The 50,621-nt window shown below is 72.6% G+C and carries 49 protein-coding genes, 1 tRNA gene and 1 pseudogene; 29 read left to right on the top strand and 22 right to left on the bottom strand.

The window, feature by feature from the left end:
* Positions 1-512: 512 nt before the first annotated feature.
* The gene (locus tag PV364_RS38690; protein WP_319665627.1) at positions 513-713 is read right to left on the bottom strand and encodes a hypothetical protein; all 201 of its coding nucleotides are present in this window, start codon (positions 711-713) and stop codon (positions 513-515) included.
* A gap of 785 nt (positions 714-1,498) precedes the next feature.
* Here PV364_RS38690 and PV364_RS38685 point away from each other — a divergent pair.
* Positions 1,499-2,200, top strand: coding sequence for a type 1 glutamine amidotransferase domain-containing protein (locus tag PV364_RS38685; protein WP_319665626.1), 702 nt, complete (start codon positions 1,499-1,501; stop codon positions 2,198-2,200).
* Between the two features lie 111 nt (positions 2,201-2,311).
* Positions 2,312-2,566: a helix-turn-helix domain-containing protein gene (locus PV364_RS38680; RefSeq protein WP_319665625.1), complete on the top strand. Its 255-nt coding sequence runs from the start codon at positions 2,312-2,314 to the stop codon at positions 2,564-2,566.
* An 82-nt stretch (positions 2,567-2,648) separates the two neighbouring features.
* Here the strand turns inward: PV364_RS38680 and PV364_RS38675 are convergent, their stop codons facing one another.
* Positions 2,649-3,419, bottom strand: a complete 771-nt coding sequence (locus PV364_RS38675; protein WP_319665624.1) for a GNAT family N-acetyltransferase — start codon at positions 3,417-3,419, stop codon at positions 2,649-2,651.
* 346 nt (positions 3,420-3,765) lie between these two features.
* Here PV364_RS38675 and PV364_RS38670 point away from each other — a divergent pair, with 346 nt between their 5' ends.
* Positions 3,766-4,146 carry a nuclear transport factor 2 family protein gene (locus PV364_RS38670; protein WP_319665623.1) on the top strand — a complete coding sequence of 127 codons (381 nt, stop codon included), beginning with the start codon at positions 3,766-3,768 and terminating at the stop codon, positions 4,144-4,146.
* Here the strand turns inward: PV364_RS38670 and PV364_RS38665 are convergent.
* Positions 4,112-4,966, bottom strand: a complete 855-nt coding sequence (locus PV364_RS38665; RefSeq protein WP_319665622.1) for a helix-turn-helix transcriptional regulator — start codon at positions 4,964-4,966, stop codon at positions 4,112-4,114. The genes PV364_RS38670 and PV364_RS38665 overlap by 35 nt on opposite strands.
* Positions 4,967-5,019: 53 nt before the next feature.
* Here PV364_RS38665 and PV364_RS38660 point away from each other — a divergent pair, with 53 nt between their 5' ends.
* Positions 5,020-6,018, top strand: coding sequence for an aminoglycoside phosphotransferase family protein (locus PV364_RS38660; RefSeq protein ID WP_319665621.1), 999 nt, complete (start codon positions 5,020-5,022; stop codon positions 6,016-6,018).
* On the opposite strand, the gene PV364_RS38655 is transcribed toward PV364_RS38660, so the two are convergent.
* The 4 genes from PV364_RS38655 to PV364_RS38640 all read right to left on the bottom strand — a co-directional run bounded on the left by PV364_RS38655 (position 5,999) and on the right by PV364_RS38640 (position 11,408).
* Positions 5,999-6,763 carry a methyltransferase domain-containing protein gene (locus PV364_RS38655; protein WP_319665620.1) on the bottom strand — a complete coding sequence of 255 codons (765 nt, stop codon included), beginning with the start codon at positions 6,761-6,763 and terminating at the stop codon, positions 5,999-6,001. The two genes, PV364_RS38660 and PV364_RS38655, sit on opposite strands and share 20 nt — an antisense overlap.
* 109 nt (positions 6,764-6,872) lie before the next feature.
* Complete coding sequence (locus PV364_RS38650; RefSeq protein WP_319665619.1) at positions 6,873-7,700, bottom strand: aldo/keto reductase; 828 nt, start codon at positions 7,698-7,700, stop codon at positions 6,873-6,875.
* A 130-nt stretch (positions 7,701-7,830) separates the two neighbouring features.
* Positions 7,831-9,663 carry an AMP-dependent synthetase/ligase gene (locus PV364_RS38645; protein ID WP_319665618.1) on the bottom strand — a complete coding sequence of 611 codons (1,833 nt, stop codon included), beginning with the start codon at positions 9,661-9,663 and terminating at the stop codon, positions 7,831-7,833.
* Positions 9,664-9,887: 224 nt separating this feature from the next.
* Positions 9,888-11,408: an MFS transporter gene (locus tag PV364_RS38640; RefSeq protein ID WP_319665617.1), complete on the bottom strand. Its 1,521-nt coding sequence runs from the start codon at positions 11,406-11,408 to the stop codon at positions 9,888-9,890.
* Positions 11,409-11,546: 138 nt separating this feature from the next.
* On the opposite strand from PV364_RS38640, the gene PV364_RS38635 reads away from it, so the two are divergent.
* Positions 11,547-12,509, top strand: coding sequence for an Lrp/AsnC family transcriptional regulator (locus PV364_RS38635; RefSeq protein WP_319665616.1), 963 nt, complete (start codon positions 11,547-11,549; stop codon positions 12,507-12,509).
* A 140-nt stretch (positions 12,510-12,649) separates the two neighbouring features.
* Positions 12,650-13,900: a transposase gene (locus tag PV364_RS38630; RefSeq protein WP_319665615.1), complete on the top strand. Its 1,251-nt coding sequence runs from the start codon at positions 12,650-12,652 to the stop codon at positions 13,898-13,900.
* 13 nt (positions 13,901-13,913) lie between these two features.
* Here the strand turns inward: PV364_RS38630 and PV364_RS38625 are convergent, their stop codons facing one another.
* Positions 13,914-14,768, bottom strand: coding sequence for a LysR substrate-binding domain-containing protein (locus PV364_RS38625; RefSeq protein ID WP_319665614.1), 855 nt, complete (start codon positions 14,766-14,768; stop codon positions 13,914-13,916).
* A gap of 123 nt (positions 14,769-14,891) precedes the next feature.
* On the opposite strand from PV364_RS38625, the gene PV364_RS38620 reads away from it, so the two are divergent.
* Positions 14,892-16,019, top strand: coding sequence for a bile acid:sodium symporter family protein (locus PV364_RS38620; protein ID WP_319665613.1), 1,128 nt, complete (start codon positions 14,892-14,894; stop codon positions 16,017-16,019).
* Here PV364_RS38620 and PV364_RS38615 read toward each other — a convergent pair.
* Together PV364_RS38615 and PV364_RS38610 are read right to left on the bottom strand one after the other, a co-directional pair.
* Positions 15,959-16,318 carry a DoxX family protein gene (locus PV364_RS38615; RefSeq protein WP_319665612.1) on the bottom strand — a complete coding sequence of 120 codons (360 nt, stop codon included), beginning with the start codon at positions 16,316-16,318 and terminating at the stop codon, positions 15,959-15,961. The two genes, PV364_RS38620 and PV364_RS38615, sit on opposite strands and share 61 nt — an antisense overlap.
* Before the next feature lie 33 nt (positions 16,319-16,351).
* Positions 16,352-17,194: an MBL fold metallo-hydrolase gene (locus PV364_RS38610; RefSeq protein ID WP_319665611.1), complete on the bottom strand. Its 843-nt coding sequence runs from the start codon at positions 17,192-17,194 to the stop codon at positions 16,352-16,354.
* Positions 17,195-17,470: 276 nt separating this feature from the next.
* On the opposite strand from PV364_RS38610, the gene PV364_RS38605 reads away from it, so the two are divergent.
* Entirely contained in the window at positions 17,471-18,064 is a 594-nt protein-coding gene (locus tag PV364_RS38605) for a histidine phosphatase family protein (RefSeq protein ID WP_319665610.1), read from the top strand.
* 6 nt (positions 18,065-18,070) lie between these two features.
* Here the strand turns inward: PV364_RS38605 and PV364_RS38600 are convergent, their stop codons facing one another.
* The gene (locus tag PV364_RS38600; protein WP_319665609.1) at positions 18,071-18,445 is read right to left on the bottom strand and encodes a cupin domain-containing protein; all 375 of its coding nucleotides are present in this window, start codon (positions 18,443-18,445) and stop codon (positions 18,071-18,073) included.
* Between the two features lie 92 nt (positions 18,446-18,537).
* On the opposite strand from PV364_RS38600, the gene PV364_RS38595 reads away from it, so the two are divergent.
* Together PV364_RS38595 and PV364_RS38590 are read left to right on the top strand one after the other, a co-directional pair.
* Positions 18,538-18,990: a MarR family winged helix-turn-helix transcriptional regulator gene (locus tag PV364_RS38595; RefSeq protein WP_319665608.1), complete on the top strand. Its 453-nt coding sequence runs from the start codon at positions 18,538-18,540 to the stop codon at positions 18,988-18,990.
* A 647-nt stretch (positions 18,991-19,637) separates the two neighbouring features.
* Positions 19,638-20,000 carry a UBP-type zinc finger domain-containing protein gene (locus tag PV364_RS38590; RefSeq protein ID WP_319665628.1) on the top strand — a complete coding sequence of 121 codons (363 nt, stop codon included), beginning with the start codon at positions 19,638-19,640 and terminating at the stop codon, positions 19,998-20,000.
* A gap of 35 nt (positions 20,001-20,035) precedes the next feature.
* Here PV364_RS38590 and PV364_RS38585 read toward each other — a convergent pair whose 3' ends face one another.
* The 4 genes from PV364_RS38585 to PV364_RS38570 all read right to left on the bottom strand — a co-directional run bounded on the left by PV364_RS38585 (position 20,036) and on the right by PV364_RS38570 (position 23,450).
* Positions 20,036-20,881: a thioesterase family protein gene (locus PV364_RS38585; protein WP_319665607.1), complete on the bottom strand. Its 846-nt coding sequence runs from the start codon at positions 20,879-20,881 to the stop codon at positions 20,036-20,038.
* Entirely contained in the window at positions 20,878-21,474 is a 597-nt protein-coding gene (locus PV364_RS38580; RefSeq protein WP_319665606.1) for a TetR/AcrR family transcriptional regulator, read from the bottom strand. The genes PV364_RS38585 and PV364_RS38580 overlap by 4 nt, the downstream gene beginning before the upstream one ends.
* Positions 21,475-21,542: 68 nt before the next feature.
* Positions 21,543-22,394 (bottom strand): formate dehydrogenase accessory sulfurtransferase FdhD, encoded by an 852-nt coding sequence (gene fdhD / locus PV364_RS38575; RefSeq protein ID WP_319665605.1) that lies wholly within the window; start codon positions 22,392-22,394, stop codon positions 21,543-21,545.
* Positions 22,395-22,565: 171 nt separating this feature from the next.
* Positions 22,566-23,450, bottom strand: coding sequence for a hypothetical protein (locus tag PV364_RS38570; protein WP_319665604.1), 885 nt, complete (start codon positions 23,448-23,450; stop codon positions 22,566-22,568).
* A 126-nt stretch (positions 23,451-23,576) separates the two neighbouring features.
* On the opposite strand from PV364_RS38570, the gene PV364_RS38565 reads away from it, so the two are divergent.
* Together PV364_RS38565 and PV364_RS38560 are read left to right on the top strand one after the other, a co-directional pair.
* Positions 23,577-24,521 (top strand): rhomboid family intramembrane serine protease, encoded by a 945-nt coding sequence (locus PV364_RS38565; protein WP_319665603.1) that lies wholly within the window; start codon positions 23,577-23,579, stop codon positions 24,519-24,521.
* Positions 24,522-24,646: 125 nt separating this feature from the next.
* The gene (locus tag PV364_RS38560) at positions 24,647-25,327 is read left to right on the top strand and encodes a GntR family transcriptional regulator (protein ID WP_319665602.1); all 681 of its coding nucleotides are present in this window, start codon (positions 24,647-24,649) and stop codon (positions 25,325-25,327) included.
* Between the two features lie 30 nt (positions 25,328-25,357).
* Here the strand turns inward: PV364_RS38560 and PV364_RS38555 are convergent, their stop codons facing one another.
* Positions 25,358-25,873, bottom strand: a complete 516-nt coding sequence (locus PV364_RS38555) for a VOC family protein (RefSeq protein WP_319665601.1) — start codon at positions 25,871-25,873, stop codon at positions 25,358-25,360.
* Between the two features lie 69 nt (positions 25,874-25,942).
* Between PV364_RS38555 and PV364_RS38550 the strand changes: the two genes are divergently transcribed.
* On the top strand, positions 25,943-26,581 hold the full coding sequence (locus tag PV364_RS38550) for a LysE family translocator (protein ID WP_319665600.1): 639 nt from the start codon (positions 25,943-25,945) through the stop codon (positions 26,579-26,581).
* Positions 26,582-26,609: 28 nt separating this feature from the next.
* A complete protein-coding gene (locus tag PV364_RS38545; RefSeq protein ID WP_319665599.1) occupies positions 26,610-26,927 on the top strand; it encodes a chorismate mutase in 318 nt (105 codons plus the stop codon).
* Positions 26,928-27,010: 83 nt separating this feature from the next.
* Here the strand turns inward: PV364_RS38545 and PV364_RS38540 are convergent, their stop codons facing one another.
* Both PV364_RS38540 and PV364_RS38535 read right to left on the bottom strand, forming a co-directional pair.
* Positions 27,011-28,402, bottom strand: coding sequence for an OFA family MFS transporter (locus PV364_RS38540; protein ID WP_319665598.1), 1,392 nt, complete (start codon positions 28,400-28,402; stop codon positions 27,011-27,013).
* 306 nt (positions 28,403-28,708) lie between these two features.
* Positions 28,709-28,942: pseudogene (locus PV364_RS38535) on the bottom strand (CoA transferase); the annotation flags it as partial.
* Between the two features lie 187 nt (positions 28,943-29,129).
* Between PV364_RS38535 and sucC the strand changes: the two are divergent.
* From sucC to PV364_RS38515, 4 genes are all read left to right on the top strand, one after another.
* Entirely contained in the window at positions 29,130-30,269 is a 1,140-nt protein-coding gene (gene sucC / locus PV364_RS38530; protein WP_319665597.1) for an ADP-forming succinate--CoA ligase subunit beta, read from the top strand.
* Positions 30,270-30,274: 5 nt separating this feature from the next.
* Positions 30,275-31,147, top strand: coding sequence for a succinate--CoA ligase subunit alpha (sucD, locus tag PV364_RS38525; RefSeq protein ID WP_319665596.1), 873 nt, complete (start codon positions 30,275-30,277; stop codon positions 31,145-31,147).
* Entirely contained in the window at positions 31,147-31,566 is a 420-nt protein-coding gene (locus PV364_RS38520; RefSeq protein ID WP_319665595.1) for a carbonic anhydrase, read from the top strand. The genes sucD and PV364_RS38520 overlap by 1 nt, the downstream gene beginning before the upstream one ends.
* A gap of 162 nt (positions 31,567-31,728) precedes the next feature.
* Positions 31,729-31,813 (top strand) — tRNA-Leu (locus PV364_RS38515).
* Between the two features lie 185 nt (positions 31,814-31,998).
* Here the strand turns inward: PV364_RS38515 and PV364_RS38510 are convergent.
* On the bottom strand, positions 31,999-33,204 hold the full coding sequence (locus tag PV364_RS38510; RefSeq protein WP_319665594.1) for a glycosyltransferase: 1,206 nt from the start codon (positions 33,202-33,204) through the stop codon (positions 31,999-32,001).
* A 335-nt stretch (positions 33,205-33,539) separates the two neighbouring features.
* On the opposite strand from PV364_RS38510, the gene PV364_RS38505 reads away from it, so the two are divergent.
* On the top strand, positions 33,540-35,807 hold the full coding sequence (locus PV364_RS38505; RefSeq protein ID WP_319665593.1) for a SpoIIE family protein phosphatase: 2,268 nt from the start codon (positions 33,540-33,542) through the stop codon (positions 35,805-35,807).
* Positions 35,808-35,838: 31 nt separating this feature from the next.
* Here the strand turns inward: PV364_RS38505 and PV364_RS38500 are convergent, their stop codons facing one another.
* Both PV364_RS38500 and PV364_RS38495 read right to left on the bottom strand, forming a co-directional pair.
* Positions 35,839-36,063, bottom strand: coding sequence for a hypothetical protein (locus PV364_RS38500; RefSeq protein WP_319665592.1), 225 nt, complete (start codon positions 36,061-36,063; stop codon positions 35,839-35,841).
* Positions 36,060-36,575: a hypothetical protein gene (locus PV364_RS38495; RefSeq protein WP_319665591.1), complete on the bottom strand. Its 516-nt coding sequence runs from the start codon at positions 36,573-36,575 to the stop codon at positions 36,060-36,062. The genes PV364_RS38500 and PV364_RS38495 overlap by 4 nt, the downstream gene beginning before the upstream one ends.
* A 601-nt stretch (positions 36,576-37,176) precedes the next feature.
* Here PV364_RS38495 and frc point away from each other — a divergent pair.
* From frc to PV364_RS38475, 4 genes are all read left to right on the top strand, one after another.
* The gene (gene frc / locus PV364_RS38490) at positions 37,177-38,427 is read left to right on the top strand and encodes a formyl-CoA transferase (protein WP_319665590.1); all 1,251 of its coding nucleotides are present in this window, start codon (positions 37,177-37,179) and stop codon (positions 38,425-38,427) included.
* A gap of 55 nt (positions 38,428-38,482) precedes the next feature.
* Complete coding sequence (locus tag PV364_RS38485) at positions 38,483-40,810, top strand: FdhF/YdeP family oxidoreductase (RefSeq protein ID WP_319665589.1); 2,328 nt, start codon at positions 38,483-38,485, stop codon at positions 40,808-40,810.
* 4 nt (positions 40,811-40,814) lie between these two features.
* Positions 40,815-41,363, top strand: coding sequence for a carbonic anhydrase (locus PV364_RS38480; RefSeq protein ID WP_319665588.1), 549 nt, complete (start codon positions 40,815-40,817; stop codon positions 41,361-41,363).
* Between the two features lie 207 nt (positions 41,364-41,570).
* A complete protein-coding gene (locus PV364_RS38475) occupies positions 41,571-42,350 on the top strand; it encodes an acyl-CoA dehydrogenase family protein (protein WP_319665587.1) in 780 nt (259 codons plus the stop codon).
* Positions 42,351-42,381: 31 nt separating this feature from the next.
* Here the strand turns inward: PV364_RS38475 and PV364_RS38470 are convergent, their stop codons facing one another.
* Positions 42,382-43,071, bottom strand: coding sequence for a GntR family transcriptional regulator (locus PV364_RS38470; protein ID WP_319665586.1), 690 nt, complete (start codon positions 43,069-43,071; stop codon positions 42,382-42,384).
* Between the two features lie 408 nt (positions 43,072-43,479).
* Between PV364_RS38470 and PV364_RS38465 the strand changes: the two genes are divergently transcribed.
* The 6 genes from PV364_RS38465 to PV364_RS38440 all read left to right on the top strand — a co-directional run.
* Positions 43,480-43,965 carry a formate dehydrogenase subunit gamma gene (locus PV364_RS38465; RefSeq protein WP_319665585.1) on the top strand — a complete coding sequence of 162 codons (486 nt, stop codon included), beginning with the start codon at positions 43,480-43,482 and terminating at the stop codon, positions 43,963-43,965.
* Complete coding sequence (locus PV364_RS38460) at positions 43,962-45,578, top strand: NADH-quinone oxidoreductase subunit NuoF (protein WP_319665584.1); 1,617 nt, start codon at positions 43,962-43,964, stop codon at positions 45,576-45,578. Before PV364_RS38465 ends, PV364_RS38460 begins: the two co-directional genes overlap by 4 nt.
* On the top strand, positions 45,575-48,409 hold the full coding sequence (gene fdhF, locus PV364_RS38455) for a formate dehydrogenase subunit alpha (RefSeq protein ID WP_319665583.1): 2,835 nt from the start codon (positions 45,575-45,577) through the stop codon (positions 48,407-48,409). The genes PV364_RS38460 and fdhF overlap by 4 nt, the downstream gene beginning before the upstream one ends.
* A 31-nt stretch (positions 48,410-48,440) precedes the next feature.
* Complete coding sequence (locus tag PV364_RS38450) at positions 48,441-48,623, top strand: formate dehydrogenase subunit delta (RefSeq protein WP_319665582.1); 183 nt, start codon at positions 48,441-48,443, stop codon at positions 48,621-48,623.
* A gap of 241 nt (positions 48,624-48,864) precedes the next feature.
* Positions 48,865-49,068 carry a cold-shock protein gene (locus PV364_RS38445; protein WP_030069301.1) on the top strand — a complete coding sequence of 68 codons (204 nt, stop codon included), beginning with the start codon at positions 48,865-48,867 and terminating at the stop codon, positions 49,066-49,068.
* Between the two features lie 86 nt (positions 49,069-49,154).
* Positions 49,155-50,621, top strand: a 1,467-nt coding sequence (locus PV364_RS38440; protein ID WP_319665581.1) for a DEAD/DEAH box helicase, incomplete at its 3' end; no start/stop codon positions are given.

Raw genomic sequence — 50,621 nt, 5'->3', positions numbered from 1 at the left:
GGCGCCGATCTTCGAGTTGGTCGATTTCGGCGTGGTCGGTGACCTGTTCAGTGTGGTGCCGCAGCTGACCGAGGAGGTCACGGCCCGCAAGGGCTGACCTCCACGGGTACTGCGACGGAGCCCCGCCGTGCCACGCAGGCACCGCGGGGCTCCGCGCGTATGCCCGAGACCGCAGCGACGTGCGGGCGATCCGGGCGACCAGCGGGCCACTCGCTCGTGCCCGCACCTCGTACCGCCGTCCCCGCACGGCGTCGTGCGGGGACTTCTTCGTCTACCGCGACGAGAGCCACATGGCCGACGCCTACGCCGGGGCCCTCGCCCCTGTCCTCGGCGGGCCACCTACCCCTGGCCCTCGGATTGAGGGCCTGGTCCTGCGCCGGCAGGTACACGAAAAGGGTCCGGTCGGGGTCACCGGGCATGGTCAGGTGACCGACGACCGGGTGGTGGAGCGGTTTGTCCCCGTGGGTGCGGTCGAAGACCTTCGGGTCGTGCCTGCAGCGGCGGAAGTCCTCTCACCACACGGCCAGTTCCCCGACCAGTTCGGCGGTGCGGGTGTCCTCTGCGACCTGCTCCCGGCGCGGGTGCAGCGAGCTGGGCGCCGCGTCCAGGAGGCCCCAGTGGGCGAGGCCGCGCTCACGCGCGGGCGGGGACTCGGAGTCGTTCGTCAGGGCACGGAAGAGGTGGTCGGTCGCCGGCGCGTCGGTGCGACGCACCAGGATGCAGCCGGCCGGTCGCTGAAAGGGTCCAGGAACCTCCGCAGCCCGGGAGATGCCCGGCCTTGGCCCCCGCGAGGTCGAACCGGTGGGCGCGTTCTGCGGCGTCGAGCTCAAGGGCGGCGGCCACGGCTTCCCGAACCCCGGCGGAAGGGCTGATCTGCCGTACCTGTTCCAGGCCTCGATGGCGTCCGCGGGGCCCCGGACCCGGAGCGCCCCCCGCCGATCCCGGCCTGTACGCAGTTGCCTGCGGGGGCTCGCCGCGCTCTTCGTACGGGACACGGCCGCGCGGCCCACCTCGCGCGCCGTCTACGGCGTGGCCCGCGTGCTGCAGCGCACGCTTCTGCCGGGCCCGGCCCCGCCCCGGCCGCCCGCGGAGCCCGGGCGGGAACCCCGCTCGGCCAGGGCGGCGAGTAGCTGGTGCGTCACCCCCGAGGGACGAGCGGGAAGCGGTCGTCGCCGGCGCAGGTCCGGGCTCGCCGACCCGGAAGCGATGCGGCCGCGGCACCGGCGCGGGAATGCCCTGAGGCCGACGTTCTCGACAAACCCACATCCTCCCCCCGGGGTGTCGCGGGGGAGCACGGACAAGGGGGGTCGCTCCGTCCTATGCAGACGATTCCCCCGCAGGTCAGGGCCGGAAAGCGGCGCCTGTCGCCCGGGTGGGGCGTGGTGTCCTGGATCGCGGGGCCGGAGCACGCATCGGTTCTCGGGACCGAGCGCTCTCCCACGCCCCTTGCCTCCCACTCCCGGCTGCGACAAGCGGCCCTGAAGAAAGTGAGCCGAGAATGGCCAGGATCCTGATGGTGCTGTCGGGCGTCGACTACTGGACGCAGACGGACGGCAGCAAGCACCCCAGCGGCTACTGGGCCGAGGAGTTCGTCGTCCCGCACCGCATCCTGACCGAGGCCGGATTCACCGTCGACATCGCCGCTCCGGTGGGCGGCAAGCCGGCCGCCGACCCCGTGAGCCTGCGGGACGACGTCGCCGGCCCCGAGGCGGCCGCCTTCGCCGCCTACATCGAGGATTCGGCCGAGGCGCTCACGAACCCCAAGGCTCTGTCCGACGTGGACACGGCCGACTACGACGCGATCTTCATGCCCGGCGGGCACGGTCCCATGGAGGACCTGGCCCACGACCCGGACCTGGGCCGCATCCTCATCGAGGCCGACGCCGCCGGGAAGATCATCGCCCCGGTGTGCCACGGCCCGGCCGCGCTCCTCTCGGCGAACCTGCCGGGCGGGGGCTGGCTCTTCGCCGGACGGACCCTGACCGTGTTCACCAACGAGGAGGAGCGGATCAACGGCACCTCCGAGCAGGCGCCGTGGCTGGTGGAGAACGTCCTCAAGGCGCGCGGGGCCACCGTCCGGTCGGCCGGGATCCCGTGGGAGGCGCACGTCGTCGTCGACGGCAACCTCTACTCCGGCCAGAACCCCGCCTCCAGCAAGCCGCTGGCCGAGCGGCTCGTCGCCGCGCTCACCGGCCGCTGAATCCACGGCACCACGCGCACCCCTGGGAACCCGGACCTGGAGGAGGCGCGAAGGCTCATCGACCGCAGCCTGGGGGAGCAGGACATCACCCCGGCCACCATCGCGCACCGGATGGGGGTCTCGGTACGGTCGTTGCACCGCGCCTTCGCCGCGGCCGACGACTCCGTCATGCGCTGCGTCCGGCGGCGCCGCACCCAGGAGGCGCACGCCGAGATGGTCAGGACCGGCGGAGCGGTGAAGATCACGGAGCTCGCCGCGAAGTGGAACTTCTCCGACTCCAGCCACTTCATCCGCCAGTTCAAGGAGCTCTACGGCACCACGCCCGCGGCCTTCGCGAGGGACCTGCGAAGGGGCTCGACGCACTAGCCGGCCGCGGGCGCGGGCCCGGCGGTCTCCCGTCCCGTCCCGCCCGTTCGGGCGGGACGGGAGACCGGCTGCCGGAGGCGGCCTATGCCGGAGCGGTGAACCAGGTCAGGATTTCCGCGGTGTGGAAACCCGCCGACGTGTAGACGGGCACGCCCATCGCGCTGGAGTAGAGGTAGGCAGTCGTGGCGCCGGCCGCGTGGCCCGCGCGGACGATCTCCGTAGTGATGGCCAGGCCGTGGCCCTGCCGGCGGTGGTCCGGGAGCACGGAGATGTTGTAGACCCCCAGCAGGTCACCGCTGACCGCGGCCATGCCCGTTCCCACGGGGACGCCGTCGACCTCCGCGAGGTAGAAGGTGAATCCTTCCCGCTCCGCCAGGGCCGGGTCGGCGAAGATCTCGAACATCTCGGGGGGTACCCCGAAGCCCTCCGCCATGATCTTGGCGTACAGGCCGAGTTCGTCGGCCCGCACGGCGCGGACGCGCAGGGGACCGGTGGCCGGCTGCGACGGTGTTCCCGCGTCGCACCGTCTGACCATCAGGGGCTGTGCGCTGACGTGGGTCAGCCCGTGGCGTGCCGCCACCGCGCTGATCCGCGGTCCCGGGACGCCGCGGACCTGGATGCTCCAGGGGAGTCCCCTCAGGCTCGCGCTGTCGGCCAGGGCCTCGACGACGCCGGGGTCCGGCTCCAGGTCGGGGCTGATCACGCCGTTCAGCCCCGCGACCGGGGCGCCGGACACGGCCAGAACCGTGTCGTCGGGCTCTCTTCTGCTGTCACCGGTCGCAACGGCCGCCAGAGTGTCGCGGACGGCGGTGTACGCGAACACGACAGGTCTGAGCGGGTCGTTCGTATGCATCAACGTGCTTCCTTCCGGTCGCCGGACGGTGCCGACGAGCCGTTGAGATGTGCGGGGTCACAGGGACGGCCACCCGTACGACGGGCACGCCGGAGCCGCCGCCCTCCAACAAGGTGCGGCTGTACCCGGCCCCTGCTCCAACCCATCACGCCGCACCCCGCCGGGGATAGAACAGGGGCGCCAGACCGCTCTCCCCGGCTGCCCGCACCGCGGCGTCCCCCCTTACCCCCGAGGTAATCGACGCCTGCGCGGCGCCCCGGCAGGGTGGACGTACCGGCGGACGGGGTGGCGCACTCCACTCCGTCCGCCGGGCCGACCACGACGAGGAAGAGGAAGAGGAACCGACATGACGCAGGACCGGTACGAGACCGCGGTGGCCCGGTACTTCGAGGCCTGGAACGCCGCAGGCGCCGAGGAGCGGGCCAAGGCCGTGGCCGCCGCGTGGAGCGAGGACGGCGGTTACACCGACCCACTGGCCGACGTCACCGGGCACGAGGCCGTCAGCGCCCTGATCGGCGGGGTGGCGGAGCAGTTCCCGGGCCTGGTGTTCACGCTCACCGGGAGCGTGGACGGCCACCACGACATCGCGCGGTTCTCCTGGGCGCTCGGGCCGGAGGGCGCACCCGGGGGGACCGCGCCGGTGGCCGGGTCGGATGTGATCACGCTGGCCGAGGACGGCCGGATCCGCTCGGTCAGCGGCTTCCTGGACCGGATTCCGCAGGTGTGACGGACGGTGCCCCTTCCCTCAGCGCGGCGGCGGTCTCCGGGTCGGCGGGCAGGAAGGTCTCGATCGCCAGCTCGGAGACCGTCACGTCCATGGGGGTGTTGAAGGTGGCGGCCGTCGAGAGGAACGACAGCTCACGGCCCCCGTGGGCGACGCGCAGCGGCAGCGCGAAGGGGGAGTGCGGGCCGTCCGCCGCCGGCGGCTCCGGGTGGGCGGCGTCCACCGGGTAGGCCGCCAGCTCCTCGTACAGCCGGCGCAGCGGCGCGTAGCCGCTCATGGTGATCTGGCGCTCGATGCGCTCCAGCAGATGACCGCGCCACTGGCGGAAGTTGAGGATGCGAGGGGCGAGCCCGTCGGGGTGCAGGGTGATCCGCATCGCGTTCATCGGGGGTCGCAGCAGGTGCTCGGCGACGCCGTCGAGGAGCAGGGCGACCCCGCGGTTCGCGGCCACGACGTCGTACATGCCGTCCAGGACCAGCGCCGGGTTCGGGTCGTACGCGGCCAGCAGCCGGTCGAGGCTGTCGCGCAGCGGGTCCATGGCCGGGTCGCGCAGCGGGGTCTCGGGGAAGGAGGGAGCGTAACCGGCCGCCACCAGCAGGGAGTTGCGCTCCCGCACCGGTACCTCCAGGTGCTCGGCCAGCTTCAGCACCATGGCCTGGCTGGGACGCGAGCGGCCGGTCTCGATGAAACTGATGTGCCGGGCCGAACTGTCGGCCCGCAGCGCGAGTTCCAGTTGGCTGATCCGCCGCCGCTCCCGCCAGCCGCGCAGCAGGGTGCCCACCCCCGCGACGGACGGGCCGGGGCCGGCCGTGGTCGTCGTCATGAGGCGACCGTAACGCAGGTGCGCGGCGCGGGCGGCCGTGCTGTGATGCGGGGATGGAGCGGGAACCGCGGATCGACATCGGGGAGCACGAGGGACCGACGCCCTGGTCGGACCGGGCGTGGCGGCGCGACGCCCTCGCCTGGGCGGAGGAGGCCACCGCCGGGCGGGGCTTGCGACCGCGGGCGCGGGAGGAGTGGCTGGCCCGGTTGCGCCCCTGGTCGGTGGTCGTGCGCATCCCCACCACGTCGGGGGAGACGGTGTGGTTCAAGGCGAATCCGCCCGGCTCCGCCTTCGAGCCCGCGCTGACCCGCGCACTGCACGGGTGGGTGCCGGGCAGGGTGCTGGCGCCGCTGGCCGTGGACACCGGGCGCGCCTGGGCGCTGCTGCCGGACGGCGGCCCGCTGCTGGCCGGCACCGCGGACCGGCCGGGGGGCAGCCCCTACTACTGGGAGGCCCCGCTGCGCGCGTACGCCGCGTTGCAGCGCGCCACCGCGCACCGCGCGCACGAGATGGCCGCGCTCGGTGTGCCCGACCTGCGGCCCGCGCGGCTGCCGGAGCTGCTGGACGAGATGATCCACCGCACGGACGCACCCGCCGAGGTCCGGGCCGTCCGCCCGCGTTTCGTGGACTGGTGCGAGGAACTGGACGGTTCCGGCATCGGTGCGGCGCTCGACCACGCCGATCTGCACGAGGACCAGGTCTTCCACCGCGGCGACGCCTATGTCTTCTTCGACTGGGGCGACGCGGCCCTCGCCCATCCCTTCACCAGCCTGCTCGTGACCGCCCGGATGGCGCACCGGCGGTACGGCGCGGACGGCCCGGAGGTGGTGGCGCGGCTGCGCGACCGCTACCTGGAGTCCTGGGGCGGCGAGGGCCACGACCTGCCCGCGCTGCGCCGGCTGGCGAGCCTGGCCTGCCGGGTCGGCGCGGTCGGCCGGGCGCACACCTGGGGCCGGGTCTTCCCGGCCGCGGGCCACGGCGGCGGCGGCACCGTGCCGGTCGAGCGCATGGCCCTCTGGCTGAGCGAACTCCTCAACGAGCCGCCGCTGTAGGGGAGTCCGGTGCGTCCCGGTCCTTGGCGAGGGCGATCAGCCGGTAGGCCGGATCGGGGCGCGGCTTGTCCTGGTCCGGTAGCGCCACCAGGCGCCCGGCCAGCGCGTCGGCATCCTCCTCGCCCAGCACGAGCGCGGAGGCGAACCGGCCCGCGGCGATCCGTGCGGCCAGGTCGCGCGGGGCCCGGCCCTGTCCGTGGCCGGTGAAGCGGGCCTCCCCGGCCGGGCGCAGCCCGTGGGCGGCGGCGTGCCGCAGCACCGGCTCCTCGGCGTCGTAGGGCTCCCGTCGCCTGAAGGGCCCGAGCAGCGCGTCGATGTCGCTGCCCACGTCGTGCCCGGCGTCCTTGTCGACGGTGGTGACCAGTACCCCGCCGGGCCGCAGCACCCGCGCGCACTCCGCGATCACCTGCGGCGCGAACGGCAGCAGGTGCAGCACCCACACCAGGGACACCGCGTCCAGCGAACCCGCCGCGAACGGCAGCCGGCGCAGGTCGGCGACCACGACGCCGGGTCCGACGCGGGTCCTGGCCATGCGTGCCATGGCGGCCGCGCGATCCGCTCCCAGCACACGCAGCCCGGGCCGTGCGTACCGCTGTGTCACCAGGCCCGTTCCGCACCCCGCGTCCAGCAGCGTGCGGGCCTCCCGCGGCACCAGTCCGAGCACCGACGCGGCGGCGGCCCGGGCCCGCGGTGTCCCGCCCCGGGTGGCGTCGTACCGGGCGGCCTCCGTCTCGTAGTCCAGCACGACCGCAGAGTAGACCCGCGCGGTCCCCGGCGGGAGGGCCCCGGCACGACGGAGGGCGGCGGCACGGGTCTTGGTGCCGCCGCCCTCCCGCCGTGCACTGCGAGGAATGTCAGTTGAAGGCCGACGGGTCGGGGCCGAGGCGGCCGCCGTTGTCGAGGGCGTCGATCGCCGCCAGGTCCTCGGCGTCCAGCTCGAAGCCGAAGACGTCGAAGTTCTCCCTGATCCGGGAGGGGGTCACGGACTTGGGGATGACCACGTTGCCGAGCTGGAGGTGCCAGCGCAGCACGATCTGCGCCGCGCTCTTGCCGTGCTTGGCGGCCACCGCGGCGAGCGCCGGCTCGTCGAGCAGGCCGCGGCCCTGGCCGAGCGGCGACCACGCCTCGGTGGCGATGCCGTGGGCCGCGCCGAAGGCGCGCAGTTCGGCCTGCGGGAGGTTCGGGTGCAGCTCGATCTGGTTGACGGCGGGCACGACGCCGCCCTCGTCGAGCAGGTGCTGCAGCTGCGCGACCGGGAAGTTCGAGACGCCGATGGCACGGGCCCGGCCGTCGGCGTGGATCTTCTCCAGGGCCCGCCAGGTCTCCAGGTACAGGCCGCGGGCGGGGGTCGGCCAGTGGATCAGGTAGAGGTCGACGTAGTCGAGGCCGAGCTTGGCCAGGGAGGCGTCGAAGGCGCGCAGCGCGTTCTCGTGGCCCTGGTCGGTGTTCCACAGCTTGGTGGTGACGAACAGGTCCTCGCGGGCGATGCCGGAGGCGGCGATGGCGCGGCCGGTGCCCTGCTCGTTCCGGTACAGCGCGGCGGTGTCGATGCTGCGGTAGCCGGCTTCCAGGGCGGTGCCGACGGCGTCCGCCGCCTCGTCGTCCGGCACCTGCCAGACGCCGAAGCCGAGCTGCGGCATCGTGACGCCGTTGTTGAGGGTGATGTCAGGGACCGTGCTCACAGGCGGCTGATCCTTCGGGTCGTCGATCGTCATCGGGGCAACGCACGGGACAACGATCAAGGCCCCCACGCGCATTCCCGGGCCGGCCCGGGCCGGCCCGGGCCGGCCCGGGAATCCCGCGGCCCCGGGCTCAGTGCCGGTACAGCGCCTCGATCTCCCGTGTGTACGCCTTCTCTATGGCCTTCCGCTTCAGCTTCAGCGACGGGGTGAGCAGCCCCTCCGCCTCGGAGAACTGGCCGGCCAGGATGCGGAAGGTGCGGATCGACTCCGCCTGCGAGACCAGGGTGTTCGCGGCCACCACGGCCCGGCGGATCTCGGTCTCCAGGTCGGCGTCGTGGATCAGCCTGGCGATCGGCAGCTGCGGTTTGCCCCGCATCGTCAGCCAGTGCCCGATGCCCTCCGGGTCGAGGGTGAGGAGCGCGGCGATGAACGGCCGGTCGTTGCCGACCACGACGCACTGCGACACCAGCGGGTGGGAACGCACCCGGTCCTCCAGCACCACCGGGGAGACGGACTTGCCGCCGCTGGTGACCAGGATCTCCTTCTTCCGGCCGGTGATGGTCAGGTAGCCGTCCTCGTCGAGCGCGCCGAGGTCACCGGTGGCCAGCCAGCCGTCGTGCAGGACCTCCGCCGTGGCCTTGGGGTTGTTGAGGTACTCGGTGAAGACCTGTCCGCCGCGCACCCACACCTCGCCGTCGTCGGCGATGTGCACGCCGGTGCCGGGCACGGGCAGGCCGACCGTGCCGAAACGTGTCTGCTCGGGGGGATTGGCCACGGCGGCGGCCGTGGTCTCGGTCAGTCCGTACCCCTCGAAGATCCGTACGCCCGCGCCGTCGAAGAACAGCCCGAGTCTGCGGTCCATCGCCGAACCGCCCGAGAAGGCGTGCCGGACCTTGCCGCCGAGGGCCGCGCGCACCTTGCCGTAGACCAGCTTCTCGTAGAGCTGGTGCTGCATCCGCAGTCCCGTGCTCGGGCCCGGGCCGGTGCCGAAGGCGCGCGCCTCCATGGCCTCCGCGTGCCGTACCGCGATCTCGACGGCCTTCTCGAAGGGGCCGAGCCTTCCGCCCGCCTCGGCCTTGCGGCGGGCGCCCTGGAAGACCTTCTCGAAGACGTACGGGACCGCGAGCACGAAGGTCGGCTTGAAGGAGGCCATCGCCGGGAGCAGTTCGGCGGCGGCCAGATTGGGCTGGTGCCCCAGCCGCACCCGGGCGCGTACCGCCGCGACCTCCACCATGCGGCCGAAGACGTGGGCGAGCGGGAGGAAGAGCAGGGTCGAGGCCTCGTCACCGGGCTTGGAATGGAAGACCGGCTCGTACTTGGCGATGACGTTGTCGGCCTCGGCCATGAAATTGGCGTGGCTGATCACACAGCCCTTGGGCCGGCCGGTGGTGCCGGAGGTGTAGATGACGGTGGCCGGGCCGTCCGGGGTGACGGCCATGCGGTGCCGGTGGACCGTGTCGTCGTCGATCTCGGCGCCGTCCCGGGCGAGCTCCGTGAGCGCCTCGGAGTCCAGCTGCCACAGCCGGGCCAGCCGGGGGAGTTCGTCGACGACCGCGCCGATGGTCATCGCGTGGTCCTCGTGCTCCACGACGCAGGCGACCGCGCCCGAGTCGTGGAGCATCCAGCGCACCTGCTCGGAGGAGGACGTCGGGTAGATCGGCACGGGCTGGGCGCCGATCGTCCACAACGCGTAGTCGAGCACGGTCCACTCGTAGCGGGTACGGGACATCAGCCCGACCCGGTCGCCGAAGCGGATGCCGTGCGCCAGCAGGCCCTTAGCCACCGCGACGACCTCGTCGCGGAAGCCGGCGGCGGTGACGTCCTCCCACTCGGCGCCCTCCGGGCCCGTCCTGCGGCTGAGCACGACACGGTCCGGCTCCTCGGCGGCGGCGGCGAACACGGAGTCCGCAAGGCCGCCGACTTGGGGTGCCGTCACCAGTGGGGGAATGGTGAACTCGCGCAAGGTCGCTCCTCGGCCGCTCGGGCGGTTGCAGAAGCTACCCGATGGCGCCGCGGCGCGGGAGGGGTGCGGTGACCGGGTGTGAGGGTCCCCGGAGGGACCCCCGCACCCCGGTGACGAGCGGATTCCCTGTTACCGCAAGGAACATGAGGCCGGAAGGTGGTGTCCGGGTGGAGGGAACCCCGTTTGGATCTGCACCAAATCCCCGCGCCGGGATCACCCTCGCTCTACAGCGCGGCCGCGGGCTCCGGAACGCTCTGCTCGGGCGCTGCCGCCTGCGGTTTCGACCGTACGAGGACGAGCACGACCGCGCCCGCGACCAGTCCCGCGATCCCCGCCGTCACGGCGGCGGCGTTCAGCCCGGAGGCGAAGGCGGCGTGCAGCGCGTGGTCGGCTGCCGGGCGCCGGCCCTCGGGAACCCGCGCCAGCAGTTCCCGCGCGCCGCCGCCCGCGAGTACCCGGGCGGCGGTGTGCGGGTCGGTGACGCCGGAGTCGCGCAGCGAGTCCTCCATCCGGCCGGTGAGCAGCGTGCCGAAGACGGCGACCGCCAGCGCGTAGCCGAGCTGGCGGAAGGTGTTGACCGCGCCGCCCGCCATGCCCGCCCGCCGGGGCGGTACGGAGGCCAGCGCCGCGCCCGCGATCGCCGGGTTGACCAGGCCCACGCCGAGCCCGGCCACCACCAGGCCCGCGGTCAGCGAGGCCCACCCGGAGTCCGCGTCCAGCACCGCCTGCGCCAGCGCTCCGGCGCCGATCAGCACCAGCCCGCCGCCGATCACCAGCCGGTGCGGCGCCCCGTGCAGGAGACGGCCGCCCAGCGCCGAGGCCACGAAGGCCGCCAGTGCCAGCGGGATCAGCACTAGGCCGCCGCGCACCGGGCTCAGCCCCAGCAGCGTCTGCAGCCACAGCGAGGTGTAGGCCAGGACGCCGAACGCCGTGCCCGCGAGCGCGAACGCGCCGACCATGACGCCGGTGAAGGAGCGGTCCCGGAACAGCGCGAGGTCCAGCATCGGGTGCGCGGAACGCCGCTCCACCAGGACGAAGACGGCCAGTGCCGCCGCCGCGCCGGCGAGGGTCGCCATCGTGCGCGCCGAGGCCCACCCGGCCTCGTCGGCGCGGATCACCGCGAAGGTGGTGAGCCCCGCGAAGGCGGTGAAGGACGCTGTGCCGGGCCAGTCGATCCGCGCGCCGCTGCGGCCCTTCGACTCGCTCACCACGCGGAGCGTCAGCGCGATGGCGACGACGCTGACGGGGAGGTTGACAAAGAAGATCCACCGCCAGTCCAGCCCCTGCGTCAGCAGGCCGCCCAGCACCGGGCCGAGCGCCGCCGCGGCGCCGCTGACCGCGCCCCACACACCGAGCGCCACCGAGCGGTCGCGCCCCTGGTAGGCCGCGCCGAGCAGCGAGATCGTGGTGGCGAACATCGCGGTCGCCCCCACCCCCTGCACAGCGCGCATGGCCACCAGCCAGCCCGCTCCCGGGGCCAGGCCGCAGGCGAGCGACGCGGCGGCGAACAGCGCGGTCCCCGCCACGTACATCCGGCGGCGTCCTATGACGTCGGCCGCCGAGCCCGCGCCCAGCAGGAGGGCGGCCAGCGCCAGCGCGTACACGTCGATCATCCATTGGAGGTCGGACAGCGAGGCGTCGAGCGCACCCGCGATGTCAGGCAGCGCGACGATCACGATCGTCACGTCGATCAGCAGCATGAAGGTGCCGAGACAGACCGCCACCAGCGGTCCCCATTTACGCATGGTCTTCCCTGTTCTCCGTCGAGAGGTCCGTCGAGAGGTCCGTCGAAGGTCCTGTTCCGTACCATCGCGAAGGGTGGCCCGGTTCTTCCAGCCACGTGCTGGGATGCGCCGGATTCCGACATCACGAGAGGTGCAGTGATGGATTCCCACATGCTCGACGAGCTGGACCAGCGGTTGCTGCACGCCCTGCAGCTCGACGGCCGCGCCCCCTTCAGCCGGATCGCGGACGTGCTGGGCGTCTCCGACCAGACCGTGGCGCGCCGCTACCGCCGCCTGTACGCCGACTTCGGGATGCGCGTGCTGGGCCTGCCCGAGCAGGAGTTGCTCGGCAGGACGCGCTGGGCGCTGCGGCTGCGCAGCACGCCGGAGGCCGCCGAGTCGCTGGCCAAGGCGCTGGCCCGGCGCGAGGACACCGCGTGGATCTCGCTGATGTCCGGCGGCACCGAGGTCATGTGCATCACCCGGCCCCGCAGCCACGGCGAGCACGACGCCCTGGTGCTGGGACGGTTGCCGCGCACCCCGAGCATCGTGGAGATCGGCGCGCACAGCATCCTGCACACCTTCTACGGCGGCGCGATGGGCTGGTTCGCCAAACGGGACGCGCTCACCGAGCAGGAGGCGGCCCCCCTGCGACTGCCCCCGCCGGTCCTCCCGGAGGCCGGCACCGTCGTCCTCGACGCCACCGACGAGGCCCTTTTCACCGCCCTCGCGCGCGACGGGCGCGCGAGCTACCCCGAACTGCACCGGGTCACGGGGCTGTCGGAGTCGGCCGTCAAGCGCCGGCTGGAGCAGCTGCGCGGCTCAGGGGTGCTCTACACCGACGTGCAGCTGGACACGGCGTGGATCGGCCACGACACCCGGGCGGTGTTCTGGATCACCGCGGCCCCGGCGGAGCTCCACTCGGTCGGCACGGCGCTGGCCGCCCACCGGCAGACCGCTTTCGTCGCGGCGACCACCGGCACGTCCAACATCGTCGCCGTCGTCATCTGCCGCGACACCGCAGAGATGTACCGCTATCTGAGCGAGCGGGTCGGCGCGCTGGAGGGCGTCCGGCATGTGGAGACCGTGCCCTACCTGCGCCTGGTGAAGCAGATCACCTGATTTCTCCCAGGATGCCCCGGCCTTCAGGCCGGGGAGGAACGGGTCCTTGGGCAGGAGCCGCGAAGCGGCGGAGCAGTTTGCGCATCTGTCCTGACCTGCACTCTCCTTCGTTGTCAGTGGCGACTGTTACGTTCCGGGACATGACGGCGACAGCGACGGCCGAGGAGGGGTCCGGGCATGCCCGGTACACCTACCGGCTGCGCGTGTCGTCGACGGCGCGTGCCGGTCTGGAGGCGGAGTGGGCGCGGTGCCGGTGGGTGTGGAACGAGTGCGTGGCCGTGTCCCGCAAGATCCACGCCCTGAACCAGACCTCCGAGCAGAAGATCACGTGCGGCCCGGCGCAGCTCGACAGAATGCTGACCGGGGCGCGGCGGTCGATGGCGTGGCTGCGGGACGGCAGCTCGGTGCCGCAGCAGCAGACCGTCCGGGACTTCGCGAAGTCCCGCGCCAAGGCGTTGAAGGACATCACGGCGCGGCTGCCGATGCGGCAGCGCGCAGGCATGCCCCGCAACAAGCGCAAACGCGAGGCCGCCCCATCGCTGAACTACACCACCCGGGGTTTTAGGCTCAAGGACAGGCGCCTGCACCTGGCCGGCGGCATCGCCCTGACGGTGGTCTGGTCCCGCGACCTGCCCGCCGACCCGACGTCGGTACGCGTCTACCGGGACAGCCCCGGCCACTGGTACGCCAGTTTCGTCGTCGCCGTCCAGGCGCAGCCACTGCCCGCCACCGGCGCGGTCATCGGTATCGACTGGGGCGTGCGCGAGACCGCGACCACGACCAGCGACCTCCACGACCTGCCCCACGCCCAGCACGGCAGGACCGCCGCGGCGAAACTCGCCCGCTACCAGAAGATGATGGCCTGCCGCCGCACCCCGAAGAACAAGCCCGACACCGCCGGCTACCGCAAAGCCCGCCGGGCCGCGGCGAAGGTGTCCAAGAAGATCGCCAGGCAACGCCAGGACACGGCCCGCAAGTGGGCCAAGCGCGTCGTCCGTGACCACGACGCGATCGCGGTCGAGGACTTCCGGCCGAAGTTCCTGGCGAAGTCCGGCATGGCCCGTAAGGCGGCGGACGCGGCGATCGGGGCCACGAAGGCGGCGCTGGTCGAGATGGGCCGCAAGCACGGGCGGGACGTCCACCTGGTGCATCCCGCGCACACCACCATGGACTGCGCGCAGTGCGGAGCGAGAACCAAGCACGCACTGCCTCTTTCGGAACGTACCTACACCTGCACCCCGTGCGGAGCCGTCTCGTCCAGGGACAAGAACTCCGCCCGCGTGATGCTGGTCCGGGCTGGTCTCAACCCGGCTGGTGCCGATCGTGTAAGAGCTGGCGGACCGCTGGTCCCCAGCCCACGTGAGCCAGGAATCCCCGCCCTTCAGTTTTAGGGCGGGGAGGATGTCAAGACCGAAGGGATCCGTCGAGGATCGCCGCCGCCAGCGCGTCCGCCGCCTCGCGCGCCGCGGGCCGCCGGGAGCCGTGCAGCAGCACGAAGTCCACCCCGCCGAGTTCCGGCAGGCCCGCGCGGGACGGCACCCGCACCAGGCCGGGCGGGAGGAGTCCCTCCGCGTGCGCCATCACCCCGAGTCCCGCGCGGGCCGCGGCGATCAGCCCGCTCAGCGAGCCGCTCGTGCACGCGATCCGCCAGGACCGGGCGTGCTTCTCCATGACCTCCAGCGCCCGCGCCCGGGTGATCGCCGGGGCCGGGTAGAGGATCAGCGGGACCGGGCGCTGCGCGTCGAGCCGGAACCGTTCGCCGGCCACCCACACCAGCCGGTCCCGCCACACCAGTTCGCCGTGCGTGTCGCCGGCCGCGCGCTTGCCGAGGACCAGGTCCAGCCGTCCGGCGGCCAGCCGCCGGTGCAGGGTCGCCGACAGCTCGACCGTCAGCTCCAGGTCGACCTCCGGGTGCTCGCGCCGGAAGCCCTCCAGGATCTCCGGCAGCCGGGTCAGCACGAAGTCCTCCGAGGCGCCCAGGCGCAGCCGCCCGCGCAGCCGGGTGCCCGCGAACCAGCCCGCCGCCCGCTCGTTGGCCTCCAGGATCGTGCGCGCGAAGCCCAGCATGGCCTCGCCGTCCTCGGTCAGCTCCACGCTGTGCGTGTCCCGCGCGAAGAACTGCCGCCCCGCCTCCTCCTCCAGCTTCCGCACGTGCTGGCTGACGGTCGACTGGCGCAGCCCCAGCCGCCGGGCGGCCTGCGTGAAGCTCAGCGTTCCCGCGACCGTGACGAAGGTCCGCAACTGCACCGGGTCGAACATGCGCCCAGCCTAGCGGCGGTCATCGCCAAACGCGATGACAGTCAGTGCGGTCAATGCCATTTACGATCGATCACGCGCCGGGCAAGCTGGGAAGGCCACGTCCGTGCACCGATGAGGAAGTCCATGCGCCGCCTGCGTTACCCGTCCTGGCTCCCTCTGGACCCCTACATCGCGGCGCTGCTCGGCACCGTGCTGCTCGCCGCCCTGCTGCCCGCCAGAGGCGCCGGCGCCCACGTGGCGGGAGGGGCGTCCACCGGGGCCGTGGCGCTGCTCTTCTTCCTGTACGGGGTGCGGCTGTCCACCCGCGAGGCGATGGACGGGCTGCGCCACTGGCGGCTCCATTCGACGGTGCTGGCCTGCACGTTCGTCCTGTTCCCCGTCCTCGGCCTGGCGGCCCGCCTCCTGGTGCCGTACCTGCTGACGCAGCAGCTGTGGACCGGTCTGCTCTTCCTGTGCCTGGTTCCCTCCACCATCCAGTCCTCGATCGCCTTCACCTCCATCGCGCGCGGCAACGTCGCCGCCGCCATCTGCGCCGGCTCCTTCTCCAGCCTCGCCGGTCTGGTGCTGACCCCGCTGCTCGCGGCGGTGCTGCTGGACGGCAGCGGTGCGGGCTTCTCGCTGGACTCGGTCCTCGGGATCGTGGTGCAGCTGCTCATGCCCTTCGTCGCCGGACAGGTGCTGCGCCGCTGGATCGGCGGCTTCGTCCTGCGACACAAGAAGGTGCTCGGACTCGTCGACCGCGGCTCGATCCTGCTGGTCGTCTACACCGCCTTCAGTGAGGGCGTGGTCGGCGGCATCTGGAACCTGGTGACCCCGCTGCGGCTGCTCGGGCTGCTGCTGGCCGAGGCCCTGCTGCTGGCCGCGATGCTCGCGCTGACCTCGTACGGCGCGCGGCGGCTCGGCTTCGGCCGGGCGGACCGGATCACCATCGTCTTCGCCGGCTCCAAGAAGAGCCTCGCCGCCGGACTGCCCATGGCGACCGTGCTGTTCGGCGCGCAGGCCGGGCTCGCGGTGCTCCCGCTGATGCTCTTCCACCAGATGCAGCTCATGGTCTGCGCCGTCATCGCCAAGCGCTGGGGACGCCAGGCGGAGTCCGCCGCGTCCACCGCGGCGGCCGCGCCCGCGGCCACCGTGCACGGGCGCGGCGTCCTGGTCCGCAGCTCCTCGCCGGCCCGCGGGGACGATCGGGCTCAGCCGCGCAGCGCGTTCACCACCAGGACGGCCAGGGCCATCGCGAGGAAGAGCAGGTAGGCGCCGAGGGCGCGCCCCCGGTCGCCGGCCCGCACCTGGCGGTACAGCGTCCAGCCGAAGATCGCGGCCTCCAGCGCGGCCCCGGCCGCACCGAGCACGGGTCGCCACAGACCCGCGATCACGGCCGCGGCGCCGAGCGCGTGCAGCGAGCCGAGCAGGGCCGGCACCCGGGGATGCCGGCCCTGGAGTACGCCGAGGCGGGTGAGTTCGTCCAGGCGTTCCAGACCCGGGCGGGCCCGGGCGAGCTGGGCGACGGCCGAGGGGACGACTTCGAGCAGCAGCAGGACGGTCAGGGTCACGGCAGCGGCGTACATGTCCTCGGTCCCGTGCCCTCAGCCCTGCCGGCAGATCACGAAGCCGGGGTAGGGGTGGCTGCCGGGGCGGCCGCCGATCTCGTCGATCGCCCGCCGTATCGCGTGGAGCTGACTTACCGTCATCTCCAGCGGTGGTTCGTCCGGTTGGTAGGTGGTGCGCACCGGGTAGTCCACCCCGGGCTCGCGGCTCATCTCGATGTGGCAGCCCAGCACATGGCTGACCGGCCGCTCCGCGGCGAAGGCGATGAGCCGGTCGACGGTGCGTACGAAGGCGGCCCAGTCGGCGACGTACAGCCGGCCCGGGTAGACGGTGTCCCCGGTGAGGAGGAAGCCGGTGCGGGGGTCGTAGTAGGTGACCGCGGCCTCGTGGTGGCCGGGGGTCGCCAGGCACTCCAGGACCCGGCCGCCGAGGTCGACGCGGGCCACCGCGTCCGGGTCCGTGTCGAAGCCGAAGAAGGGCCACGCGCCGTCGCGGCCGGCCGGGACGACCACGGTGTCCGGGCGGTCCGCGAACTGCCCGTCGCCCGCGACGTGGTCGCCGTGCGCGTGCGTGTGCAGCACCAGCAGCCCGTACGCCTCCCGGGGATGCCGCTCCCGCCACGCGGCGACCAGCTCGTCCACCACCCGGCGCAGCGGGAAGAACGCGGCGGACTCCGTGGCCCCGGTGTCGATCAGGACGGCCCGCTCCTCGCCGAAGAGCAGGTAGAGGAAGGGTGCTTCGTAGTGGACCGCCTTGTTCTGCCGCAGGATCACGGTGTCCTCGGCGTAGGCGAAGACCTGGATGTCGGGGTCGGTGTTGTGCTTCGCGGACGGCGATCCGTGGATCCACCGCACGTCCAGGGGCTGTGTCACGGGGGTCATCCGGCTCCTCGTTCCTCGGCGGCGGCCCGGCGACCGGCAGCGTACGCGCCCTGTCCGGGGCGGTCACGGCCGGCCGGTTCCCCGGTGGCCGACCGGGCGTCGTTTTGTGCGCCCGCCCGGTCGGGGGAGACACTGTCCCCGTGACTTCTGAGGGCTCGGCGGAATCGTTTCTCCAGCGTATCGGCGTCTTCGCCGCGCCCGAGCCCGCGCACCGTGCTTTCGTCAGTGATCCCGACGGCGACACCACCGAAGCCGTCCCAAGGAGGTGGCTTCCCGATGGCCTCGCGCCTCGTGCTCGTCCGGCACGGACAGACCGAGTGGTCCAAGAGCGGCCAGCACACCGGCCGCACCGACATCCCGCTGACCGAGGAGGGACGCGAGGCCGCGCGCCTGCTCGGCAAGCGGCTCGCCCGCGCCCCCTGGCACGACTTCCCCGGCGCCCGGGTCCGCACCAGCCCGCTGCAGCGCGCCCGCGACACCTGCGAGCTGGCCGGCTTCGGTGACCGCGCGGAGCCCTGGGACGCCTTGCGGGAGTGGGACTACGGGGAGTACGAGGGCCGCACCTCGCCGGAGATCCGCGAGGAGCGGCCGGGCTGGGTGATCTGGCGCGACGGCGTGGTCGGCGGCGAGACCTCCTGGCAGGTCGCCAACCGTGCCGACGAGGTCGTGGCCTGGGCCAAGTCGGAGGACAGCGACGCCGTGGTCTTCGCCCACGGCCACTTCCTGCGCACCCTCGCCGCCCGGTGGCTGCGCCTGGACCCGATGCGGGGCATGGTGCTGAGCCTGGCCCCGGCGTCGCTCTCCGTTCTCGGCTGGGAGTATGGGGACCCCGCGATCACCTTGTGGAACGACACCGCGCACCTGCAGTGACCCCGCTCAGCGCGCCCAAGGCGGGCTGAGCCGCGAGCCGTCGGCCAAGGACGCCTCCAGGCCGGTGCTCGTGGTCACCCACAGCGCGGCGGGCTCGTCCGCCGGATTCTCCAGTACCAGGGAGCATCCGGCGGGCGCGATGGCCACGTCACCGGGGGAGAGGTCGTGACGCTCGCCGTCCAGCGACAGCCGGGGCGTGCCGCCGAGCACCAGGAACACCTCCTCCCGGCTGATGACGTGCGCGGGACCCGCGGTGCGCGGCGGCACCTCGCCGCGCCAGGCGCAGATCTCCCGGCTGCCGGTGGCGGTCGCGGCGTACGAGACGAAACGGACGCCGTGCAGGTCGTGCACGAGGGCGTCGGAGGCGCGGACGACGGGCATGGGGACTCCTCACAGGGCTATGGGCAAGCAACTTGCGCAAGTTGCTTGCCCATATGCTCAAGCTGCTTGCGCACTGTGTCAAGGTGATTCCCATGAACGCCGAAGAGGCCCTGGCCACGGACCTGGGCATCACCCTGCTCGCGGCCGCGGGCGCCCTCACCACCGCCATCCACGACGGCGTCGTCGCCCGCGGCTACACCGACCTGCGCCCCGCCCACGGCTTCGCCTTCGCCCGCATGGCCGCGAGCGGCGCCACCGTCACCGAGCTCGCCGGGCACCTCGGGGTGACCCGGCAGGCCGCCGGCCAGCTCGTCGACGAACTCGTCGCCAAGGGCTACGCCGAGCGCCGCCCGCACCCCGACGACGCCCGCGCCCGGCTCGTCGTCCTCACCGAGCGTGGCCACGCCTGCACCCGCGCCGCCGAGGCCGCCGCCGCCGACGCCGTCCGCCCCTGGACCGCCGCCCTCGGCCGCGACCGCGTGCGCGCCCTGACCGACGACCTCCGCCGCGTCGCCCCGAACGGCCCGGTCAGGCCCACGTGGTAGGCGGACCCGGGACGGAGCGCATGCCTGGGCCGAGCGCCACGGCCTGAGGCGCACCCGCGACGTGCGCGACCGGGGCACCGGGCCGTCGGGCCGTCGGGCCGCCGTGTGGTGGACCGGTCGGCTGCGTGTGGCGGGCCGCGACGTCGTACGGGTGAAGATCGGGGCCGTGCCCCGGAACGCGGACGCGCACCGCACCGGTCGTGAGGCCCTGGCCCTGCCGTCCGGCTGGGTTCCGGCGGCTCGGCAGGCAGGGCGAGACGCAGGCCGGGCAGCACGTCCTCCTCGTGCTGCGCGGCAGCATGGTCATGCCCGCCTGGACCGGCGCCGCCGCCCGTGAGCCGGGCCTCGACCGGATCGTCCCGCCCTCGCTGGCCGTACCCGTCGGCCCGCTGCATCCGTACTTGTACGCCGACCAGTCGGCGACCGTACAGCAGCGGCCCGAGGCGGCCGACGGCGCGGCCGTCCACGAGATGTGGACGGACGAGGACTTCGGCACGGGCGGACTGCGGACCCGCCCCTCCGGCTCGCGGCCACCGCCTGACCCCGTCGTTCCCCGGACACCGGGTCGCCGCTTCGAGCGGTGGGGGAGCGGCGGGGTGGCTAGCATGCGGGGAGACGTGATCGCGCGCGAAGGAGGCGGGTCCAGCATGGCGGACGACCGTACGATTCCGGGCATCGACCCCACGGCCAAGCCGAGCGGGGAGGGCTGCGCCGACTGCGGCGCGGGCGAGGGGCCGGGCTGGTGGCTGCACCTGCGGCGCTGCGCCGAGTGCGGGCGGATCGGCTGCTGCGACTCCTCGCCGTCCCAGCACGCCACGCGGCACGCCCGTGAGGCCGGCCACCCGTTCATCACCAGCTTCGAGCCCGGTGAGGACTGGTTCTGGAACGTCGAGACCGAGGAGTACTACGACGGTCCCGCCCTGCCCCCGCCGACCTCCCGCCCGGAGAGCCAGCCGTCCCCGGGCCCGCACGGCCGGGTGCCCGAGGACTGGCGGCAGCGACTGCACTGACGGGGGCGGGTGCGGGTCGCGGCGTGCGCCGGACGCTACGCGTCCTCCTGCAGCCGCACCCGTGCCAGCTGCCGTGACTGCGCCACGAGACGGCCCGCGGAGTCCCAGACCTCGGCGTCCTCCTCCATGTAGCCGTCGGCGAAGTTGCGCGTGGAGTGCTTCAGCCGCAGCCAGCCCGGCGCGGGCCGGGCCCGGACGTGGGCGGTCAGTTCCAGGGTCGGGGCCCAGCCGCGTATGCCCAGGTCGAAGCTGACCGGCGGGAGCGCGTCGACGGCCAGCAGCAGCATCAGCGGATCCGGTTCACGTCCGTCGGGCAGCCGCAGCCAGCCCTGGATCAGCCCGCGCCCGGACGGCGCCCCGACCGCCCAGCCGACCGTGTCCGGGTCCAGCCGCAGCTCGATCCGGTCCAGCATCGGCGAGATCTTCAGGAAGTCGGGCGGTGCCATGTCGGTGCCGACGCACTGCTCCGGCGGCGGCATCGGCGGGGGCGTCGCGGAGGTCCGCACGTCACCCGCGTGGTCGTGACCGTCCAGGTCGCCGTAGGTGGCGATGGCGCGCAGCCGCTCCTGGCCTTCCTGCACGACCGACGCCGTGCCGGTGGAGACCGTACGGCCGCGGCGCAGCGTCTCGGTGCGGACGGTGACCGGGCCGGGGCGCGAGGTCGACAGATAATACGCGCTGATCGAGAACGGGTCGCGGTGCCCCTGCTCGCCCCCGCCGAGTTCGGCCGCCAGGGCCCGTCCGGCGAGGGCGAGCAGCAGGCCGCCGTTGATGCCCATGCCGATCCGCCAGCCCTCGTGGAGCTCCGCGTCGTGGAGCGAGGGCTCGCCCGGGCGCGGGGTCAGCGCGGTTTCGCGGTCGAAGCCGTAGGTCTCCGTCATCGTCGGCATTCCTTGAGGTCGAGCGAGGTGAACAGGGCGTCCAGCGCCGCGTCGACGGACGCCGCGCCGGTCGCCAGGGCGAGGGAGCCCCACAGCCAGAGTTGGACGAGGCCGTGCAGCCCCGACCACAGTGCTCCGGTGAGCGCGCGGGGGTCGGCCGCCGGGTGCCAGCCCTCCGCCTGTGCGGCGCGTACGAGCACGAGCAGGTGGTCGTCGAAGGCCGACAGGCTCACCCGGCTGAGTTCCCTGTCCCGGGGGTCGAGCAGGTCGTGCCGGAACATCAGGGCGAACATGGCGGGCCGCCCGAGGGCGTAGCCCACGTACCCGCGCGCCCCGGCCCGCAGCCGGGTCCGCGCCGAAGCCCCTTCGGCGCAGTCCTTTACGGCGGCCTCCGCCGAGGCGTTGAGCTCCCGGAAGCCGGCCGTCGCCACGGCCGACAGCAGCGCCGCGCGGTGCGGGAAGTGCTTGAGCGGGGCGCCGTGCGACACATCGGCCCGGCGCGCGATCGCCCGCAGGGTCAGGCCCTCCACGCCCTCCTCGTCGAGTACGGCGAGGGCGGCGCCGAGCAGGCGGGCACGGGGGTCGGTCGGCATGGTGGACAGTGTCCACCGCGCGGTGGACACTGTCCACCCCCGGCTGACGGCAGGGAGCGAGGGGCCGGTCAGCCCCGGCCGGCCGCCGGCGCGGGCAGGGCGATGCGCTCCTCGCCCGCGTACACGTTCATGGAGGTGCCGCGCAGGAAGCCGACGAGGGTGAGGCCCGACTCGGCGGCGAGATCGACGGCGAGGGAGGACGGGGCGGAGACGGCGGCCAGGACGGGGATGCCGGCCATCACCGCCTTCTGGGCGAGTTCGAAGGAGGCCCGGCCGGAGACCATGAGGATCTTCCCGGCGAGGGGGAGCAGGCCCTGCTGGAGGGCGCGTCCGACGATCTTGTCCACGGCGTTGTGGCGGCCGACGTCCTCGCGGACGTCCAGCAGCTCGCCGTCGGCGGTGAAGAGCGCCGCGGCGTGCAGGCCGCCGGTCCGGTCGAAGACCTGCTGGGCGGCGCGCAGCCGGTCGGGGAGCGCGGACAGCAGGGCCGGTTCGAGCCGGAGCGGGGTGGCGTCGGCGATGGGCCAGCGCGCGGTGGTGCGGACCGCGTCGAGGCTGGCCTTGCCGCACAGGCCGCAGGAGGACGTCGTGTAGACGTTCCGCTCCAGCGTGATGTCGGGGACGGGGGCGCCGGGCGCGAGCCGGACGTCGACGATGTTGTACGTGTTGGAACCGTCGACCGTCGCGCCCGCGCAGTAGACGATGTTCGCCAGTTCCTCCGCGCCGCCGAGTACGCCCTCGCTGACCAGGAATCCGGCCGCCAGGGCGAAGTCGTCGCCCGGTGTGCGCATCGTGATGGCGAGCGGCTTGCCGTTCAGCCGTATCTCCAGCGGCTCCTCGGCGACCAGGGTGTCCGCCCGGTGGTCGATGGCGCCGTCCCTGATCCGCAGTACGCGGCGCCGTTCGGTGACCCGTCCCATGTCGATCAGTCCCGGTTCTGTCCGTGCGGGCGGCCGGTTCGGCCCTTGCTACGAAGGTTGCCATGCGAACGTGCGGTGCCGCGCGGCGCGGCGTCGCCGGCACTCACGCAGATTGTCTACAGCATCCCATTGTGCGGTCAAGGCCGCGCCCACGCAGGGGGAATGAGGGGATCAGAACACGTCCACGACGCTGCCGACGGTCAGGTACAGGGCGCCGGCGAACAGCGCGAGGGTGAGCAGCCCCAGGACCGTGACGCCCGCGAGCCGGGCGTACCAGCCGGTGCCGGAGACCACCTCGGGATGGTCCGGGTCGTACGTGATCTCCACGCGCTTCGCGTCGCCCTCGACCTTGCGGCCGCTGCCCCGGTAGTCGCGGACGACCCCCTTGAGGTCGGTGTACCGGTAGACGGTCACCGACGGGCTCTCGCTGTCGGCGGCCTCCTCGCTGCGGTCGAAGGCGGCGATCACCGTGATGCCGCGGCGGCGCAGCACCAGGCCCTTGTCCAGCTCCGTGAGGAATCCGGTCAGCGCACCGAGGCCGAAGAGGGCGGGCAGGATGCCGAGCCCCCACCGGAGCGCCCCCTGGCCGTCCACGAGCAGCCAGACGAGACCCGCGAGCCAGCCGAGGGCCAGGAGCAGACCGGCGACACCCACGGCGGCGTCGCCCGGGGACGACTCCCCGGCGGGCTTCGCGTCGTCCGCGGGCCGGGCCCTGGTGGAGGTCACCTCCACCAGGGCCTCGCCGTCCTGCCGGGGCTCGTCGGCGTCGCGCGGAGGGAGTGCGGCGTTGACGGCCGCCGCGAACACCGTCACGGCACGGGAGTTGTGGTGCCTGACGGAGTACACGGTCGCGGGCCCGGCCGCCGTGGTGAGGACGATCTCCGCGGTGCTGCCCTGCGGGCCGGCCGCGCGGACCTCCTCGATCGCGGCGACCGGAACCCGGCGCCGCACATGTCCTTCGCTCAGGCGCACGTCGTCCCCGTCGAAGCGGGCGGCCACGCCGCCCCCTCGCAGGACCAACTCCGGCTGCTCGGCGGCGGATGCCTCGCTCGTCACGGACTCACCTTAGGGGCCGGCCGTGGACCGCGGAACAGCGTCGCGGCCATGGTTTGACGGGCGGTGCCGGATCTGGGTACAACCGTGCGAATCTGCTGTGTCGTACGCCGACGGGGGCTGTCACTCGTGAGCACCACGGACGCCGATCAGGGGACCCAGCCCCCGGTCACCACCTGCTACCGCCACACCGGGCGCGAGTCGCACGTCCGGTGCACTCGCTGCGACCGCTACATATGCCCGGACTGCATGCGGGAGGCGTCCGTCGGCCATCAGTGCCCCGAATGCGTCCGCGAGGGCAACCGCGGTGTCCGCGAGGCCCGTACGGCCTTCGGCGGCAGGATCGCCACGTCGGGCGTGCCCACGGTGACGTACGCGCTGATCGCGCTGAACGTCGCGATGTACGTGGCCGAGGTGCTGCGGCCGGGCATCGTCGTCCGCCTGGACGGCCTCGGCCAGGGCCTGCTGGGTCCCGACGGGAACGGCTACGTCTACCACGGCGGGGCGGTACCACCGGGCTACCGGGCGATCGGTGTCGCGCACGGCGAGTGGTACCGGCTCCTCACCTCGTCCGTCCTCCATGCCGGCCCGCTCGAGGGGCATTTCGGCATCACCCACATCCTGTTCAACATGGCCGCGCTCTGGAACATCGGCCGCGTGGTCGAGAGCCAGCTCGGACGCGTCCGGTACCTCGGGCTCTACCTGCTCGCCGCCCTCGGCGGCGGCGTGGCCGAGTACGTACTCGCCCCGTACACCCCCGCGGTGGGGGCCTCCGGCGCTGTGTTCGGGCTCGCGGCCGCGTACTACGTCCTGAGCCGGCGCCTGCGCTACGACCCCCTCGGCGGCAGTCAGCTGATCGTCACGCTGCTGGTGTGGCTGGTGATCTCCGCGGCCGTCACCTCCTGGCAGGGCCACCTCGGCGGCCTGCTCACCGGAGGCGCGCTCGGGCTGGCCCTCGCCTACGCCCCCGCGCGGCACCGGGCTCCCGTCCAGGCGGCGGGCGCGGTCGCCGTCCTGGCCGTCCTGGTGGTGCTGGTGGTCGTGAAGACGTCCCAACTCACCGGCGCCGCCTAGGGGGAGTGGCGCCGGCGCCGCGGGGTGTGAAGAGGGTCACGCACCGGGACGGTGTCCCGACCGCGCCGTGTCCCCGGTAGACTGTAGACGAAAGCCAATCATCCCCGGAAAGGTTGGGGGCCGAGATGCTGTCCACTGGGCTGTCGCAGGGATCCGTGCCCAAACTGGAGCGTCCAGGGCCCCTGCGCGAGCGGGTGTACGAGGCGCTGCTCGAACTCATCATCACCCGGGCGCTGAGCCCCGGTCAGCATCTGGTGGAGACCGAACTCGCGGGCCACCTCGGGGTCTCCCGCCAGCCGGTGCGCGAGGCGCTGCAGCGGCTGAACACCGAGGGGTGGGTGGATCTGCGCCCGGCGCAGGGGGCGTTCGTCCACGAGCCCACCGAGGAGGAGGCCGACCAGCTCCTCGTCGTCCGCGCGCTGCTGGAGACCGAGGCCGCGCGCCTGGCCGCCGCCAACGCCGGTGCCGAGGGTCTCGAGCGGCTGGACGAGCTCTGCGCGACCGGGGAGGCCGCGGTCGAGGCGGACGACGTCGACGCGGTGGTGGCGGCGAACGCCGCCCTCCACGCGTACGTGATGGAGCTGGCCGGCAACGCGGTGCTCGCCGAGCTCTCCCGGCAGGTCGACCGGCGGGTGCGCTGGTACTACACCCCGGTCGCCCGGCAGCGCGGCAAGCAGTCCTGGATCGAGCACCGTGAGCTGATCAGGGCCATCGCCGACCGCGACGCGGCCCGGGCGAGCGAGGTCATGCGCGCCCACACCGAGCAGACCCGGAACTCCTACCACCACCGCGCCGACAAGGACTGAGCCGCGGGACCGCGGCGCGGGCCCGCCAGGTCACAGCAGCGCGTCGCCCTCGAAGTAGCCGAGCCGCTCCCGGTACAGCTCCAGGTTGAGGCCGTTCGGGTCGCGGATGTACAGGCTGTTGTCCACGCCCCGGTCCGGCCCGAGGTAGTCGGTGCCGGCCGCGTCCAGGCGCCCCTTCGCCGCGTCGAACTGCTCCGCCGTCACCGACAGCGCCAGGTGCTGCAGACCGCCGATGGTCTCGTGCTGCTCGGGGTGCTCATGGCCGGGGAAGTCGAAGAAGCCGAGCAGGTTCCCGTTGCCGATGTCGAAGAAGAAGTGGCTGGAGCCCGCGTAGTCGCGGTTCTCCACCAGCTCCACCAGCGGGAATCCCAGGAACTCCTGGTAGAAGCGGATGGTCTCCTCGACGTCGCGGCAGATGAACGCCGCGTGGTGCACCCCGGCCGCCGTCGTCGCCGGTCGCTTGCCGGGCTCGCGCAGATACGCCGTGCGCAGTTCCTCCCGGCGCGCCCGTACCGCCTCCAGCTCCTTGCCCTGCGGCTCACCCATGTCCGTCCCGCCTTCCAGCCCCGCCGAAAATCCAGTGCGCCGGAACATATACCCGATTACCCTCCGGCCATGGTGACCTTCGACCGACTGGCGGCGTTCGCCCTGGTTTCGCTGCTGCTGGTGCTCATCCCCGGCCCCAGCGTCCTGTTCGTCATCGGCCGCGCGCTGGCCCACGGCCGCCGCGTCGCGCTGACCTCCGTCGCCGGCAACACGCTGGGCTCGTACGTCCTCGTCCTGGCCGTCGCGCTCGGCGTCGGCCCGGTCGTGGAACGTTCGGCCCTGCTGTTCGCCGCGCTGAAACTCGCGGGCGCCGCGTACCTGGTGTACCTGGGGATCAAGGCGCTGCGCCACCGCAAGGCGCTCAGTATGGCCGCCGGGGAGGCGGGGGCGGCGCGCGGCGCGCTGCGTACGCTGGCCGAGGGCTTCGTGGTCGGGGTGTCCAACCCCAAGACGATGGTGTTCTACGCGGCCGTCCTGCCGCAGTTCGTGGACCGCGCCGCCGGACACGTCACCGCGCAGATGCTGCTGCTCGGCCTGGTCTTCAACGTCATCGCGCTGGCCTCCGACAGCACCATGGGCCTGGTGGCCTCCGCGGCCCGCTCCTGGTTCGCGCGCTCGCCGCGCCGGCTGTCGATGGTCGGCGGCGCGGGCGGCCTGGCCATGATCGGCCTGGGCGTGACGGTCGCCGCGACCGGGCGTACCGACTGATCACCGCGCCGCTCGATAGGCTGGGCGCATGGACGACGGACACGCGGACGACGCGGCCGCACTGGAGCGCCTGCGCTACCTGCGCGGCAGTATCGACAACCTGGACGCGGCCCTGGTCCACCTGCTCGCGGAGCGCTTCAAGGCGACGCAGCAGGTGGGCGAGTTGAAGGCCGCGTACCACATGCCGCCCGCCGACCCGGGGCGCGAGGCCGAGCAGATCGCGCGGCTGCGGCAGATGGCCGAGGAGGCGCATCTCGACCCGGCCTTCGCGGAGAAGTTCCTCAAATTCATTGTCGAAGAGGTCATCCGGCATCACAAGGCGATCGCGGCCGACCGCTCCGGATGACCTCCGCGTGGGCCTCAGCCGTGAGGTTCCACGGCTGAGGCTCCCGTCATGCTGCGGTGCTCACCGGGTGCCGCGCCGGCATCTCAGACCATCTCCCGGCTGATGGGCTGCGGGTTCGGCCGGATGTCCTTGACCCGGGGACGGCCCGGCTGCCGCAGCAGCAGCGACAGACCACCGGTGAACAGGCCGATGCAGCCGGCCAGGATGAAGGCGCCGCCATAGCCCCAGGCCCCCACGACGACGCTGCCGAGGCCGGCACCGACCAGGCCGGAGACCAGCTTGGAGCTGTAGACCAGGCCGTAGTTGGAGGCGTTGTTGTTCTCGCCGAAGTAGTCCGCGGTCATCGCGGCGAACAACGGGAAGATCGCGCCGCCGCCGAAGCCCGAGATCATCGACGCCAGCAGGAACAGCGGCATGCTGCCCATCGAGCCGGAGAAGTAGACCGCGAACTGCGCCAGGCCCAGCACCACGCAGACGAAGGTCAGCGTCTGCCGCCGCCCGTACCGGTCGGATATCCAGCCGATGACACCGCGGCCGGTGCCGTTGACGATCGCCTTGAGGCTCATGGCGAGCGCCACGATGCCGCCCGCGAAGCCCATCTCGTCACCGAAGTCGACCTGGAACGAGATACCGAAGATGTTCACGCCCGCCGTGCAGAGCAGGCAGAACCACATCAGCGGCAGGACACCGGTCTTGACGGCTTCCATCGGGGTGTACTGCTTGACCGCGGGCGGGTTCTTCTCCAGCGCCCGGCGCACTCGGGGGTCGTCGGAGACCGCGAGCGGGTCGATGTCCGCGGGCCACCAGTTCTTCGGCGGGTCCTTGAAGAAGAAGCCGCTGACGGCGACGGCGAGGGCCAGGCCGACACCCACGACGACCAGGATGTTCTCGTAGTTGCCCAGATCCATGTAGGACTTGAACAGGAAGATGAAGGGCACCGACCCGTAGGCGAAACCGCCGTTGACGAAGCCGGTCTTGCCGCCCTTGCGCTCCGGGTACCACTTGCCGACCATGTTGATGCAGGTCGCGTAGACGAAACCGGCACCGCCACCGCCGAAGAAGCCGAAGCCCAGGTACGCCCAGAAGACATTGGGCGCGTGGGCCAGCGACAGGTAGCCGACGAGGGTGCCGGCCGCGCCGAGCACCATCGCCGCGCGCGCCGACAGGGTGCCGTTCTCCCGCATCTTGCCGGCCGGGAAGGCCACCGCCGCCTGGAAGAGGATCCAGACGCCGAGCAGCCAGAAGATGTGCGCGCCGTGCCAGTTGTGCGCGTCGGAGAGCGTGTCCTCGGCGGAGGTGAACGCGTACTCCGAGGAGCTGATGGCCATCATGGCGACCCAGGGGAGGATCACCATGGTCCACCGGGGCCGCCCCATGATCTGCCGGTCGGATTCACCGATCCGGTACGTGCGTCCGTTGCGGTCCGTCACCTCCGTGTAAGAGCTGGGTGGTTGAGACGATGTCGATGACGCCATTGTCGTTCCCCTTGCCTCGTAAGAGCCGGGCCAGCGCCCCCTGGACGGTTCCCTTGTGGTGCTTCCGGGGCGGGAGGTCCGGCCGCGCGTGTCGCGGGACCGGTGCCGCCCCTTGTGCTCCGCTCGCAAGCGGGAGCGACTGCCCGGTACGACGCCGTCCGGGCAGGATCAATGGCGGGCCGAAGGCTCGGCCCGGGCGTGCGCGGCGGTCGTGCCGCGCACGCGGAGGGACGTGCTCGCCGTCCCGTCCGCCTACGGCGGCGCACCGCCGGTGACGTTCCCGGCTGCGGGCGCCGCCCTCGGCCGCGTGATGCTCCGCTTGTTCGCGTCGAGCATCGTGAAGTACAGGCTGTCCACACCCGGCAGGTCCCGCAGCTGACCGCGGGTGATGCCACCCCCCGGCGCCTCCGGCTTGACCCCGTCCGCACCCGGCCACGCCGGCAACCGCGTCGCCGGCGGCCCCGACCGCACATGCGTCGTGTCCAGCACACGTACACCCTCAAGAGCCCTGCTCACGGGTGCGGAGTTGCGCTCGTGCATGGCGAGTCGGGGTCCTTCCGTGCGGGGCCGGTGCGTAGGTCGTTCGTGTGATTCCGTTCAGGAGTCTGTACATTGCATACAGCCGACGAATACTGTATGCAGACCGTTATCCCCCATCGGCCAGCCGGTGTCCAGAGGTGTGCACCGGATTCTCCGCCGACTCCAGTCAGGGCAGGTGCGTTTGACGATGGATCTGTTCGAGTACCAAGCACGGGAGCTCTTCGCAGGCCACGGCGTCCCCGTGCTCGACTCCTTCGTAGTGGACGACCCCGCGGAGGCCCGGGCCGCGGCCGAGCGCCTGGGCGGACGCGTCGTGGTGAAGGCCCAGGTCAAGACCGGCGGCCGGGGCAAGGCGGGCGGGGTGAGACTCGCCTCCGACCCCGCGGAGGCGGAGGCCTCGGCCCGCGCGATCCTCGGCATGGACATCAAGGGGCACACCGTCGGCACGGTGATGCTCACCGAGACCGCCGACATCCAGGACGAGTTCTACGTCTCCTACCTGCTCGACCGCGCGGAGCGCACCTTCCTCGCCCTGGCCTCCGCGGAGGGCGGCATGGACATCGAGGAGGTCGCCGCCACCCGGCCCGGGGCCCTGGCCCGCGTCCCCGTCGACGCGGACGAGGGCGTCACCGAGGACAAGGCCCGCCAGATCGCCGCCGCCGGCGGCCTGCCGGACGAGGCCGTACCCGTCCTGATCGCGCTGTGGGAGGTCTTCACCGCGGAGGACGCCCTCCTGGTCGAGGTCAACCCACTGGTACGGACCGAGGACGGCCGCATCCTCGCCCTCGACGGCAAGGTGTCGCTCGATGCCAACGCCCGCTTCCGGCACCCCTCCCACGCCGCGTACGAGACCCCCGGCGAGGGCGACCCCCTGGAGGCCGCCGCACGCGCCAAGGGCCTGAACTACGTCAAACTCGACGGCACGGTCGGCGTCATCGGCAACGGCGCGGGCCTGGTCATGAGCACCCTCGACGTGGTCGCCCACCACGGTGGCGCCCCGGCCAACTTCCTGGACATCGGCGGCGGCGCCTCCGCCCAGGTCATGGCCGACGGCCTCGGCGTCATCCTCTCCGACCCCGACGTCACCTCCGTCCTCGTCAACGTCTTCGGCGGCATCACCGCCTGCGACGCCGTCGCCGACGGCATCGTGCAGGCCCTCGGACTGGTCGACCTCACCAAGCCCCTCGTCGTACGGCTGGACGGCAACAACGCCGAGCGCGGCCGGGCCGTCCTCGACGCCGCCGCCGCGTCGCTGGGACCGCTCGTACAGCAACTGGACACCATGGACGGCGCGGCCGCGCGGGCCGCCGCGCCCGCAAGGAGCTGATCGCGATGGCCATCTTCATCGACCGCACCAGCAAGGTGATCGTCCAGGGCATGACCGGCTCGCAGGGCATGCAGCACACCCGGCGCATGCTCGCCTCGGGCACCGACGTCGTCGGCGGCGTCAACCCGCGGAAGGCCGGTACCCAGGTGGAGTTCGACGGGCGCATCGTCCCGGTCTTCGGGTCGGTCAAGGAGGCGATCGGCGCCACGGGCGCGGACGTCAGCGTCGTCTTCGTCCCGCCGCCCTTCGTCCGCGCCGCCGTGGACGAGGCGGCCGACGCGGGGACCCCTCTCGTCGTCGTCATCACCGAGGGCGTCCCGGTCCACGACACCGTCGCCTTCCGCGCCCGCGCCAACGCCGCCGGGACCCGCGTCATCGGCCCCAACTGCCCCGGCCTGATCAGCCCCGGGCAGTCCAACGCGGGGATCATCCCGGCCGACATCACCACCGCGGGACGCATCGGACTGGTCTCCAAGTCCGGCACGCTGACCTACCAGCTGATGTACGAGCTGCGCGACCTCGGTTTCTCCACCGCCGTCGGCATCGGAGGCGACCCCGTGATCGGCACCACCCACATCGACTGCCTGCGCGCCTTCCAGGACGATCCCGACACCGACCTCATCGTGATGATCGGCGAGATCGGCGGCGACGCCGAGGAGCGCGCCGCCTCCTACATCTCGCGCCTGGTCACCAAGCCCGTGGTCGGCTACGTCGCGGGTTTCACCGCCCCCGAGGGCAGGACCATGGGGCATGCCGGCGCCATCGTCTCCGGCTCGGCGGGCACCGCCCGGGCCAAGAAGAAGGCCCTCGAAGCCGCCGGGGTCGCCGTCGGCAGCACGCCCTCGGAGACCGCGCTCCTCGTCCGCGGGCTGCTGTGATGACCGGCACCGAGGACCTGCTGGTCCGCCGTCACGACGTCGGGGCCGCCCTCGCGCCTCTCGACCCGAGGAAGCGCGAGCCGCAGACCCGGGTCGCCATCGTTGCCTGCATGGACGCCCGGCTCGGCGTCGAGACGATGTTCGGCCTGCGCCCGGGCGACGCCCATGTGATCCGCAACGCGGGCGGGTGCGTCACCGACGACACCCTCCGCTCGCTCCGGCTGAGCCAGCTGCAGGAGGGCACCCGTGAGATCGTGCTGGTGCACCACGAGGACTGCACGGCACTGATCGACCCGGCCGAGGACCTGCTCACGTGCATGGCCCGCCTCGGTGACAGCGCGCAACTGCCCCACACCGAGGCGCTGCGCGGATTCCTCTACACGCGCCGTGGTGCGCTGCGCGAGGTCCGTCGCATGTGAGACGCGACGCCCGCGTTCTCGCGGCGCCGTACGCTCTCCGGCCCGCGCCGGCGGCGTACGGTGCCGCACTCGCGTTCCCCGGGATACGCAGGTGAAACCGGTCCCGAATCCTTGGTATCGTTGTCCATGTCGCCGCGGGGATGCCCCGCGGTCGGACACCCGGTCCGGGTGGCGGAATGGCAGACGCGCTAGCTTGAGGTGCTAGTGCCCTTTATCGGGCGTGGGGGTTCAAGTCCCCCCTCGGACACAGCAGTCGCAGGGAACGAAAGTGCCGGCTGGGAGCGATCCCGGTCGGCATTCGTGCGTTCCCGGGGCTGGCAGGCTCGCCTGCCTGCGTGGGGGCGCCACGCGGTCCGGGCGCCACGGCACAGCCGGTGTCCCGGCTGCCCGCGGCGCTGCGGAGCGTAGCGGCCCCCACGCCCGGCGGGCGCCTCAGAGCGCCTCCGGCAGTGGCGCGGCGCCCACCCCGTGGTGCACGCGGTCGAGGAGCGCGGCGTACGCGGCGATCATGCGGGTGCGGCTGAAGCGCTCGCGGCTGAGGGTCAGCGAGGCGGTGAATTCCGCCCGGCGGTCGAGGGCCTCGACCCAGGCGGACATGATCGCCTCGGGGTCCTGCGGTGTGATGATGCCGTGGCCCGCCACAATGGCGGCGGTGTCACCGACGTCCGTGGCGACCGGGATCGCGCCGCACATCATGCCCTCGATCAGGCACAGCGGCGCCGCCTCCCCCGAGGAGGACGTCAGGGCCACCACGTCCGAGGCCGCGTACACGGTCTCCATGTCACCCCGCACACCGAGCAGGTGGAGCCCGCGGGGAAGGTGCGCCCCGTCGTCGAAGGCCGCCTCGATGTCCGCGCGCAACGCGAGGTTGGCCTCGGTCATGCCCGCGCCGCACATCAGCACGTGGCCGCCGGGTTCGCGCCGCAGCCACGCCTGCGCGGCCCGCAGGAGCAGCGGCACGTTCTTCATCGTGGCGTACCGCGCGGCGAAGACGACCACCGGCGCGGCGTCCGGGATGCCCAGTGCGGCCCGCAGCAGGACCCGGCGCGCCGGGTCGGGCCGGAAGCGCAGCAGGTCCACGCCGTTCGGGATGACGTGCAGCAGTTCGCCGGGGATCCCGGCGGCCTCGTACGCGACGCGCGTGGACTCCGCGCAGCAGACGCAGGCCGCGATCCTGCCGCCGGCGACGGCGGCCTTCAGCTCGTCCAGGGCGGGGCCCTGGTTCTCCGGATCGGAGCGGTGCAGGCAGACCACGACGGGCCGCAGCGGCAGGCCCGCCTGATTGAGCAGTTCCAGAGGCTGTTCCTTGAGGGACAGGATGACGTCGGCGGCCGCCGTCGCCCTCGCCGTCGTGGCCAGTTCCGGGCCGGTGAAGGCCTTCGGGCCTCCGGCCGGGGCGAAACTGCGGCCCAGGGAGGTGATTTCCACGCCGGCGGCGGTCAGCGACCGGTAGCAGGCGTCGTCCTCCATCGGCTGGCGGGTGGCCTCGCGGTGCACCTCGCCGTGCATGCTGAGCACACTGTGGTGCTGGCCGCCCTCGCGCAGTCCGAGGACGACGTCGCTGTGCAGGATCCGGGCCCCACCGGAGAAGAAGCCCTCATAGACCGAGAGCACACGCAGTCCGTGCGTCGCGCGCACACCATCACCCGCCTTGCAGAAGTACTGAACGACCCCCGTGATCTGCGGGTTAGCCGATATCTGGGGGTATGGAGATGACGCCGGCCTGAACGGGGCCCTGCGCCTGGACGTACGATCGGTTGTCTCCGACCCAACAACCTGAGCCAGGGCCTATACGGTACAAGTCGGGCCCCCGCGAGGGCACCCGGGCGGTGGGAACTTCGGTGGGATTGCCCTCCAGTTGAGGCGATTCGAGCAGCGGCCCGGCATGGGGTGGCCCGATCGCCCGGGGTGACGAACACGGACATGTGGGTAGAAACCTCACGTACACTGCCAACGGACAGGAAACATCCGTGATGAGCAGCCGGACAGTCGCAGGCCACGACCGCGAAATCGTCCCCGCTCGTGTCCTGGGCGGCGATCTGGCGGCGGTGCTCTACCGCGCGCTCCGCGAAGCCGTGGACCGGTTGGAGGCCATCGCGGCCGCCGTGTACTTCCTGGACGAGGACAGCGGCGAACTCAAGGCGGCCATGATCGGCGGCTGCTCACCCCCGGTGTTCACCCTCCCGGGACGCATGGCGCCGGACGCCCCCTACGCCTCCGCACGGGCCCTGGCGGCCGGCGCGGTCGTGGTCCTGACCGACCCGGACCCCCGGACCGACGATCTGCTGGACCTGCCGAACTACCCCTACGCCGTCGCCGCGGCCCCGCTCGTCGCCGACGGCCTGCGCCTCGGCGCGCTGGCCGTCCTCCGTCCGGAGACCCAGGGCGGTTACGACGACACCGACCGCGCGCGGCTGGCCGGGCTCGGCGACCGGCTCGCGCAGACCCTCCGCGCGCTCGCCGGGCACGGCACGGCGATCGTGCCGGGGCACATGCCTGTACTGGTCCCCATCGACCGCGTCGGTCGTGCCGAGACGGTGGACGAGGCAGCCGGCGACGTCCTGTGGGGGGTGCGCGGCGTCGCCGGATCCGCGGGCATGAGCATGATGTACCCCTTGCGGCGGCTGTCCGACATGCTCAACCAGGCCACGACCATGGAGCAGGTCGTCGGGGCGGCGCGGTTCTGCGTCATGGTCCCGTTCCAGGCCAGGGCCCTGGTGCTGGCGGCCGCCGGCCGGGGCCGGCTCTGGGTCGTCGGGCACAGCGGCGTCTCCTCGGACCTGGCCCGCACTCTCCACGGCAGCGGTCTGCACACCAGGGAGCCCGCGGCGGAGGCGGTCCGGCGGCGCGCGCTGGTCGTCTCCGGCCGCTGCACCCCTCTCGCGGCCGGACCCCTTCCCCCCGACGACGGGGCCCCCTCCGCGGCCTACCTGCCCCTCGTCGGCAACCGGCACGTCATCGACCTCCCCTACATCGGGAAGGACAACGTGGTCGGTGTGTGCTGTCTGGAGTTCGGCGGCCCCCGCCGCTTCTCGCCCGAGGAGCGGGCCGTTCTGTCGATGATGGCGGGCTCCATGGGGCCGGCCGTCGAACGGGTGGAACTGGGCCGCGAGCGGCACGCGGTCGCCGAAAGCCTGCAGAAGAGGCTGCTTCCGCCCGTGCTCTCGGAATCGCCCCAGCTGACGACCACCGCCCGCTACGAGCCCGCCACGTCCACGTCCGAGGTCGGCGGTGACTGGTACGACGTGATCGAACTGCCGGGCCGTCGTGTCGTACTGGTGGTGGGCGACGTGGAGGGCCACGGAATCGAGAGCGCGGCCCTCATGGGTCAGCTGCGCGGTGCGGTGGTGGCCTACGCGACCGAGGGACACCGGCCCGCGGCGATCATCGACCGGACCGGCGCACTGCTCGCCCGCCTGGGGACCGATCTGCTCGCCACCTGCTGCGTGGTCGCCCTCGACACCACCGACGGGGTGGCCGAGGTGGCCCTCGCGGGTCATCCGCCACCCCTCGTCATGGGGCCGGACGCGGGCGTCACCGTCCTGGAGGCGCCCCCCAACGTGCCCCTCGGTGTCCCCGTCCCCGCCTGCCGGCGCGGGCGGGAGCACACCGTCGCCCCGGGGTCGGTGCTCATGCTGTACTCGGACGGACTGGTGGACGCGCGTGCGCCGGACCCCACCGCCGCCGCGGCCACCCTGTTCCGCACCGGCGACCGCGCGGCGGGAGACAACCTCGAAGAGCTCGCCGACCGCGTCGTCGCAGGGATGCCGGGATTCCATCACCGTCGCGACGACGCGGTACTGCTCCTGGCCCGTTTCGAGGGCGCCGACGTCCGGGACGTGTCGCGGACGGGACACCTGCACCTCCAGGAGCACGACCTGCTGGGCGTCAAGGCCGCCCGGGGCTTCGTGGAGGACTCGCTGCGCGCCTGGGGCCTGGAGGAGATGTCGGAGGACCTCCAGCTCGTCGCCTCCGAGGTCGTGACCAACGCGCTCATCCACGCCGGCAGCGACGTCGACGTGCGGCTGCGCGCCTTCGGCGACAACATCCGCATGGAGGTCCGGGACTCCGACAGCGACCCGCCCGTGCCCTCGGCGTTCTCCCTGACCGAGGAGGGCAGTTCCCAGGCGGAGTCCGGACGGGGCCTCTACCTGGTGGACGCCCTCACCAGCGCGTGGAACAGCTCCCCGAACGGGCGCGGCAAGACGGTCTGGCTGGAGATGGCGATCCCGGGAAACTGAGGCGGCCGCCGCGCCGCGGCCGATCCGGCGGTCAGCGGCGGGCGGCGCACGGCGGGTCGTAGGGCAGGTCCGGGGAGACGTACTGCCGCCACAGCCAGGGGGTCGGCGCGCTGCCGGTGGCCGCGCACAGCACGGCGCGGGCGCGGCCCCTGTCGGTCTGCCACAGCCGTACGGAGCCGTCGGCGCCGCCGGTGGTCAGCACTCCCTGCGACGGGCGGAACGCCAGGATCTGGACCGAGCCCGCATGGCCGGTCACCGGCAGGCCGTAGGCGGCCGGGCGGCCGGGGCCGGTGGTGTCCCGCAGCCGGATCCGCCCGACGGCGTCGCCGCTCGCGAGCAGCCGTCCCGCGGCGCGAAGCCGACACCGGTGACCATGCCGCCCCAGACCATCGGGCGGCCGACGGCGAGCGCGAAGACCACCCGCAGGGTGGGGGAGCCGCCGCGCAGGAGGGGAGGAGTGCCGTCGCGCACGTCCCACGTGCGGACGAAGCCGAAGGCGCTGCCGCTGTACACCCGGGTTCCCGACGGCGCCGCGGCCAGCGCCTTGACCGGCAGGGTCTCACCCGGCAGTTCGCCGCCCAGGGCGACGGGACGGCCCGGGTCGGAGACGTCCCCCGCGCGCAGCCCGCCCGTGAAGCCCCCCTGCAGCACCAGCCCGGCCGCGATCAGGGTGTGCCCCCGGGCGTCGAAGGCCGGCGCCGCGACCGGCTCGGCCTGCCCGGCGGGGGCCCGGCCGCGGACCTCCACCGGCCGGGCGGCCGACGACACGTCCCGCAGCCGCTGTCCCCGGTGGCCAGCAGCGGCAAGCCGGGCCGGAAGGCCAGTGCGAGCGGGAGGTCTCCGGCGGTAGTGCCGCCGGAGACCGCCGGGGTCGTGCCGTCCGGGCTCAAGGCGACGGAGGCGACGCCCTGCTGGGTCACGGACGTCACGGTGGTCAGCCGCCGCGGACGCCGGGGGTCGGCGACGTCCCGCAACTGCACGTTGCCGCCGGCGGTGCCGCCCGGTTGCGGGACGGTGCCGAGCGCCAGGGTCCGGCCGTCGGGGCTGAAACTCGAGCTCGCCCACGTCCCCTTCGAGCCGCCGACCGGAGCGGACAGCGCCACGGGGTGCGCCGCGTCGGTGACGTCCAGGATCCGGAACCTGCCGTCCGGGCTTCCCCAGGAGAGCAGATCCCCACGGGAAACCCGGCAGGGCGGGCGAAAGGGGCGATAACGGGGGAAATCGGGTGACGGCCGACTCGGACGGGAAATCTTTCCCGGCGCCCCCTGGACATCCATCGCGGCTGCCGCGACCATGAAGACAACTCCATACGGTATGCAATCTACAGTGTGGAGCCGCTCAGTCAGTCGGTCGATCGGTGGACGCGTGAATGGGGGCAGCTGTGAGCAGGGCTCTTGAGGGTGTTCGTGTGCTGGACATGACGCATGTGCAGTCGGGGCCGTCGGCGACGCAGTTGCTGGCGTGGCTGGGTGCGGACGTGGTCAAGCTGGAGGCGCCGGGGGGTGACATCACCCGCGGTCAGCTGCGGGACCTGCCGGGTGTGGACAGCCTGTACTTCACGATGCTCAACGCGAACAAGCGGAGCATCACCTTGAACACCAAGACACCACGCGGCAAGGAACTGCTGACCGAGCTGATCGCCCGCAGCGACGTGATGGTGGAGAACTTCGCCCCGGGCGCGATCGACCGGATGGGCTTCACCTGGGAACACATCCGGTCCATCAACCCACGGATCGTCTACGCCTCCATCAAGGGCTTCGGCGACGGCCCCTACACCGACTTCAAGGCCTACGAGGTCGTCGCCCAGGCCATGGGCGGCTCCATGGCCACCACCGGCTTCGACGGCGGACCACCCCTTGCCACCGGCGCCCAGATCGGCGACTCCGGCACCGGCATCCACGCCGTCGCCGGCATCCTGGCCGCCCTGTTCCAACGCACCCACACCGGCCGCGGCCAACGCGTGCAGGTCGCCATGCAGCACGCCGTCCTCAACCTGTGCCGCGTCAAACTCCGCGACCAGCAACGCCTCACCCACGGCCCCCTGGCCGAATACCCCAACGCCCAGGACACCGCCTCGGCCGACGAAGTCCCCCGCTCCGGCAACGCCTCCGGCGGCGGACAACCCGGCTGGGCCGTCAAATGCGCGCCCGGCGGACCCAACGACTACGTCTACGTCATCGTCCAACCCACCGGCTGGGCCCCCATCGCCGAACTCATCGGCCGCCCCGAACTCGCCCACGACCCCGAATGGGCCACCCCCGAAGCCCGCCTCCCCAAACTCACCAAAATGTTCCAACTCATCGAGGAATGGACCACCACCCTCCCCAAATGGCAGGTCCTGCACCACCTCAACGCCCACAACATCCCCTGCGGACCCATCCTGTCCACCAAAGAGATCATCGAGGACCCCAGCCTCCGCGCCAACGACATCGTCGTGGACGTCCCCCACCCCGAACGCGGCACCTACACCACCGTCGGCAACCCGCTCAAACTCTCCGACTCACCCACCACCATCCACCGCTCCCCCCTCCTCGGCGAACACAACCACGACATCTACCACCACGAACTCGGCATCCACGAAGACGAACTACCGCAGCTCAGGGCGCAGGGCGTGATCTGACGGCCACCGCGATCCGCCGGTACCGGGGCAGCAGCAGAAAGGCACAGGCCAGACGATGAGCACGATCGAGGACCCCACCGACGACCATCTGGAGGTGACCCCGCCCAAGACCTGGGCGACCGGACTGCCCGCCGTCACGCACGCGCTCCAGTACTCCCTGGGCCAGACCACCGTCCGGCGGACGGCGCTGACCCTGCTGAACATCAACCAGGCCAAGGGCTTCGACTGCCCGGGCTGCGCCTGGCCGGAGCCGGACCCGAAGCACCGGCACCTGCAGGAGTACTGCGAGAACGGCGCCAAGCACATCAGCGACGAGGCCACCTCGCGCCGGGTCACCGCGGACTTCTTCCGCGAGCACTCGATATCCGAGCTGGACGGCAAGTCCGACTACTGGCTCAACCAGCAGGGCCGGCTCACCGAGCCCATGGTCAAGCGGCCCGGCTCGGACCACTACGAGCCGATCGGCTGGGACGGCGCCCTCGACCTGCTCGCCGGCGAACTGCGCGCACTGGACTCCCCGGACGAGGCCGTCTTCTACACCTCGGGCCGGGTCGGCAACGAGGCCGCGTTCCTCCTCCAGCTCTTCGCCCGGGCCTACGGCACCAACAACCTGCCCGACTGCAGCAACATGTGCCACGAGTCCAGCGGCTCCGCGCTCAACGAGACCCTGGGCATCGGCAAGGGCAGCGTGTCCCTCGACGACATCCACCGCAGCGACCTGGTCCTCGTCGTGGGCCAGAACCCGGGCACCAACCACCCCCGGATGCTCTCCGCGCTGGAGGAGACCAAGCGCGCCGGCGGCCAGGTCGTCGCCGTCAACCCGCTGCCCGAGGCCGGGCTGATGCGGTTCAAGCACCCCCAGAAGGCGCGCGGCATCGTCGGGCGCGGGACGACGGTCGCCGACCAGTTCCTGCAGATCCGGCCCGGCGGCGACCTCGCCCTGTTCCAGGCGCTGAACCTGCTGCTGCTGGAGGCCGAGGACGCCGCGCCGGGGACCGTGCTGGACCACGAGTTCATCGACACCCACTCCACCGGTTTCGCCGAGTTCGCCCGGCACGCCCGCAAGACCGACTGGGACGACGTCCGCAAGGCCACCGGGCTGACCCGCGAGGAGATCGAGCAGCTGCACGAGCGGGTGCTGCGCAGCCGCAGCGTCATCGTCTGCTGGGCGATGGGCCTGACCCAGCACAAGCACGGCGTGCCCACCATCCGCGAGGTCGTCAACTTCCTGATGCTGCGCGGGAACATCGGCAGGCCGGGAGCGGGCGTGTGCCCCGTGCGCGGCCACAGCAATGTGCAGGGCGACCGCACCATGGGGATCTGGGAGCGGATGCCGCAGGCGTTCCTGGACGCGCTGGAGCGGGAGTTCGGCTTCACCCCGCCCACCCGGCACGGCTGGGACACCGTGGACTCCATCAGGGCCATGCGCGACGGCCGGGCCAGGGTCTTCGTGGGCGTCGCGGGCAACTTCGTCCGGGCCGCCCCCGACAGCGACCTGACCGAGGCTGCGCTGCGGACGTGCCGGCTCACCGCGCACATCTCGACCAAACTCAACCGCTCCCACACGGTCTGCGGCGACACGGCGCTGATCCTGCCGACGCTCGGCCGCAGCGACCGGGACGTCCAGGGCGGCGTCGAGCAGTTCGTCACCGTCGAGGACTCGATGAGCCAGGTGCACGCCTCGCGCGGCCGGCTGGAGCCCGCCTCCGGCACGCTGCTCAGCGAGGTGGCGATCATCTCCCGGCTGGCCGCCCGGACCCTCGGCGACTCCCCGTCCCTGCCCTGGGCGGCGTTCGAGGCGGACTACGGCGCCGTCCGGGACCGGATCTCCCGGGTCGTGCCCGGCTTCCACGACTACAACGCACGGGCGGCCGAGCCGGGCGGCTTCCTGCTGCCGAACCCGGTCAACCACGGGACGTTCCCCACCCCGAGCGGCAAGGCGGTCTTCACGTGCAACGACTTCACCATGGTCCAGGCCCCCGAGCGGCACCTCGTCCTGCAGACGCTGCGCTCGCACGACCAATGGAACACCGTCCCGTACGCGATGAACGACCGCTACCGAGGCATCCACGCAGGCCGCCGCGTCGTCCTGGTGAACCCCGTCGACCTGGAGGCCCTCGGCCTCGCCGACCGTGACCGCGTCGACCTGGTGAGCGTGTGGCACGACGGGGTGGAACGCCGCGCCCGGGACTTCCGGGTGGTCCCCTACCCCACGACCCCGGGATCCGCCGCGGCGTACTACCCGGAGACCAACGTCCTGGTGCCGCTGGACAGCGTGGCCGACATCAGCAACACCCCGACATCGAAGGGAGTCGTGGTCCGGCTCGAACCGTCGGGTACCGCGGCACGGGTCCCTTCGCCTCCGCCCACCGGAATGAGGTAGCCCCATGCCGACGTCGACGCACGGCCCCGCGCGGACCGGTACGCAGACGGTCATCGACCGCCTCGTGGAGTCCAACCGGAAGTACGCCGAGGGATTCACCGATCCGGGCATGGGGGCCCGCCCCGTCCTGGGGGTGGCCGTCGTGGCCTGCATGGACGCGCGCATCGATCTGCACGCCGCCCTCGGCCTCGAACTGGGCGACTGCCACACCATCCGCAACGCGGGCGGTGTCGTCACCGACGACGCGATCCGCTCACTGACGATCAGTCAGCGGGCGCTCGGCACCCGCAGCGTGGTACTCGTCCACCACACCGGCTGCGGCCTGGAGAGCCTGACCGAGGACTTCCGCCACGAACTGGAGCGGGAGGTCGGGCAGCGTCCCGCCTGGGCCGTGGAGGCGTTCCAGGATGTCGACCAGGACGTCCGGCAGTCGATGCGGCGGGTGCGCACGTCGCCGTTCCTGCCGCACACCGGCGACGTGCGCGGCTTTGTGTTCGACGTGACGACGGGGCTGCTGCGGGAGATCGACCCCGGGGCCGACGCGCAGCCCTGACCGGACGTGCGCGCGGGCCTGCGGACGGCAACCGGCCGGGGCCTGCGGGACGGCAGCCCCGGCAGACGGCCGGCGCGCACGGCGGCGGGGCCGGCCGGCGCGGGTGATCGCCCGCGCGGACCGGCCCCGTACGCCCAGGAACCACGACTCTCCCGCACTCCCACCGGCCGACAGCGGACCGGTCACCACTCCCGAGGGGAGCACCCCGTGTCGTACCACGCCGCTTTCTCCTACGTCCTGAGCAGCGTCATCGAACCCTCCGCCGAGCGGACCGGCGGCGAAGGGAGGTTCCCGCGCGCCTCGGTGACGGCCCTCGGCCGGGCCGGGCTGCTCGGACTCACCGTCGCCGCGGACCTCGGCGGCGGCGGGCTGGGCCTGCCGGACGCCGCCGAGGTGGTGGCCAGGACCGCCGGTGCCTGCCCGGCCACCGCGGCCGTGCTCCAGTCGCACTACGCGGCGGTCGCCGTCATCGAGGCGTACGGCAGCCCCTGGCTCCGGGGCGAGATCGCCGCCGGCCGCCACCTGGGCAGCCTCGCCCTGACCGAAGGCGTCCCCGGGGAGTGGGCTCCGCTCTCCACGGCCTCCCGCACCGGCGACGTGGTCGCCCTGCGGGCCCGCAAGCGTGAGGTGGTCTCCGCGGGGGAGGCCGACAGCTACGTCTGGTCGTCCCGGCCGCTCGCCGCGGAGGACGGCCTGACGCTGTGGACGGTCCCCGCGCACGCGCCCGACCTGTTCGTCCCCGCCCGGACGGACGGGACGGGACCGTACGGCAGTGCCACCTCGACCGTGGCCGCCGACCCGGTCCTGGTCCCCGCCGATGCGATGCTGGGGGAGGACGGGGAAGGGCTCGGCATCGTGCTGCGCACCGTCGTGCCGTGGCTGCTGGAACTGCGGGCCGCCATCGGCACGGACGCCGTCCACCCCTCGGTGGCCGTCGCCTCCCGGGACTGCGCCGACCGTCCCGTCGGCTCCCTCGCGTCGTCCTGAACCGGGGGCCGCGGTGTGCGGGTGACCGCGGTCAGCCCTCCCGGCCGGCCTTCGCGGCGACCGCCGTGCGGTACTCGCCGGTGCGCATGGTGTGCTTGCGCATGATCTCGCTCGCGCGGCCGGCGTCGCCCTTGGCGATGGCCCTGATGAGCTGCGCGTGCTCGTTCCAGGCCTCCTTGCCGCGGGGCTTGGCGATGGGCGTGTAGTACCAGCGCACCTTCCGGCTCACCTGCGAGATGAGTTCGGCCAGTACGGCATTGCCCGCCACGGAGGTGATGAAGGCGTGCAGCGCGATGTTGGCCGTGACCAGACGCTCGACGTCGCCGCCGGCGAGGGCGTCGACGCCGTCCTGGTGCAGCTCCCAGAGACGTTCGACGTCGGCGGGTGTGGCGTTCCGGGCGGCGAGTTCGGCCGAGTAGGTCTCCAGGACGGCGCGGACGCTGAGGAGTTGGGCGGCTTCTTCCTGGGTGGGGGCGTGGACGAAGGCGCCTTGGGCGGGGCGGAGGTCGACCCAGCCGTCGGTCTGGAGGCGTTGGAGGGCTTCGCGTACGGGTTGGCGGCTGACGCCGAGGTGTTCGGCGAGTTCGGCCTCGACCAGGTGCTGGCCGGGGGTGAGCGTGCCGTTGATGATGAGCTCGATCAGCGCGTCGTGGACGGCCTGGCGCAGCGGTGCAGGGCGGGCGACGCGGTGGGTGGCCGCCGCCGTCAGGGCCTCGCGCATCGTTTCCCCGTTCTGCCGGCGAGCCTGATGGGCCGACGGCTCTGCCAGCGGATTCCGCCGAGAAGCGATGACGGCGGCAACGCCTCAGTATACAGGTTTTGGTATGCAACATGGCATCTGCCGCCGGTGTGCGGCGGCGTGCCGGTGGCGGGTGCGGCCGCGTCGGCGGTCGCTCCATCGGGCCGACAAAAGTGCGACGGCATTCTGTATGCAGAAGCTTGTATGCGTTATTGTCCTAGGAGTACCGCCAGCACCGCCTGAAAACCGAAGCGGCTCTGTACGTCGGTCACGGACCCCGCGCATCCGCAGGAGAGGTCAAGGGGCCCGAATGTGTGTGTACCGAAGGTGTCGGACGGCAGTTGAACATCCCGCGTCCGGTTTCCCGCGCGCCACGAAGGCGGAGCGGTCATGACGCCGGGGAGCGCGGGAGGTACGGCCGCGTCCGTCGAGCAGGTGGTCCGGACGGTCGCGGCCGACCACCGGGAGCACAGGGGGCCGCTGCTGCCCATACTGCACGCCGTCCAGGCCGAGTTGGGCTGCGTGCCGCAGGAGGCCGTGGCGGTGCTCGCGGACGAGCTCAACCTCTCCCGGGCGGACGTCCACGGAGTGGTGACCTTCTACCACGACTTCCGCCGTGAGCCCGCGGGGCGGACCACCGTGCGGATCTGCCGCGCCGAGGCGTGCCAGGCCCTGGGCGCCGAGGACCTGATGGACTACGCCCGTGAAGCCGGGCTGCAGCCGGGCGGCACGACCGCCGACGGCTCGGTGACCGTCGAGCAGGTCTTCTGCCTCGGCAACTGCGCCCTGGGACCCTCCGCCGAGGTGAACGGCCGGCTGTACGGACGAGTGGACACCGCCCGGCTGGGCGCGATCCTCAAGGGGACGGTCTCATGACACAGCACTCATCGGACTCCGCCGTGACGGTGTACGTCCCGCGCGACTCGGCCGCCAGGTCCGTCGGCGCGGACGAGGTCGCGGACGCGCTGCGCCAGGCCGCCGCCGACCGCGAACTGCCCGTGGAGGTGGTGCGCAACGGCTCGCGCGGCATGCTCTGGCTGGAGCCGCTGGTCGAGGTGGTCACACCCGCCGGCCGCGTCGGCTACGGGCCGATCGCCCCCTCCGACGTCGAGAGCCTGCTGAGCGCGGGCATGCTGGAGGGCGCCGACCATCCGCTGCGTCTCGGCATCGTCGACGAACTGCCCTGGCTGGCCCGGCAGACGCGGGTCACCTTCGCCAGGATCGGCGTGACCGACCCCCTGTCCGCCGAGGACTACCTCGCGCACGGCGGACTGGAAGGGCTGCGCGCGGCGCTGGCACTGGCCCCCGAGGACGTGGTCACCGAGGTCACCGACTCCGGGCTGCGCGGCCGCGGCGGCGCGGGATTCCCCGCCGGTATCAAGTGGAAGACCGTCCTCGGCTGCGACGACGAGCTGAAGTTCGTCTGCTGCAACGCCGACGAGGGCGACAGCGGCACCTTCGCCGACCGCATGGTCATGGAGGGCGACCCGTTCATGCTCATCGAGGGCATGACGATCGCCGCGCACGCCGTCGGCGCGCGCGAGGGCTACCTCTACATCCGCTCGGAGTACCCCGACGCGGTGGCCACGGTGCGCGCGGCCATCGACATCGCGCGCGAGCGGGGATGGCTCGGCAAGGGCATCCTCGGCTCCTCGCTCGACTTCGACCTGCACGTGCGGGTCGGCGCGGGCGCGTACATCTGCGGCGAGGAGACCTCGATGCTGGAGAGCCTGGAGGGCAAGCGCGGCACCGTCCGCGCCAAGCCGCCGATCCCGGCGATCGAGGGCCTGTTCGGCAAGCCGACCGTCGTCAACAACGTCCTCACCCTCGCCACCGTCCCCGTCGTCCTGTCGCACGGCGCGAAGGCGTACCAGGAACTCGGCGTCGACCGGTCGCGCGGCACCCAGGTGTTCCAGCTCGGCGGCAACATCGCGCGCGGCGGCATCGTGGAGACCGCCTTCGGCATCACCCTGCGCGAGCTCGTCGAGGACTACGGCGGCGGGACGTTCTCCGGGCGCCCGGTGCGCACCGTGCAGGTCGGCGGGCCGCTCGGCGCCTACCTGCCGGCGACGATGTTCGACCTGCCGATGGACTACGAGGCCTTCGCGGCGGCCGGCGCCATGCTGGGCCACGGCGGCATCGTGGTCTTCGACGACAGTGTCGACATGGCCGCGCAGGCCCGCTTCGCGATGGAGTTCTGCGCCGAGGAGTCCTGCGGCAAGTGCACCCCCTGCCGGGTGGGCTCGGTCCGCGGCGTCGAAGTGATCGACAAGATCGTGGCCGGTCAGCAGCGGGACGAGAACCTCGCCCTGCTGGAGGACCTGTGCGAGCTGATGACCGATGGCTCGCTGTGCGCGATGGGCGGCCTGACGCCCATGCCGGTGCGCAGCGCCATCGCCCATTTCCCCGACGACTTCCTCGCGCGTGACGCCGGCCCGGGGAGCCGGCACCGGCAGTCCAGTGGGGCCAGGACGGAGGGCACGGCATGACACTTCTCAAGGAACCCGACTTCGGCACACCCGAGCGGCCCGGCGCGGCGACGGTGTCGGTGGAGGTCGACGGGCTGCCGGTGGCGGTGCCGGAGGGCACCTCGGTGATGCGCGCCGCCGCGCTCGCCGGCATCGACATCCCCAAACTCTGCGCCACCGACAGCCTGGAGCCGTTCGGCTCCTGCCGGCTGTGCGTGGTGGAGATCGACGGCCGCCGGGGCACGCCCGCGTCCTGCACCACGCCGGTGGCGGACGGGATGAAGGTGAGCACCCAGACCCCGAAGGTGGAGAAGCTCCGCCAGGGCGTCATGGAGCTCTACATCTCCGACCACCCGCTGGACTGCCTCACCTGCCCGGCCAACGGCGACTGCGAACTGCAGGACATGGCCGGCGTGGTCGGACTGCGGCAGGTCCGCTACGGCTACGAGGGCGAGAACCACCTCGACGCCGAGAAGGACACCTCCAACCCGTACTTCGACTTCGACGCGTCCAAGTGCATCGCCTGCTCCCGCTGCGTCCGCGCCTGCGGCGAGGTGCAGGGCACCTTCGCGCTGACCATCGAGGGGCGCGGCTTCGACTCCAAGGTCTCCGCGGGCGCGGGCGAGACCTTCATGGAGTCCGAGTGCGTCTCCTGCGGGGCCTGCGTGCAGGCCTGCCCGACCTCCACCCTCCAGGAGAAGTCGGTGGTCGAACTCGGCATGCCGACCCGGTCGGTGGTCACCACCTGCGCGTACTGCGGCGTCGGCTGCTCGTTCAAGGCGGAGCTGCGCGGCGACGAACTGGTGCGGATGGTCCCGTACAAGGACGGCGGGGCGAACGAGGGCCACTCCTGCGTGAAGGGCCGCTTCGCCTTCGGATACGCCTCGCACCCGGACCGGGTGCTCAAGCCCATGGTGCGCGAGAGGATCACCGACCCGTGGCGGGAGGTCGAGTGGGACGAGGCGATCGGCACCGTCGCCCGCCGGATGCGCGAGCTCCAGCAGCGGTACGGACCGGGCTCGATCGGCGCCATCACCTCCTCGCGCTGCACCAACGAGGAGGTCTACGTCGTCCAGAAGATGGTGCGCGCCGCCTTCGGCAACAACAACGTCGACACCTGCGCCCGGGTCTGCCACTCCCCGACGGGGTACGGGCTCAAGCAGACCTTCGGCGAGTCGGCGGGCACCCAGGACTTCCGCTCGGTGGCCGAAGCCGACGTGATCATGGTGATCGGCGCCAACCCCACCGACGGCCACCCGGTGTTCGCCTCGCGGATGAAGCGCCGGCTGCGCGAGGGCGCGAAGCTCATCGTGGTCGACCCGCGCCGCATCGACCTGGTGCGCTCCCCGCACATCGAGGCCGAGCACCACCTCCAGCTCAGGCCGAGCACGAACGTGGCCGTCGTCAACGCCATGGCGCACGTGGTGGTGACCGAGGGCCTGGTCGACCGGGCCTTCGTGGACGAGCGCTGCGAGGACTTCGACGCGTGGGCGGAGTTCATCGCCCGCCCGGAGAACAGCCCGGAGGCGGCCGAGGAGATCTGCGGCGTGCCGGCGGAGGAACTGCGCGCCGCGGCGCGGCTGTACGCGCAGGCGCCCAACGGGGCCATCTACTACGGTCTCGGTGTCACCGAGCACAGCCAGGGCTCGACCATGGTCATGGGGATGGCCAACCTCGCGATGGCGTGCGGCAACCTCGGCCGCGACGGCGTCGGCGTGAACCCGCTGCGCGGCCAGAACAACGTGCAGGGCTCCTGCGACATGGGCTCGTTCCCGCACGAACTGCCCGGCTACCGGCACGTCTCCGACGACGCGGTGCGCAAGGTGTTCGAGAACCTGTGGGGCGGCACCCTGCTCGCCGAGCCCGGGCTGCGGATTCCCAACATGTTCGACGCGGCGATCGACGGCACCTTCCGCGGCCTGTTCGTCCACGGCGAGGACATCGCCCAGTCCGACCCCAACCTGAAGCACGTCACGGCCGCGCTGGAGGCCATGGAACTGGTCGTCGTCCAGGACCTGTTCCTCAACGAGACGGCCAAGTTCGCGCACGTCTTCCTGCCCGGCGCCTCCTTCCTGGAGAAGGACGGCACCTTCACCAACGCCGAACGCCGGATCAACCGGGTGCGCGCGGTGATGAAGCCGAAGACGGGCAAGCACGAGTGGCAGATCGTGAGCGAGATCGCCACGGCCATGGGCTACCCCATGGCGTACGACCACCCGAGCCGGATCATGGACGAGATCGCCGCGGTGACGCCCACCTTCACCGGTGTCTCCTTCGAGGTGCTGGACAAGCTCGGCAGCGTCCAGTGGCCGTGCAACGAGGCGGCCCCGGAAGGCACGCCGATCATGCACGTGGACGAGTTCGTCCGGGGCAAGGGCAGGTTCGTGGTCACCACCTTCGTGCCGACGAGCGAGCGCAGCACCCGGCGCTTCCCGCTGGTCCTGACCACGGGCCGGATCCTGAGCCAGTACAACGTCGGGGCGCAGACCCGCCGCACCGGCAACGTCGCCTGGCACCCCGAGGACGTCCTGGAACTGCACCCGCACGACGCCGAGGTCCGCGGCATCACCGACGGCGACATGGTGACGCTGGCCAGCCGTGTGGGGCAGACGACACTGCGTGCGGAGATCTCCGACCGCATGCCGACCGGGGTCGTCTACACCACGTTCCACCACCCGGTGACCGGCGCCAACGTGGTGACCACCGAGAACTCGGACTGGGCGACCAACTGCCCGGAGTACAAGGTGACCGCCGTGCAGGTGGGGCTGGCGCGGCCGCCGCGGTCCGAGTCCGCCGGGGACGCCGGGCAGGCCGAGCCCGCCGGGCCCGGCCTGCTCACGGTGGGGGACTGAGATGGCGGCGGGAGTGCCGTCGGAGCGACGGATGGCCAACGACATCGCCGCGAACCTCGTGCACCTGCCGGGTGCGCAGGCCGCCGAGGCCGTCGCGGGCCACATCGGCAGGTTCTGGGACCCGCGCATGCGCGCCCGGCTCTTCCGTTGCGTCGACACCGGCGCGGAGGGCCTGGACCCCCTGGTGGTGGCCGCGGTGCGGCTGCTGCGCTGACCGTGCGGGGCCGGTCCGGACCCGGACCGGCCCCCGCACCGGCGGCCGCTGTGGGCGGGCTCACAGGCGGCGGGCACCGGGGGAGCGGCGGGCCGGTGACCGCGCTGTGCTAGGGTTCTCGAAGTTGCAGTTGTGGTACCCATGGATCTATGTGCGCCTGACGGGAAACTTCTCCTTCAGGCGCATTATTTGTTCTACCGGCATCTCCGGATGGGGCCTCTGCCTACAGAAGGAGAGCGTCATGGCACAGGGAACCGTGAAGTGGTTCAACGCCGAAAAGGGTTTCGGCTTCATTGAGCAGGACGGCGGCGGCCCCGACGTCTTCGCCCACTACTCGAACATCGCGACCCAGGGCTTCCGTGAGCTCCAGGAGGGCCAGCGGGTCTCGTTCGACGTCACGCAGGGCCAGAAGGGCCCGCAGGCGGAGAACATCGTCCCCGCCTGATCGCCGGACGCGTATCTGTTCACCGGGGTCCGCACCGTTTCGGTGCGGACCCCGGTTTGCGCTGGTTCCAGGAAGGCAGTAACCGCATGTCCCGCAGGCCCCAGAAGCCGACCCGGCGCACGTCGTCGCCCGCACCGTCCGCGGCGCCGCCGCGCGAGTTCCGGCTGCCGGAGAGCACGACGCCCGCGCTTCCCCCCGTCGAGGACTTCGCGGCCCTCGACATGCCCGCGGGGCTGCTGAAGACCCTCACCGCGCAGGGCGTGACCGACCCCTTCCCCATCCAGGCCGCCACGCTGCCCAACTCGCTCGCCGGCCGCGACCTGCTCGGACGCGGACGCACCGGCTCCGGCAAGACCCTCGCCTTCGGGCTCGCGCTGCTGGCCCGTACGGCCGGACTGCGCGCGGAGCCCAAGGCACCGCTCGCCCTGGTCCTGGTGCCCACCCGTGAGCTCGCCCAGCAGGTGACGGACGCGCTGACCCCGTACGCGACGGCCGTGAACCTCCGGCTGACCACGGTGGTCGGCGGGCTGTCCATGACCAAGCAGGCCGCCACGCTCAAGCGCGGCGTCGAGGTCCTCGTGGCCACCCCCGGCCGGCTCAACGACCTGGTGGAGCAGGGCGCCTGCCTGCTCGGGGACGTCCGCATCACGGTGCTGGACGAGGCCGACCAGATGACCGACATGGGCTTCATGCCGCAGATCACCAAGCTGATCGAGCGCGTGCGGCCCGACGGGCAGCGGATGCTGTTCTCGGCCACCCTGGACGGCAACATCGACCGGCTGGTGCAGCGGTTCCTGACCGACCCCGTGGTGCACTCCGTGGACCCGTCCGCGGGCGCGGTGACCACCATGGAGCACCACGTGCTCCACGTCCTGGACGAGACCGACAAGAAGGCCGTCACCACGCGCATCGCGGCACGCGACGGCCGGGTCATCCTCTTCATCGACACCAAGAGGGCCGCCGACCGGCTCGCCAAGCGGCTCCTGTCCGTCGGCGTCCGCGCGGCGGCACTGCACGGCGGGCGCTCCCAGCCGCAGCGCAACCGCACCCTGGAGCAGTTCAAGACCGGTCTGGTCACCGCGCTGGTCGCCACGAACGTCGCGGCCCGCGGCATACACGTCGACGACCTCGACCTGGTCGTGAACGTCGATCCCCCGACCGACCACAAGGACTACCTCCACCGGGGCGGCCGCACGGCCCGCGCCGGCGGCTCCGGCAGCGTGGTCACGCTGGTCCTGCCCGAGCAGAAGCGGGACGTCACCCGGCTGATGTCGGACGCGGGCATCCGCCCCCGTACGGCACGGGTGACCTCCGGCGACGCGGCACTGGCCACCATCACCGGTGCCCGTGAGCCGTCCGGCGTGGCCATCACCATCGAGGTGCCGCAGCCGGCCGCTCCGGCCCCGCGCACCTCCGAGCCCGGCAAGCGGCCCAGCCGCCGGCGCCGCAGCGGTGGCGGCACGACCGCCGCCGGGACCGGCACGGGCACCGGCGGCGGTCAGGGTACGGACCGCCGCGCCGCGGCCGGCTCCGGCCGCCGCACGGCGTCCCGC

It is taken from the genome of Streptomyces sp. MI02-7b, from assembly GCF_033793585.1.
Lineage (GTDB): Bacteria > Actinomycetota > Actinomycetes > Streptomycetales > Streptomycetaceae > Actinacidiphila.
This window is presented reverse-complemented; position numbering and strand designations above follow the sequence as displayed.

Bases quoted from the DNA above. Each gene is read 5' to 3' on its own strand.
- PV364_RS38685 (WP_319665626.1), top strand. From the start codon at position 1,499: ATGGCCAGGATCCTGATGGTGCTGTCGGGCGTCGACTACTGGACGCAG.
- PV364_RS38680 (WP_319665625.1), top strand. From the start codon at position 2,312: ATGGGGGTCTCGGTACGGTCGTTGCACCGCGCCTTCGCCGCGGCCGAC.
- PV364_RS38675 (WP_319665624.1), bottom strand. From the start codon at position 3,419: ATGCATACGAACGACCCGCTCAGACCTGTCGTGTTCGCGTACACCGCC.
- PV364_RS38670 (WP_319665623.1), top strand. From the start codon at position 3,766: ATGACGCAGGACCGGTACGAGACCGCGGTGGCCCGGTACTTCGAGGCC.
- PV364_RS38665 (WP_319665622.1), bottom strand. From the start codon at position 4,966: ATGACGACGACCACGGCCGGCCCCGGCCCGTCCGTCGCGGGGGTGGGC.
- PV364_RS38660 (WP_319665621.1), top strand. From the start codon at position 5,020: ATGGAGCGGGAACCGCGGATCGACATCGGGGAGCACGAGGGACCGACG.
- PV364_RS38640 (WP_319665617.1), bottom strand. From the start codon at position 11,408: ATGCGTAAATGGGGACCGCTGGTGGCGGTCTGTCTCGGCACCTTCATG.
- PV364_RS38635 (WP_319665616.1), top strand. From the start codon at position 11,547: ATGGATTCCCACATGCTCGACGAGCTGGACCAGCGGTTGCTGCACGCC.
- PV364_RS38630 (WP_319665615.1), top strand. From the start codon at position 12,650: ATGACGGCGACAGCGACGGCCGAGGAGGGGTCCGGGCATGCCCGGTAC.
- PV364_RS38625 (WP_319665614.1), bottom strand. From the start codon at position 14,768: ATGTTCGACCCGGTGCAGTTGCGGACCTTCGTCACGGTCGCGGGAACG.
- PV364_RS38620 (WP_319665613.1), top strand. From the start codon at position 14,892: ATGCGCCGCCTGCGTTACCCGTCCTGGCTCCCTCTGGACCCCTACATC.
- PV364_RS38610 (WP_319665611.1), bottom strand. From the start codon at position 17,194: ATGACCCCCGTGACACAGCCCCTGGACGTGCGGTGGATCCACGGATCG.
- PV364_RS38605 (WP_319665610.1), top strand. From the start codon at position 17,471: ATGGCCTCGCGCCTCGTGCTCGTCCGGCACGGACAGACCGAGTGGTCC.
- PV364_RS38600 (WP_319665609.1), bottom strand. From the start codon at position 18,445: ATGCCCGTCGTCCGCGCCTCCGACGCCCTCGTGCACGACCTGCACGGC.
- PV364_RS38595 (WP_319665608.1), top strand. From the start codon at position 18,538: ATGAACGCCGAAGAGGCCCTGGCCACGGACCTGGGCATCACCCTGCTC.
- PV364_RS38590 (WP_319665628.1), top strand. From the start codon at position 19,638: ATGGCGGACGACCGTACGATTCCGGGCATCGACCCCACGGCCAAGCCG.
- PV364_RS38585 (WP_319665607.1), bottom strand. From the start codon at position 20,881: ATGACGGAGACCTACGGCTTCGACCGCGAAACCGCGCTGACCCCGCGC.
- PV364_RS38580 (WP_319665606.1), bottom strand. From the start codon at position 21,474: ATGCCGACCGACCCCCGTGCCCGCCTGCTCGGCGCCGCCCTCGCCGTA.
- fdhD (WP_319665605.1), bottom strand. From the start codon at position 22,394: ATGGGACGGGTCACCGAACGGCGCCGCGTACTGCGGATCAGGGACGGC.
- PV364_RS38560 (WP_319665602.1), top strand. From the start codon at position 24,647: ATGCTGTCCACTGGGCTGTCGCAGGGATCCGTGCCCAAACTGGAGCGT.
- PV364_RS38555 (WP_319665601.1), bottom strand. From the start codon at position 25,873: ATGGGTGAGCCGCAGGGCAAGGAGCTGGAGGCGGTACGGGCGCGCCGG.
- PV364_RS38550 (WP_319665600.1), top strand. From the start codon at position 25,943: ATGGTGACCTTCGACCGACTGGCGGCGTTCGCCCTGGTTTCGCTGCTG.
- PV364_RS38545 (WP_319665599.1), top strand. From the start codon at position 26,610: ATGGACGACGGACACGCGGACGACGCGGCCGCACTGGAGCGCCTGCGC.
- PV364_RS38540 (WP_319665598.1), bottom strand. From the start codon at position 28,402: ATGGCGTCATCGACATCGTCTCAACCACCCAGCTCTTACACGGAGGTG.
- sucC (WP_319665597.1), top strand. From the start codon at position 29,130: ATGGATCTGTTCGAGTACCAAGCACGGGAGCTCTTCGCAGGCCACGGC.
- sucD (WP_319665596.1), top strand. From the start codon at position 30,275: ATGGCCATCTTCATCGACCGCACCAGCAAGGTGATCGTCCAGGGCATG.
- PV364_RS38520 (WP_319665595.1), top strand. From the start codon at position 31,147: ATGACCGGCACCGAGGACCTGCTGGTCCGCCGTCACGACGTCGGGGCC.
- PV364_RS38505 (WP_319665593.1), top strand. From the start codon at position 33,540: ATGAGCAGCCGGACAGTCGCAGGCCACGACCGCGAAATCGTCCCCGCT.
- frc (WP_319665590.1), top strand. From the start codon at position 37,177: ATGGGGGCAGCTGTGAGCAGGGCTCTTGAGGGTGTTCGTGTGCTGGAC.
- PV364_RS38485 (WP_319665589.1), top strand. From the start codon at position 38,483: ATGAGCACGATCGAGGACCCCACCGACGACCATCTGGAGGTGACCCCG.
- PV364_RS38480 (WP_319665588.1), top strand. From the start codon at position 40,815: ATGCCGACGTCGACGCACGGCCCCGCGCGGACCGGTACGCAGACGGTC.
- PV364_RS38470 (WP_319665586.1), bottom strand. From the start codon at position 43,071: ATGCGCGAGGCCCTGACGGCGGCGGCCACCCACCGCGTCGCCCGCCCT.
- PV364_RS38465 (WP_319665585.1), top strand. From the start codon at position 43,480: ATGACGCCGGGGAGCGCGGGAGGTACGGCCGCGTCCGTCGAGCAGGTG.
- PV364_RS38460 (WP_319665584.1), top strand. From the start codon at position 43,962: ATGACACAGCACTCATCGGACTCCGCCGTGACGGTGTACGTCCCGCGC.
- fdhF (WP_319665583.1), top strand. From the start codon at position 45,575: ATGACACTTCTCAAGGAACCCGACTTCGGCACACCCGAGCGGCCCGGC.
- PV364_RS38450 (WP_319665582.1), top strand. From the start codon at position 48,441: ATGGCCAACGACATCGCCGCGAACCTCGTGCACCTGCCGGGTGCGCAG.
- PV364_RS38445 (WP_030069301.1), top strand. From the start codon at position 48,865: ATGGCACAGGGAACCGTGAAGTGGTTCAACGCCGAAAAGGGTTTCGGC.